The organism is Bradyrhizobium sp. BRP19 (genome assembly GCF_020194195.1).
In the GTDB taxonomy this organism is placed as follows: Bacteria; Pseudomonadota; Alphaproteobacteria; order Rhizobiales; family Xanthobacteraceae; genus Bradyrhizobium; species Bradyrhizobium yuanmingense.
The window spans coordinates 55,014-112,684 of sequence record NZ_JADYVZ010000009.1 but is presented as its reverse complement, the minus strand read 5'-3'; the positions used below and the strand labels follow the sequence as shown (position 1 = coordinate 112,684).

The following is a 57,671-nucleotide window of genomic DNA, read 5'->3' as shown; positions in this document are numbered from 1 at the left end:
TCGCGGACCCGTCAATATCCGACAACGACTGGGTAGCGAAGATGACGGACACATTCTTCTTCCGAAGCGTCTTCAGCCATTCGCGGAGCTGGCCGGCAAAGTCCTCGTCGTCGAGGGCAAGCCAGCCTTCATCGACAATGAGAAGTGTCGGCCGGCCGTCGAGACGGTCTCCGATCCGATGAAAGAGGTAAGCCAGAACGGCTGGGGCAGCGCTCGTTCCGATCAACCCTTCAGTCTCAAATGCCTGGACGGACGCCTCGCCGAGGCGCTCGAATTCTGCATCGAGCAGGCGTCCAGAGGAACCACCCAGGCAATAAGGTTGCAGAGCCCTTTTCAGGGAATTGGATTGCAGCAAGACCGCGAGGCCCGTGAGGGTGCGCTCCTCCCTCGGCGCCGAAGCGAGAGACGTCAGCGCCGACCACAGATGATCCTTCACCTCCGGGGTGATCTCGACCTTTTCCCGCGCCAAGATCGCGCCAATCCATTCCGTGGCCCATCCGCGCTCGGCGGAATCGTCGATCCAGGCCAATGGTTGCAGCGCGACGGGGTTTTCCTCCCCGTCAGACAGCGCACCGCCGAGATCATGCCAGTCGCCGCCCATGGCGAGCGCGGCCGCCCGGATCGAACCACCGAAATCGAACGCAAAGACCTGCGAGTTCGGGTAACGGCGGAACTGCAGCGCCATCAGAGCGAGCAGGACCGACTTGCCGGCACCTGTCGGTCCTACCACGAGCGTGTGGCCGACGTCGCCGACGTGGAGGGAGAATCGGAACGGCGTTGTTCCCTCGGTCTTGCCGAACAGAAGCGGCGGACCCTTGAAATGCAGGTCCCCGGCTTCGCCCGCCCACACGGCCGACATCGGAATCATATGGGCGAGGTTGAGTGTCGATACCGGTGGCTGCCTCACATTTGCATAGACATGCCCCGGCAGACTGCCGAGCCAGGCTTCGACAGCGTTCACCGTCTCGATCATGCAGGTGAAGTCGCGCCCCTGAATGACCCTCTCGACCAGGCGCAGCTTTTCGTCGGCGGCATTGGGATCAAGGTCCCAGACAGTGATGGTCGCCGTGACAAAGGCTTGTCCGATCTGGTCGGACCCCAGTTCCTGCAACGCCGCATCGGCATCAAGCGCCTTGTTGTGGGCGTCGGTATCGAGCAGCGGCGACGGCTCGTTTGTCACGACCTCCTTGAGGATGGCGCCAACCGACTTTCGCTTGGCGAACCACTGCCGCCTAATCTTGGTCAGCAGCTTGGTGGCGTCGGTCTTGTCGAGCATGATCGCGCGGGTCGACCAACGATAAGAGAATGGCAGGCGATTCAAGTCGTCTAAGATTCCCGGGGTCGTGGCTCCCGGAAAGCCGACAATCGTCAGTACCCTAAGATTGGTTGAGCCCAGCATCGGCTCTAGCCCGCCGGTTAGCGGCTGGTCGGCTAAGAGCGCATCGATGTACATGGGAATTTCGGGCACTCGAACCCGATGACGCCTGGTGGAGATCGTCGAGTGCAGGTAGGTCAGCGTGTCCTGATCATCGAGCCAGGCGCACTCCGGCATGAACCCTTCGACGAGCTGCAGCACGCGGTTGGTTTGGTCGACAAACCCGCGCAGCACCTCCCGGGCATCTGCTCCAACGGTGCGGTCGCGACCCTCATAGAGCAATCGATCCGCCTTAGCCGCTCCCTCCTCCGGAGGTAGAAAGAGGAAGGTCAGGAAGTAGCTTGACTCGTAATGAGCGCCCGCCTCCTCGAACTGTGCCCTGCGTTCCGCGTCGACCAGCGCGGACGCGACATCCGGAAATGTACTCGGAGGATAGGCCCCAGCGAAATGGCGCTGCGCCTCAACGAACACGGCCCAGCCGGATCCCAGGCGACGCAAAGCGTTATTCAAGCGACCGGCGACGGCGACTAGTTCAGCCGGTACTGCGCTGTCGAGGTCAGGCCCCCGGAACTTTGCTGTCCGTTGGAACGAACCGTCCTTGTTCAGGATGATTCCCTCGTCGACGATCGCTGCCCAGGGCAGGAAGTCGGCGAGGCGCGCGCTTGAATGGCGATATTCGGCAAGATTCATCATGACCTAGAGCTCAGGTGTTAAGATGACCGGGGATGCGCAGATGTCGGCGCACCACATCGACAAAAGCGGGGTCGCGCTTGGCGGCCCAGACAGCGGCCATGTGGCCGATGAACCAGAGGACCAGACCCGCGATCCAGAGCCGCAGCCCCAGACCCAGGGCTGCCGCAAGCGTGCCGTTGACGATCGCAACCGATCGCGGCGCGCCACCCATCAGGATGGGCTCGGTGAGTGCGCGATGAACATGCACAACAAAGCCGGTGACAGGTTCATCCATCAGATGACCACGCCACCGCCGAAGGAGAAGAACGACAGGAAGAAGCTTGAGGCCGCAAACGCGATCGATAGACCGAACACGATCTGGATCAGTCTGCGGAAGCCGCCCGAGGAATCCCCGAATGCGAGAGTTAGGCCGGTCACGACGATGATGATGACCGCGATGATCTTTGCGACCGGCCCCTCCACTGACTGCAGGATCTGATTGAGCGGCTGCTCCCACGGCATGTTCGAACCAGCCGCCCATGCGGGCTGAACTGCCAAAACCATTGTGCCGATGGCGGCCAACGATACACCTCGAAGAAAGCGAAATTGCTGACGCATGTCAGTCTCCTGCTGTTGAAAGGCTGTAGTCACCGGTGGCACCCAGCCCTGAGACGGCGGCGAGTTCAGCGAGGCGGCGGTCAGCGCCGCGTCCCACCAGCACGGCGACGAGGTTGATGGTCTCGGCGATCAGAGCGCGCGGAACCGTGATGACAGCTTCCTGGATGAGCTGCTCGAGCCGGCGCAGCGCGCCGAGCGCAGTGCCCGCATGGATGGTACCGATGCCGCCGGGATGGCCGGTGCCCCAGGCCTTGAGGAGATCGAGTGCTTCGGCACCTCGGACTTCGCCAATCGGGATGCGGTCAGGACGCAGTCGGAGGGACGAGCGGACGAGATCCGACAGCGTCGCCACGCCGTCCTTGGTCCGCAGCGCAACGAGATTGGGCGCCCTGCACTGCAGCTCGCGGGTGTCCTCGATCAGCACGACGCGATCGGAGGTCTTCGCCACCTCGACCAGAAGCGCATTCGTCAACGTGGTCTTGCCCGTCGATGTCCCGCCAGCGACAAGGATGTTCTTCCGTGCGGCGACCGCGTCCTGCAGGGTCCTGGCCTGCTCCGAGGTCATGATGCGCCTGGCGACGTAGTCGTCGAGCGTAAACACGGCGACGGCGGGCTTGCGGATTGCAAAGGCCGGTGCTGCAACGACCGGAGGCAAGAGACCTTCGAAGCGCTCGCCGGTCCCGGGCAGTTCGGCCGAGACCCGCGGCGAGCCGGCATGCACCTCCGCGCCCACGTGATGTGCGACCAGGCGAACGATCCGTTCGCCATCCGCGGCCGACAGAGTTTCGCCAGTGTCAATCAGGCCGCTCGACAACCGGTCGATCCACAGCCGTCCATCGGGATTAAGCATCACCTCGATGATCGCTTCGTCTTCCAGGTAGCCTGCAATCGCAGAGCCGAGCGCGCTACGCAGCATTCGCGCACCGCGCGAACTCGCCTCCGATTGAATGGAATGGATTGCCACCGTCCGCCCCCACCGAATGAGGACGTCCAAAGAGCGTCCTCTGATGGAGATCATTAGAAAAGCCACCTATGGAATTGGCGCAACAAGTGGCTTCCTTGATCGTAGGCTGGCGTAGAAAAAGAAAGACTGAGAACTGATGTTTAAGGCCTACTCAATGGTCTCGTACTCGGCGAGCATCGTCATCCGCGGGCAGGAAGATGACCGACTCCTCATACAACCGACTGGCTCGATAGCAAGCATCGACGGGAGCACGCGCGAACGCTCCTCGCCCTACTTCGCCGGTGATCAACCCGAGTTGAAGCAGTTCTGAGTATACGCGGGTTGCCGCCCCCAGCGACAAGCCTTGCTTGTAAGCAAGATCGCCATGGGTTGGCATTCACTGTCCGGGTCTCATCGCACCAGAACGGATCTGATCCGCCAACAAACGAACGATACCCTTCTATTTGCCCCGCGCCATGTTCGTCGGCCTATATTGTCATGGATACAATGTATCGCTTGCGAACTGATTGCCCCAAACATAAACCTTCTCTTGTCCCGCACCAGCCCCGTCATTGTGAAATGGGTATTCAATGTCCGACACAGGCCGAACCTTTCCCAAGCCAAGCGATAAAGCGGACCGCGCTTGCGACATCGATATTGAAGACATCCGAGCGGCCGCACGGCGAATTGAACCTTACGCCGTGATCACTCCGCTTTTTGAATCTCCGGTTCTCAATGACCGGGTCGGCGGTCGGGTTTTGCTCAAGGCTGAGGTGTTGCAACGAACAGGTTCTTTCAAACTCCGGGGTGCGCTTAACCGAATTGCGCAACTGAGCAGGGCGGAATTGGCACGCGGTGTCGTGGCCTATTCTTCTGGCAATCACGCTCAAGCTGTTTCGCTCGCAGCTCGCTTGTTCGGCTCAACTGCTGTTATCGTCATGCCTGCTGATGCGCCTAAAGTGAAAATCGACAAAACCCATTTCTACGGCGGCGAGATTATCTTTTACGATCGTTACACGGAAGATCGGGCCGCCGTGGGCGCGAAGATTGCTGAAGATAGAAACCTGGTTCTGGTGCCGCCCTATGACGATCCGGAAGTGATCGCCGGACAAGGGACACTTGGCCTCGAAATGGCCTCTCAGGCTGCGTCTATGGGAGCCGAGTTGGACGCGCTGCTGGTGTGCTGTTCGGGCGGCGGGCTCACGGCTGGTTGCGCGCTTGCGATGGAGGCTGAGAGCCCGGCGACCGCAGTATATTCGGCTGAGCCTGCTGGATTTGATGACACGCGCCGCTCCCTCGCCACAGGACATCGTGTGTCCAATCATCCTGGAGCGACTTCGATCTGCGATGCCATCCTCATCGACAAGCCGGGTGAACTGACCTTTCCGATTAATAAGCGCCTTCTAACGGGCGGAGTCGTCGTCAATGACAATGATGCGTTGAAGAGTTCAAGATCGTCGTGGAGCCCGGCGGCGCCGTCGCACTTGCTGCCGTCATTTCAGGCCAGGTCGACTGTCGAGGCAAAACCGTGGGTGTTGTCTGCTCGGGCGGCAATGTGAGCACCGACGTCTTCCGCTCGGCATTGGACCTAGCGCACGCCGAAATGCGGATCGCTTAGCCGGCCTCGCCTATCGGGATGTGATCAGGACGCAATCTGAGCGAGGACCGAACGAGCTCGGTGACTACCTCGTCTTTTGTCATAACGCTACGAGATTTGGCCCCTTGCACCGGAGTTCGCGTGTATCTTCAATCAGCACGACCCGGTGGGAGGTCTTTGCCACTTCGGCCAGGGCGCGTTCGTCAAGCTTGGTTTGCCGGTCGATGCCCCGCTAGTGACGAGGATATTCTTCCGTGCGGCGACCGCATCCCTCAGGGTGTTGGCCTGGTCCGAGGTCGTGATCTGCTTGGCGGCGTACTCGTCGAACGCACGCTTGCGGATAGCAAGGCGGGTGCTGCCACAACTGGGGCAAACGGCCTTCGAAGAGCTCGCCAGTCCCTTGCGCAGCATTCGCGCACCACGCGAATTCGCTTCCAATTGAATGGAATGGATTGCCACCGTTCGCCCCCTGCGAACTCCCAAAGAGCGCCCTCAGACGGGGACGATTAGAAAAGCCACCAGTGGACTTGGCGCAACAAGCGCTTTCGGTGATCGTTGGCTGGAGCAGAAAAAGAAGGACTGAAAACCGATATTTGATGAGTGATCGTATCTGTTCGCCGCGAGTTGCTGCTCACCACTCCGCGTGGTCATCCGCAGGCAGGAGGATGACCGAATCCTCATGCAATCCAGCTGACTCAGCGCAGGGATCATCAGCCGGCTTGAAGTAGCTGATTGAACTAATCCACGGAGTGGTGGATCGGCGCCTGGACAGCGTGAACCAGACCAGCGCCGCGATCTGCAGCGCTACGTTGAAACCGAAAGCAACTTGATAGGCCTGGAGCGGCCGATGGCCATCATTGGCGGACCATTGCTCCAGGATCAGGCCCGTCGCGTATTGCGCCAGAAACGCCCAACCAAAGTGCAAGACGTTCAAGGCACCATTGGCACGACCAGCGAGTTCCGGCGGAAAGTAATCAGCTATCACCGCGAAGCTGACCACGGTTGCCGTTCCGACAATTGCGACAACGGACCAGGGCAAGATGGACGACAGAGGCGCTCGCAGGATCAAGACTAGCTCGGCTGCGATAAACAACACTGCGACCATCCCCAATACCGCCTCGACCCCGATTCCTCTTCGTTTGATATGGTGCACGGTCATCCCAAACAACACGGCACCGCAGCTCAAGACGATCGACATTATGAAAAGCTGTCGGACGAGAGCTGCGCGATCAAGCCCCTCTACGTCTGTCAGCCACGGCGATGCCCACAATCCCTGCAAGGACCAGGCCGATCCAACGCAAGTCGCCGACAACGGGGCCATTCGCCAGAAGCGCCGATCTCCAAAAACAGAGCTTAGGGTCGTGGGGGTTGACGCTGTCGATGGGACATTGCCTCGTTCGGGCACCACGACATAGATCAAAATGGCCGTGGCACCGGTCGCGGCCGCCAGTATCTCAAAGAGCTGCCGCCAGCCCATCCAAGCGAGTAGGTGTTCAAGGGGAGCCGTAGCGGTCACCGCTCCGAGCGATCCCAGCATGATCATGTAGCCGTTAAGCAAGGCGACTCGTTCCCTGGGGAACCAAAGGATGATGGACTTCAGCCCTGCCGTCAGCGCCGCCGCGACGCCAAGCCCAATCATTCCACGCGCGATCAAGAATGACAGGAAGCTGGTCGATACCGCGAACAGCCCGGCGCCCGCCGCGGCAATCAAGAGCAGAACACTCTGGACGCGACGCGGACCAAAGCGGTCCAGCAAAATGCCGATGGGGATCTGAGCCGCCGCGAAGACAAGGAAATAGACTGACGTAAGCAACCCGAGGTCGGCAGTCCCAAGCCCAGTATCCGAGCTGAGACGACTGGCGATCAAAGCGTTGATCGTTCGAAACAGATACGAAAGATAGTATCCAGAAGCGAAAGGGAGAAAAACGAACGCGATTCGACGCCATGCTGTTGAGATTTGCATGCTTGCCCCTTTTGCTCTCCGCTCGTGCGAGCCGATAGCGCGTCCAGCTTTTTGTCAGATTGGCTGAATTGCCGCGGTCGCAGGCTGGCGTAGAAAAAGAAGGACCGGCGAAATGGTCTGCCCACATGATTCAATCAGGTTTCTTCGACCGGTTCCTGACGGCGGACATCTTCCGGAATCTCGCGGAGAAAGCTTTGCCCCTTTTGCAAGCGGCGCCCGAGCGCCTCGACAAATCCTTCGAAGCGCTCCCGGCCTTTTGCTTGCGCGGCCGCCTGCGCGTCATTGGGCAGTGGAGGCGTGATCGTCAGCCAGAACCGTATGAAGAGCGCCAAGCTTTCGGCCGTCAAACCTACGTCGCGCTCGAGCCTCTGCATCTGACGCGACAGCCGATCGAGGCGCCGGGTGAACGCTGCCTCCCGCCTATCCGCTCCGTCGGGTGAAAGAAAGGAGGCGACCGCAGCTTCCACGATCGCAGACCGGGAAAGCTTCTTGCGATCGGCGAGGTCCGAGATCTGTTTCAGCAGCTCTGGCGGAAAATAGACGTTCATCCGGTCGCGCATATTGCCTCAAAGCTCCATACCGTCATTCGGATCCATGGCGACCTGACGCGCGACGCCACGCATCTGCTGACGCATAAGCCGAGACTGGCGGACCGGGTCCTCGTCGTCGTCGAGAACGACTGCAAACTCCTCTGCTGGCGTCGGCTCGGTTGTTTCCTTGACGATCGCGACGTGATCCGGGAGTTCGGGTTCACGACGAAATCCGCTATTCGCCGTGTCCTCGGCCTCCGCGGCTTTGTCAGTTGGACCTCCCGTCGGCTCCAGCGCTCCGATCGCTGACCATCCGTCCGTTCGCGAGGATCGACCGGCCCTCGCCGGATCCGGCGGCGGCAGAACCCGCTCAGTGAATCGCCTATCCTCGTAGTAGCGGACCTTCGTCGCCCGGATCGGCGCCGTCCCTGCCACCATGACGATCTCGTCCATCCCCGGCAGCTGCATGACCTCGCCCGGCGTCAAGAGCGGCCTTGCCGTCTCCTGTCGCGAGACCATGAGGTGCCCGAGCCATGGGTTCAACCTGTGACCGGCATAGTTCTTCATCGCGCGCATCTCGGTCGCTGTGCCCAACGCGTCAGACACACGCTTGGCGGTCCGCTCGTCGTTGGTCGCGAAGCTGACGCGGACATGGCAGTTATCGAGGATCGCGTTGTTGGGCCCGTAGGCCTTTTCGATCTGATTGAGCGACTGAGCGATCAGGAAACTCTTGATGCCATACCCCGCCATGAAGGCGAGCGCGGACTCGAAGAAATCAAGACGCCCCAGCGCCGGGAACTCGTCAAGCATCATCAGGACGCGATGCCGGCGGTCGCGGGCGTGCAGATCTTCGGTCAGGCGCCGGCCGATCTGGTTCAGCACCAGGCGGATCAACGGCTTCGTCCGCGAGATATCGGAGGGCGGCACGACGAGGTAAAGCGTCGTCGGACGGAGGTCGGCGGTCAGGTCGGCGATCCGCCAGTCACAGCGCCGGGTCACCTGGGCCACCACGGGATCGCGATAAAGTCCGAGGAACGACATTGCCGTGGATAGGACGCCGGAGCGTTCGTTCTCGGACTTGTTGAGCAGTTCTCTCGCGGTCGAAGCGACCACGGGATGCGCACCCTGCTCGCCAAGGTGCGGTGTGGTCATCATCGCCTTCAGCGTCGCCTCGATCGGCCGCTTCGGGTCGGACAGAAAGGCTGCTACGCCGGCCAAGGTCTTGTCCGCCTCGGCATAGAGGACGTGGAGGATGGCGCCGACCAGGAGCGAATGACTGGTCTTCTCCCAATGATTCCGCTTGTCGAGTGAGCCTTCGGGGTCGACCAGGACGTCTGCCACGTTCTGGACGTCGCGGACCTCCCACTCCCCCCGCCGGACCTCGAGAAGCGGATTGTAAGCCGAGGATTTCGGGTTGGTCGGGTCGAACAACAGGACGCGGCCATGCCGCGAGCGAAAGCCTGCGGTCAGCTCCCAGTTCTCGCCCTTGATGTCGTGCACGATGGCCGAGCCGGGCCAAGCCAGCAGCGAGGGCACCACAAGGCCAACACCCTTCCCGGACCGGGTCGGCGCGAAACACAACACATGCTCCGGCCCGTCATGGCGGAGATAGTCGCGGTCGAGCTTGCCGAGCACCACACCATCCGGACCGAGAAGACCTGCCGCCCTCACCTCCTCTAGACCAGCCCAGCGCGCCGAACCATAAGTCTCGACGTTCTTGGCTTCGCGCGCGCGCCAAACCGACATGCCGATCGCAACTGCGATCGAAATAAACGTCCCCGACGCCGCGATGAAAGCGCCCTCTACAAAGACCTGCGGCGCATAGGCATCAAAGACGAACCACCACCAGAAGAAGATCGGCGGATAATAGAACCTGAAGCCCAACAGTTCGAACCAGGGCCGTCCAAGCTCAGGTTGAAAGGCGAGCCGCCACGCCGTCCACTCGGTTGCTCCCCAGATGGCCAGCAAGACGATCAGGGCGACAACGATCACCTGCCCCCAGAGGATTTTGGTTCCGGACATCCCGAACCTCTTTCCGCAACTGTATTGTTGAGATTGCTAGAGGCCGAGGTCGCGCTTCCGACCAAAGCCCCATTCGATGCCGCCGCCGTCCTTCACCGCGCCGCTGACGTGTTGGCCGAGCCTCTTTTCGAGTTCGCGCGACCAGGGCACGAGCTGGAAGCCGAGCCCATTATCGATCATGGCGAAGCGTCCAGAGGTGAGCGTCAGCCGCTGGCGATACGTGCCCGCCACGTGCTCCCCGGAGCCGGCATTCAAGCGAGGCAGGCCGGTGCTGGCCGAAAGCTTTGCTGCCACCTCGTCCAGTTCGCGTCTGCGTAGCGCGTTCAGGAGATCGCGCTGCAGGATGATGCGTTGGTCCTGCCGCCGCGCCAGACCCTGCTGGATCAGATGCTCCGTACGGGCTTCCATGGCCTCGCGGGTCTCGCGGCCAAATCCACTCATGGCGAGCGGCATGGGGTCGCGTTCGACCAGCCGATGATCGAGCCAGGTAGCACCCTTCGCGGTGACCTGCCCACCGAGATCGAGATCGGAACGGGTCGCCAGCACCAGGGTCGGTCGCGGATCGCCGGCTTGACCCAAGCGTCGGACCTCGACGATGCCGCCGATCGGCGGTGCATGTTCGAAAGCCTCGAGCCCTCGAAAGCGCACATGGTGCGCCCGTCCGTCTGTTCCGTCGATCAGAGCGTAGGCCTCGCCAGTCATTTCGTCATGCAATCCGCGGTCGACCAGTCGTCCGACAAGCTGGGATGTCGGCTGGCCGCCCTCGATGACGAAATCGGCAACGCCGCGCGCTTCCCCACGCTCGGTGAAGGCGCGGTGCATGGTCTTGATGATGTCGCCGCGCATACCGAGGTCACGCAAGCTACCCTCCGCCTCAAGTCCGACCATCCATTCCCCTGACGCGGCTGATGCGGCAAGGCCCATCTTCTCCAAGTGTTGAAGGCGACCGACCATCAGGCGCCGGATCTCGGGGTCGGACTTGTCGGGATTCTCCGGGCGAAGATCGATCGAGCCAGTCTCATCTGCCGCCAACCGGATCTCCCGGTCGAGCCGCGTCCATCGTTCCGCCGTAACTTCCCTCTCCAGCGAATTGCGGATCTCGTGCTCCGGCTTTGGACCCAGTTCGATGGCGACCAGTTCCTCGGCGCGAGAGCGGAGGCCCCGGCTGATGTAGTCGCGGGAGATCACGAGATCCGCCCCTTCTTCATCTATCCCCCGTACGAGAAGATGGACATGAGGGTTGTCGGTATTCCAATGATCGACAGCCACCCAATCGATCCGCGTACCAAGGTCGATTTCCATCTGCCTGGCGAGATCGCGGGTGAAGGCCTTCAGGTCAGTCATGTCGCCGGCATCCTCCGGTGAGACGATGAACCTGAAATGATGCCGGTCGTCCTTGCAGCGTTCTGCGCAAGCCGCGCTATCGGCGCGGTCGCAGCCCTCATTGAACATCTCGGTCCGTTCATCACTCCGGGTCACGCCATCGCGCTTCAGATATGAGAGGTGGGCGGTCAGTGGCGCTGAACGGAAGGCCCGCCCTTTGTGACGAACCACACGCGCCTTCACCACGACGCGCCTTGTCGGGCTGAACAATCGGGCGCGGCTAAAGGCGACGCGCCCGCGGCCAAACGTCGAGCGCCCATAGGCGGCCGAACGCCTACCCGATCCCACCTGACCGGAGGTGTGTCCTGCTTTCTTCGCTGCCCGCAGCACCTGGTTGATGAAGCTCTTCGGCTTAGGCGCTCGGGTACTGCGGATACGCCCAGGCCGGATACGCAGGTCGCTGTCGCCCGTGCTCACGGCAGGGCCTCCCAACTGTCGAAAACGCAGACAGTGCCGAAAACGCCTTTGATTGCATTCGCCAAAATGCAAGGCGCGGCACGCGCCCCGACCGACCGGCACGCCAAAACCCAAGCCATGCCAATGGCTTGCGGTTCGACCGGCGAGCCCCTTTTATCTCGCCGTCCTGCCGTCGTGGTCTCGCCGGTTCCCGACAGAGCCGCAGCGACTTGGCAGGCAACTCGCGAAGCCGTCACTGCTTCCGCGCGCTTGCGATAGCGATCGTTACCCGAAGGGCCGAGACACCCGTAGGGTGGCACGGTGAGGAGCGAAGCGACGAGTAGAGCGCGGGCCGAAGGCATCGCCCATACGCCGTCAGCTTGCGAACCCGCACGCTTGGTCATTGCGATGCTCCCGAATCGATCGAGGCACGAACACGCCAATTGGCCGAGAGAACCATGTGCCCGTCCTGCCGTCGTGGTCTCCCGGTCGCGGAAAGAGCCGCCGCGAATTCGCAGCCAACTCGCGTAGCCCCCAGTGCTTCCGCGCGCTTGCGATAGCGATCGTTACCCGGAGGGCCGAGACACCCGTAGGGTGGCTCGGTGAGGAGCGAAGCGACGAGTAGAGCGCGGGCCGAAGGCATCGCCCATACGCCATCAGCACGCGGCACCTGCTTGGTGAAGCACACCAAAGCTTGCGAACCCGCACACTTGGTCATTGCGATGCTCCCGAATCCGATCGAGGGACGAACACGCCAATTGACGGGGGAACCATGTGCGAAACATCGGGCGCCGAAATTGCGGTCGTGACGCCGCTCGACGGCATGAGCGCCGGCAACCGATCGCGTGTTTTCATGAGACCGGATCGCGTGACGAATAGCGTCGGAGCTGCTGATGACTCGCCGCTGGAGGTCCACCTCGGCGGAAGTGCGACGGCAAGCAGATTTGCAAGCTTTGTGACGTATGCTCGTGTCTCGTCTGGCAAAGAGCCGCCTGCGAGATGCTCTTCATAGCGAGCTGGCCCCGCATTGTACGCGGCAAACACGCCAGGCGAGCCATACCGATCGAGCAGTTCGCGCAAGTAAGCTGTGCCGGCCAGAATGTTGTCGTGCGGGTCGTACGGGTCGTTCCCGAGATTGTAGCGCCCCCGAAGTTCGGCCCAGGTCGCCGGCATGATTTGCATCAGGCCCATTGCACCTTTTGTCGATCTGGCGTGCACGTCTCCAGCGCTTTCGATGCTGATGACTGAAACGATCCAGTTCACCGGAATTGCAAAACGCTTCGAGGCTTCATCGACGAACTCTGCATACGGGTTGCTTACTTGAGCAGCCGCTTGAGCTAACGCCGATCCACTCTCGGCCAGAGCAGCACTGTCCGAGGCTGCGAAAACAAGCAGCAGCAACGCGACAGCCCAACCACGCAGGCCCGACCGAGCCAAGCCTGTCGTCGTGCTCGCTCCCGTCCAGGGCAAAGCCGCTTCGCGCCGGCCATGCGGCCGCCTTGGACTGCCGCGGCGCGCGTCGGCTCCGCCAGTTTTGGCCGGTACGGAGGAATGATCCCGCGATCGATCGAACAGATTAATGGCGGGATAAGAGCGTGGAACACGCACGATCACTCCTCCCACGTCCACACGGGCATCGCACGGCCGATCACCGCCGACGCAGGCAAGAATCCAAAATACCTGCCATCGAGAGAGCCGTCCGACTGCCAATTCATCAGAAACAGCTCGCCGTCGCCGACGACGCGACAGCCCTGCCATTTCGGCAGCGGCCGGCCGCGTCCGTCGCGGTCCATCGCCTCGCCCACCGCGACGTCATCGACCGAAATCGTGAGGCCGGTTCTGCAAACGGTCTGCCCAGGAAGGGCAAGCACGCGCTTCAGCATGGGGAGGCCAATGGGCAAGTAGCCGTTAAGGTCGAGAAAAATCGCGAGCGGCTCCGGCGGCTGCACGGCGACCAATTCAGTGACTTTGAATTGGTCCGCCGGTCGGAGCCGGTAGAGACCGATCGGCACGCTCGCGGATCCGTTCCAGATGTAAAGCGGAAGCGGCTCCAGGACGATCGTCGCGGCGAGCGCAGCAGCGACCCCAATCGTCGCGGTCAGCGTCTTCATGCGGCCCGTCATCGCATCACCTTTTGGCGATGAAGCCAGGCCTGGTGTCGCGCTTTCGTGTAGGGCCGCGGGTTTTCATTGACGGACAGGCGGTTGTGAACGTGATGCCAATGGTCAATAGCAACGTCAGCCGGATCGATGCCGAGTGCCTCAACGGCATCGATCATCTGCAGCACGCGCTCGACCTTCGGCCAGCCTGAGAGCCGCAGCAAAATCTCTCCACCGGGTGTCACATAAGGGACAGTCGAGCAGCGCTGTCCCGGTGTGACCGCGCGCAAGATGTCGATGCGCGAAATGATCGTACCAAAGTCGTTGGAGGTCCACCGGATGAAGGCAAAGATGCTCCCTGGCGCGAATGACAGGACACGCCGATGGCGATCAAGCTTCCGTTCCTTGACGATACGACCGAACCGAATCCGGTTTTCGATGCGCTTCTCGAGCCACAACACTTCAACTTCCGTGAGGTCGCTCATGATGCCGCTCCCTGACGCTGGAGCTGGCGGCCGCGAGTTTGGTGCTTGGTCGAGAGTGTATGTGGCCTGCAAAGGCAGGCTGGCCTGTCGGACTGCCGTTGGAGGGCTCCGCCAATGCGGCTGTCGGCCTGGTCCGTTAGAAGAAATCCGAAGGATTTCTGGTTAGTAAAGTTAGAGCGACCGGAAAGCGCGGACAAACAAGCGGTTAAGTCCGATTCCGGTCCCCGATAGCACGAGGATCGGGTCCCCGATAGCACGAGGGTTGCGGTCCCCGATAGCAAGAGCTGATTCACAGGTTGTCCTTTCGAATTTGGATGAGACCGCGCCGGCGCAGGCGTGCCGTTAAGGGATCAACAGGCGCGGGCGCGAAGTTCAGCCGCTCGGTGCCATCAGGATCGCGCGCGAGCACGAGCTGATAGCCGGGCAATGTCTGGCGCTGGACAATCTGACGTACGTCGTAAGCAAAGTGCTTGAGCGGCGAGAGGATGCCGGACTTGGCATGGAGGTGCACAAGGTCAAAGCTCCAGCCGCCATCCTGCCGACCGCCGTGCTTGCGCACGAGGCGGTAAAGCCAGCGCTCAAGCCCGCCTGTGAGCTCGAAATAGGCGCGGTCGATCGTCAGCACGAGCGCGTCGTCGATGACGCCCGCGTAGAACCAATCCGGCAGGATCAGCTCGAGTCCGAACGGACGTCCGTTTGCATCGGATGTCTCCTTCCACTCGTTGATCCAGGAGAAGCGGTGTCGCCGTCGTTCTGCCGGCTGACGGATCGACGTCAGCACGGTCGTTGACTGAAGTCTGTCGAGACCGGCCTTCAGGCGGTCATAGTCACGCGCGCTCGTGCCCCGGCCGACAAACGTCAAAATCTCGTAAGGCGTCGCAGCCATCAGGCGCGACGTCTTCAACCCGGCGTCACGGGCTTCGACGATCTGGGACGCGGCCCAGATCAGGACGTCCGCATCCCAGATGGTGGCCATGCCGTGTTCCGGCACGGCTTCGACACGAATCGCAATCGCACCGGCACGAAAATCGATCGGCACCACACGCTTCGTCTTGGCGAGCGAAAAGAACGGGTAAGCCATCAGATCCTGCGCGTCGCGCGGCGCAAGATTGCCGGGCAGCGCCCGAAAGAGCTCAAGCTGGTCGCGCTCTGAATGGTGTTTGCGCCGCATAGTCACTGCTCTCAGGCGGCTATCAGCGACGTTCCTGACCCGCATACGGGCGCAGCGCGGGATGCTTCTTGGCCGGCAGCACCGTTCCCTTCCCGGGGTCGGAGGTCGACGTCTTGGCGCCCCGATCGGCCCAAGCTTTCAGGTCATCGACAGCGTAGACGACACGCCCGCCGATCTTCCGATAGGTGGGGCCGGTGCCGTATGTGCGGTGCTTCTCGAGCGTACGACCGGACAGGCCAAGATAGCGCGCGGCCTCAGGTGTACGCAGGAATCGTGGGGGAAGGCCGGCCATCGGATCGGGCATTTGAGAACTCCAGGAGGACAGCGCACTACGCTTGGCTAGGCCGGCGTGTGTGCGGTCATCATGGAGAAGCAAGTTCTCGGAGGGGGATGCCGAATGTTGGGGATGCGATTTTCGGCATCCCTTGGGGTCCGTGCTACTCGTCCGTGCGCCGGGACCGCAGGAGTTTGCGGTAACCACCGCGCATCAACGCGAGGCCGCCTTGCACCAATCGAATTGTTCGATTGCGCAGATCATGCGTCTTCCAGGCCCGATCGGGGATGCGCTTTTTCCCGAAGAGCGCTTCGGCGATAACGCGATAACTGCCGCCGGCGCTATGCGCATCGAGCGCTCGGATCGCGGCGCTCAGACGTTCGCGCCGCAGTTTAGATAGTTGGTGAAAGGCAGGACCTGGCACGCGCCCATTTATTGCACGACAAAGCCGTCGGGCTGCATAGGCACGCGCGTCGAAATCGCCATCAAACGGCAGTTCGGCTGAGTATGACGCGCCAAGCACCAGCGGGTCCTTGGACCAGACACGGTGATCTACTGCACCAATGCGCAGCACGGCGTGCCACCCGTCGACGGCGCGGCGCACCTCACCTGCTGTAAGGTCGAGCAGTGGCTGATACGACGCCCCGACGTCGTCGGCCATTGCGACCTTGACCGGAACGACGGCCGCAAAAACCTCAGGCGTCCAAAAGATCGTCTGCTCGTCGAAGGACCTCTGCGGGTCATGGGCGAAAGCAGAGGGCCCATTTCCTCCTGAATTCGTCAGTCACTTCGCCGTTCGGACTGTTGGCAATCATCACCTCGTACTCACGCCGATAGTCGGCATTGCGGCGGAGACATTCCCAGGCGATGTCGGTGACTTCCGCGTCTTGTAGTCTCTTGTAGGATTCCGGCGACCGCCAGTCGAATTCAGGCATTGCTTCCGCCCCATTGCACGCTGCTAACAACGATTGCGCCGCAATAGGTATGAACGAGGCGGTTGTAGGAAGACCCTCGTTTGGCACCACGTGGTGCACCGGAATGACCACCGATCAGCAAAAGAAGATAGTTCTGCCTGCAAGTCGCCAGCCGGTGATTTTCTTCTATTTGGAGCCGGTGCCGCGCAATAGGCGTCCCTGCTCAGTCACCCATTTGGCGCGCGCAAGATGACTCTGATATGCGCTCCGCGCACGGTCCGGCTCTCGCTCTGGGTCCATATGCAAGACTACTCGAGTCACTTCGCGCCAGTCCGCCCCCTCGCCCTCCGCCTGCAGGAGGCGCATGTACGTGACGACATGCTGCTCGTCATAGGCCGTCGGCAGCGGCTCGTTCGGCGCACTGTCAGCTACGTCTGGATCTAGGGATGGCTTCTGCATCATACCCGCTTTTAGAACGCCTATAAGCTACGCCATGGTTTGGTCGCAATCCAGACCTCCGCTTCCCGTTGGAAGCCTGAATATTCGTTCGGTAGATCGGCGGCCGAGTTCGGTCGCGCGCGTAGCGTCGTCACACTCGATAGCATGCTCGCACACGAATAGGAACGATCGTTCCTAGAACGATCGTTCCGGCTCAGTTCCCATATCGCCATGGATCTCAAAGAGATCATGGCTGTGAACCTGCGTCGGAAACGCCACGATCTACGAATGACGCAGGAGGAGCTGGCCGAGCGCGCGGGTTTGAGCGCCCGTTACGTCGGCGCCATCGAGCGCGGCGATGTATCAGCAAGCGTCACTGTGCTTGGACAAATTGCTGAAGCATTGGGGGTCGAACCGGCGGACCTGCTCAAAAAGGCTGCGCGGCTTAGCAAATCGTAAGCCCCTTTAGGCCGACCGCGAATCGCCCGCCCGGCGGGACCGGGCGGGCTTGGTGGGGCGCTCTTACTCGCCGATCTTGCGGGGCCGCGACCAGAGCAGGGTGTAGCCCTCGCCGCCTTCGTTATCGAACAGGTTCGCGTAGATCGGCGCGTTGAACGAGGGGTCATCGAGCTTGAACGAGAGGTAGTCGTGGCCTCTTCGGAACGCTTCGACCAGGCCGCGCCGATCTCCGCGCGACTCACATAGCAACCTGAGAACTTCGCGTTTTTATCCTTGCTGTGTGAAAAAGCTAAGGATCGCGCAATCTGGTCCGCTCTGCAGCGATGAGCGGACCCTTGTCAGAGGTGGCGCAACTTCGCAGATGGGCCAAAAGGCGACATTCGAAAGGATGAGGATCTCTAGCTGATGCGGCGTTACGCGTAGAAAGCTACGCCGATCTGACCGTCCTTTCGCCAAACAATATGGCAGGGCCTAGAAGTGCCATCCGAGGCTATCGCGAGCACGAAGCTGTCAGGAAACCAAAACGGGCCCCGCGCTTGGATGCGGGCACCCGTCGCGGAGATATCGCGAACGATGCAATCAACCGAAAGTGAGCCGAATACAATTTGGCCGCCCTTGAGAATGCGACGAAAGTGGTTCGAGAGCCCCTTAGCGAATTGCCGAACACCAAGTCTATCATGAATGAGAGGAGGTGACCCCCGGAGGTGCAGCTCCTGCCCATTTGATGAGCGGACGTTTTCGCGCAGGTTGCGCCCTTGTGTCCCAACCAAACAATGTCGATCCGACTGCAGTGCCAAAAACGCCCAGCCCAAGGAAGTCCCTTCGTCGCATGTGCCCCCCTCTAAAGCGCCATCGTCTATATCGGGGCTAACTGGGCGGCCACCGTGACGCGGTTCACGGACGAAGACGTTCCGGTCCCACACCATGCGGCGGCTTGCACAGACGCAAGCGACCACATCAAAGGGTCAGAGACATGTTCAAGACCATATCGTTGGCGGTTGCCGTCGCGCTCTCCGCCCTTTCCATTGCGCCAGCAATGGCCTCGCAGCGCCCAGAAAGAGACATGCAGAGCCAGTCACGCCTCGCTTTTCCGCAAGGGGTTGAGCACACGTTATGCGGAGTTGTAGGTCCTTGCATCGAGGTACCAACGCATAGCCATCCAGAAATGATCTGCGATCCCGGACTGTGTAGAACCAAGCCGCCTGTTGAGAAACCGCTGCTCGGGCGTAATGTCATTTCCAAACTGACTTGCGATACCGGGCGTCGGTTATGTCTACCGTCCGCCCGGAGTCTCGCGCGTTACAACTCGCGCTCCATCGCTGGATTGGCTGCGGTTCTTCACCTTGATCCAGAACTTTTGCCGTCCGCCGGGTAAGGCCGATCGCGATGCTTGGGCAGGAGACCTGATATCAAAATCTGCAAAAACATCCCGATGCAGTAGCCGACACGAGACTCAGGCGACCCTTGCGGCACCAACCGCAACCCGCGCTCTAGTGGAGACACGGTGGGAGGAATTTCGGATAAGCTAGTGTAATGATTCATCGACTGAAGTCATGGAGCGTACTCCGCATTGCGTCCTTGCCATCTGACCGTAGTCGCTACGCAAACGGGCGCTGCCCCCGTTAGCCAGTCAGTTGCTGGCGGAACAGAACGTCCACACCGTAGCTCGTTGAGTTGTAAGTGTCGGTTGGGAAGAGGCTGTTTGATCCATATGCATACACTCCATTGCCTCCGCTCGAAGCCGAGGATGGCGCAGTCAGCGGTCCGTTGCTAACCGCCGAGCTAAACAAGTTGGGATCGGCGGAGTAGTTTCCCGACGTATGATAGGATGCAACATACGTCTGCCCTGGCGTGATCGTCACCGGTGTGGCGAAGTTGACTTGCTGCCAGCCGCTCGCCGTCTCGTTGGTGAAGGTGGCGGTGGCCAGCAGGGTGCCGGTGCTGCTCCAGAGATTGGCAGTGTGAGTGCCGGTGTTCGACGGGCCCTTGTAGAAGCGTAGCCCGGTGACATCGCCGGCGCTCGACGCCCGGAATTTGAACCCAAGCTCCACCGAATTCGGATCATTGACCGATACCACACTCGGCGTCGGATTATTGCTGAACAGACTTACGATGCTCGCAGATGCTGCGTTGACGTTGAGAGAGGCGGACGCGCTTGCCGTCCCACCTCGACCGTCAGAGATTGCATAAGTGAATGACGCCGGTCCCGTATATCCGGAGTTCGGGGTGAAAGTGACGGTGCTGGTCTGCGCGTTGTAGCTCGCGACGCCGCCGGCGCCGTTGCTGACGCCCGTGATGGTCAGGGCATCGCCGTCGGGATCGGTGTCGTTGGCCAACAATGCCGAAGCCGGGATCGAGATCGCAGTGTTCTGAGTAGCGCTGAACCCGGAGTCATTCGCCGCGACTGGTGGCCGGTTGACACCGCTCGCGGGGCTATACATCACGTCCACCCAGTAGTTGGTGGCCCCGAAGGTGCTGGTTGGGAACAGATTGCCGGTGCCGTAGGTGTAGACGCCATTGTTGCCGGCGGGCGCTGTGAGCGGACCATTGACGCGCGGGGCCGTAAAGTAGTTGCTCGTGGACGTGTAGTGCCCGTTGCTGTGGTAGCTTGCCACATAGGTCGTGCCGGCGGCGATCGAAACCGGATTGTTGAAGATGACGGTCTGCCATCCACTGCTGGTTTCGTTCGTGAACGTCGCGGTCGCGAGCAGCGTGCCCGTGCTGCTCCATAATGACCCCGTATGGGTGCCGGTGTCGCCGGTACCCTTGTAGTACTTGATGCCGCTGATGGTGCCGGCCGCGGATGACGTGAAACGCACCCCGAGATTGACCTGGGCCGCGTCAGGATCCGAGAGAATGGCCGGCGTGTCGGAACTTGAAAACAGGCTCACTGTCGGCGGGGTCACTGTCAAATTAGCCGTTGCAGTTGCGGTGCCGCCGCGACCATCCGAGATGGCATAGCTGAAGGATGCAGCGCCGGTGTAGCCGGTGGTCGGCGTGAAGGTGACGCGATTGGTCTGGGCATTGAAGCTGACGGTACCGTTGACGCCGCCGCTCACGCCCGTGATCGTCAGCGGGTCGCCATTCGGATCGGTGTCGTTCGCAAGCAGGGCCGACGCGGCAATCGTGAGAGCCGTGTCCCGCGTGGTGCTGTAGCCGCTGTCGTTGCTAGCTACCGGCGGCTGGTTGGTTGCGGTATTTACCGTCAGGCCGACCGTGGCAGTTGCGGTTCCGCCCTGTCCGTCGGCAATGGCATAGCTGAAGGATGCCGCACCGGTATAGCCGGTAGTCGGCGTGAAGGTAACTACATTGGTTTGGCTGTTGAAGCTGACGGTGCCGTTGACGGCGCCGCTCACGCCGGTGATTGTGAGACTGCCGCCATTGGGATCGGAGTCGTTGGCGAGCAGCGCGCTGCCCGCAATCGTCAGTGCGGTATTCTGGGTGGTGGTGTAGCCGCTATCGTTGTTGGCAACCGGCGGCTGGTTGCCGCCGCCGGACGGCGCGAACACAACATCGACCCAGTAGTTGGCGGCGTTATAGGAGTTGGTCGGGAAGATGCCGGACGTGCTGGTGCCACCATAGGAATAGACGCCGTTGCCGCCGGCCGTCGTAGTCGAAAGCGCGGTCAATGGGCCGTTGGTGACAGCCGTGGTGAAGTAGTTGCCGGTGGCCACATAGGAGCCGGTGGTGTGATAAGAAGCAACATAGGTCGTGTTGGCGGCGATCGAAACCGGGGACGGCAGGTTAACGGTCTGCCAGCCGCTGACCGACGTATTGGTGAAGTTGGCTGTAGCGAGGCGGGTGCCCGTCGACGTCCAGAGATCAAGGACGTCGGGACCAGTGTCGCCGGGACTGCGGTAGAATTTGAGAGCCGTGATCTGGCCGGCAACGGAGGACGTGAACTTCATCCCGACTTCAAGCTGCGATCCGTCATTGAGGTTGATCTGCGCTGGTGTATTTGACGCGCTGAACAGGCTGACGGGAGCCGCACCGGGCGGTACCACCGTGAGGCTGACATTGGCAGTGGCCGTACCGCCGCGCCCGTCCGAAATCGTGTAGCTGAAGCTGGCCGGACCGGTATAGCCGGCGGCGGGCGTGAATGTGATGTTGTTATTCTGCGGATTGGGTTGCGTGTTGAGGACCACGGTGCCGTTTGTCGCTGCGCTTACTCCGCTTATGGTTAGTGCGTCCCCATTGGGGTCGCTGTCGTTGGCGATCAGCGACGCCGCCGTGATCGTCATGGGCGTATTTTGCGTCACGGTCGGCCCGGTATCGTTCGTAGCCACCGGCGCGGAATTGGTGGTGGAAGGGTTGAACATGACGTCAACCCAGAAATTTGTCGATTGGAACGTGGTGGTCGGGAATGCCCTGTTGCTGCTGTAGGTATAGACGCCGTTACCATTGGCGAGGGCGGTCAGCGGACCGCTGGTCACATTGCTCGTGAAGTAGTTCACGCTGGAGGAGTAGTGGCCTACGTTCGTGTGATAAGACGCGACATAGGTGGTGCCTGCCGTCAGCGGGACCGGGTTGGAGAAGGTCACGCTCTGCCAACCGCTTGTCGTTTCGTTTGTAAACGTGGCGGTTGCCAGCAAGGTGCCGGTGCTGGTCCAGAGTTCACCCGTGTGGGTGCCTGTATCCTGGCTGCTCTTGTAGAAGCGGATTCCGCTTACGGTGCCGGCAGTCGACGTCTGAAACCTCACACCGAGCTCGACGGCGCTGGCATCTATCGTGTTGACTGTGGCGGGGGTCGCCGAGCCAGGAAAGAGCGAGATGAAGGACGGCGCGCTCACGGTCACCGTGCGGCCCGCCGAAGGCGTTTCCAGATTGATGCTGTCGTCCACCGCGCGTGATTTGATCGTGTAGGTCCCGGCAACTTGCGGCGCCCAGGTATAAGTCCATGTCTCATCGCCAATCGCGTTCTGCCAGCTCAGCCCACCATCGGTCGAGACCTCCACGCCAGCGATCACGCCGCCGCCGACATCCGCTGCCGTGCCGGAAATCGTGACCGCACGTCCGGCACTGAAATTCGCCAGGGCGTTGATGGTGGAAGTCGGAGCCGCCGAGTCCGTCGAGCCGGTGCCCGCGACCATCCCCGGTTGGAGCGTTCCCGGTTGAATCCCCATGTCGGCGAGCAGATTGATCATAGCCTGTTGCACGCGCGGATCGGTCGGCGTCGGCGCCAGGTCGTGATTGTCGCTCAGGCCCCATGCCCAGTAGACCGTACCGGCGCCGAAGACTAATGCGCCGCTCGGAGCGCGATAGAGGGTCAGGTTATGGGTTGAAACGCCACTTCCGGTCGTGTTGCCATAGTCAAGCAGATAGGTATTGACCGGAATGGTTGTCGAGGAAAGCCGAACCAGGCCGGCTGGATCGAATCCGTTGTCAGGCGCTTCATCCCACTCATAGCCAAGATAGTTCTTGGTCAGCGTTGCCGTTTGCCCGGGCTGAAGATTGGCAACGCTGGTATTGCGCCAGAAGCGCAGGTTAGCGTCGTCATAGGGAATTGTGATTGACTGGAGGCCGCTGCCTTGGCCGACATCATCGACCTGGAACATCTGTCCGATCAGGGCATTTTCCGGGATTCCCCCGCCGACCGCCGGCGGGCTGAGGCGCGGATCACGGAACGTTCCTGTCCACTGGTCGCTTGGATCAATCGACGCTCCTGGTGAAAAAGTCTCCTTATAGGAGATCAAGGTGCGGTAGGCGGTGGCGTCGCTGCTTATGCTGTTACCCCAGCGCGTGCGCCAATACATCTCGTTGCCGCTCCAGAACGCAAGATTCACGCCGGCATCGCGGGCCGCCTGAACATTGGCGCGTTGCTGCCCTGACCAGTATTCGTCGTGGCCAACGTCGAGGTAGAGCTTGTGATTCAGGAGGAGACTGCCGTAACGATCGGCATCGACTCCCGACATGTAGGAGACGTCGTAACCATTCTGCTCCAGCCAGTAGATCGCAGAATACTCAGCGCCGAACAAATAGTCCTGCGGGCCGGCATAGGTCCCGACGTTGCCGCGGGTGGCGATCGGCCGGTTGTAGCTCACCGCGTAGGCGCGCCCGGCGCCTTGACCGGTCGCGGGACCGTTGCCGCCATAGAAATTTGCACCGCCCCAGCCGTTATAGGCCTGCCAGGTTGTATCCGAGGTCTGGAAGATCACATCGCTGGTGCTGCTGTCGTCTCGAACGATGAAGGGGATGTGATTGGCGCCGGCAGTTCCGTCCTGGCGCACGAGCTTTGCAATATAGACGCCGGACACGGCATCGGCGGGAATATCCCAGGAGGCTGAGACGGACCAATTGCCGGCATCGACCAGGCCGGTCGCCGCGTCGCGCAGCGGCGTAGGCTGGTTCTGCACGCCCGTGTGCTGGATGGTGGCGACCTTTCGCGCTCCCATGCCGCCATAGTAGCCGAGGCGGTAGATGTCGATCCGGTAGTTTGATGAATTCGTATTGATCTTGAAGTCGACCCGGTTACCCCGATTGACGCTGATGTCGGTGGCGAAACCTTCGATATTCGAACTGCCCGCGCCAACGATATCCCATTCGCTTTGTGGGTTTCCCGGCTTCTGGTTCTCGAGAACAATTGGGTTTGTCGAAGTCGCTGCAGCCGCGAGACTGCTGGTGGACTCCGTTGTGGCGGCCTGCCGGCCGGCTGGGGGAGCCTTTGCGGTTGTCACCGAGCCGGACAGAATTCCAATTGGGCTGGTTGCCGTCCCGGTACCGGTCTCTCCTCCACCTGGCAGCGCGTTCCAGTTGATAAGAGGCGTAACCTGCTGCAATGGCATGTCGGCACTGGTGGAGGCTCCCATGATTCCGGTCTGGCCGGTCAGCACGAAGTCCGCTCCACCAGATAAACGAGTACCTTGCAACTGCCCGATGTGGGCTGCACTTTGATCGAGCAATCGTGTTGGAGCAATGAAGTAGCCGCAACCACAAACCTGCGCGGCCGCTGGAATCCCCGACGATCCAACGATACTCGGAGCCAAGGCCGCCGAGGGAATCCGACCAAGAATGACGACCGGATTTGAGGTCGTTTGGTCGGCTGCCGCAGAGGTTGGCGTTCGCCATCCTGCGGTTACCCTCGGCAATTCGGCGCTCGAAGCCAAATTGGATAAAGATAGTGCAGTGGCATCTGAGGCGCGCAGGTCCGTTTCAAGCGGATTGCGCACGGGGTGCGTTGGCAGCAGTTCGTCCTTAGCCTCTGGATCTGACGCCCAAATGCTCCTCCGGTGCAGGGTCCGTGGCCAAGTCCGCAATCCGAAAGCCAACTGGCTCAAGCCAGACTTTTCGTACAAGGACCTCATGACATCCTCGCGAGAGATGGGAGAGTGTGAATGAAAGATTCTGATGCCCGTCACCTAGACGATGACGTGGATGTCGGAGGGACATCTCCAATGTTCGCGAACGAGCCAATCTTGGACTGACAGGCGGGGCTCTGAACCAGTAGGCGAGCGGGAAGCCGCACTGCTCGATCTGCCTTTCGGCTGCGGTTGCACCGTTACTCGTAGCGGCTACCATGATTGCCCAAAATTCAATTCCGCCGAATTAAAGCGCACGTTTTAACTTATTAAACATTAAATATCAAGATTTTTCATATCACATACTCGCCATCTGGCCGTCTTGATGTAGCTAAAATGCAAAGCGCCCCGGCGCCGCCTAGCTTACGTGATCAGGATATTGCCAGGGCGGAAAGGGATCGCTGAGATTGCGCCAGCTCTGGGGATCAAACCCATTCTTCGAATTGGCAAGGCAGGCATCCAGCGAGGCTCGGATGTATGCTTCGTCCATGCCTGAACCGATGAACACCAGCTCCTGACGACGGTCGCCCCAAGTGCTGTCCCACTGATCATTGAGGTGTTGTTGGACGTTAGGATGGCTTGGCCACGTCGACTTTGGGACTGTTGCCCACCAGTATCCTATGGGCTCGCACCGACGTTGCATCCCTGCAACCGAGAGGACACCGATCCAATCCGGACGGGTCGCAAGCCAAAAATGTCCTTTGGCGCGCAATACGCCTGGCCAGGGTTTATTGAGAAAGGACAAGAGACTGACGGGATCGAACGGACGTCTTTCCAAGTAGACGAAACTGGATATGCCGTACTCCTCGGTCTCCGGCACATGGCAAGCGGGATTGTACAGCTCCTTGTTCCAGAGAGGATGTGTCGCAGCCTTGGCTTCATTGAAGAGGCCGGTGTTAAGAATTGTGTGGAGAGGAACGTCGCCAAAGTCGGTCTCGATTGTGCGTGCCCGGGGATTGAGCGCGGCAACCACCTTGCGCACGTCCGCTCGCGTCGCCTCGGTCACTTCTGACACCTTGTTGATGACGACCACATCAGCGAATTCGATCTGCTCAACTAGGAGATCGACGACCGTACGAACGTCGGAGGCATCACGTAGCTCGCCGTGGTCGCGCAAAAGATCGCGACTGCTATACTTGGCGAGCAAGTCCGTCGCGTCCACGACGGTCACCATCGTGTCGAGTTTCGCAAGATCGGAGAGCGAGACGCCGGCTTCGTCGCGAAAGGAGAAAGTTGCCGCGACAGGGAGAGGTTCAGAAATACCGGTCCCTTCAATCAGAAGATAGTCAAAGCGCCGCTCCTCGGCCAACCGCCTGACCTCCACCAGGAGATCGTCGCGCAGCGTGCAGCATATGCAACCATTGCTGAGCTCCACGAGTGTTTCGGTGGTATGCGATAGGTTCGCGCCACTGTTGCGAACCAGATCCGCATCTACGTTCAACTGACTCATGTCATTGACGATGACTGCAACTCGGAGGCCCCCGCGATTCCTCAGCACGTGGTTGAGCAATGTCGTCTTCCCCGAACCCAGAAATCCACTGAGCACGGTGACCGGAAGCCGATTGGCGGCGCTTGCTCTCTCTTGCATAAGTCTCCCCGGCCGATGACGTCCCAACTAAACAACGTTGACGGAGGCAAGTTGTGCTGCTGCAGGCGCGCATCGCAACTATTTAGACCTATCTGTCTCTCCCGAGTCTGCCAGTTATTAGTATAATGAAAATATTAATAACAGGTCTAACAATTAAATCAGCAAATCGCCGCCGGCAGAAGTTCGTCCGTGTTCCCGACACGGCGCTAGGGCCTGCTTCGGCTAATCGCCTTGTTGATATTGTGCGGTCTGGTTGGGCTATAGCTCCGCACACGCTGAAAAGCGCGGCGCGCTGGTGATCGGTAACTCGGCGCGAAGCTGGCGAACCCCACGAACGATGCCGCATTAGTCGCCGGCATGCAGGAGGGCCGGGTTCGATAATGTTAACATCAAGCTCGAACTCAATGTTTCGGAGATGCGCAGGACGCTGCGCGACTTTGCCAGTAAGGCGCGCGATGCCGAGGTCGCGGTGGTCTATTACGCCGGGCATGGCACCGAACTGGACTGCATCAATTATCTGATCCCGGGCTGTCGGCTGGTAAGGTCCGGCTGTCGGACAGAAGGCACTGTCGTACGGGTACGCGGCGGGAGGGCACAGCGGAAGTGTGTGATTGAGCCGCGCGGCCGCACAGCTCACGTCAACTTCCGCAACGGGTCAAAATGCGAAAATCTCAAACTGAGCATATCTGGTCCGCTCTATCGCCATGAGCGGACTTACAAGAGACAGAGCGCAGTTTCGCGGATGGGCCAGGCTGCTGTGAAGTGGAAGCTCTGAAGAAACCCCGCCCGATTTGGTCGGACGGGGCTTGGTGGGGCGCTCTTACTCGCCGGTCTTGCGCGGCCGCGACCAGAGCAGGGTGTAGCCTTCACCGCCTTCGTCGTCGAATAGGTTGGCGTAGATCGGCACGTTGAACGAGGGGTCGTCGAGCTTGAGTGAGAGGTAGTCGCGGCCCTCCTCGGAACGCTTCGACCAGGCAGCGCCGATCTCCGCGCGACCCACATAGATGCGGTGGCTGGGAGCGTTGTCATTGGAGCGGTTGGTCTCGCCGACGATGCGGACGCCCTTGGCCTTCAGGCTCAGGGTCACGATCTCGCCCTGGAATTCGTTGCCGACCTTCTTGAAAGAGCCGATGTTAGCCATGTCACTTCTCCTGATTGTTTCGAGCCCGCGACCACCGCGGCCTCGATGGCGATCTAGCGCCGAGGACGATCGGCGACGCACCCGCTGGGACCGGAGCGCAGCGGAGGACGCCGTTGTGGCGACTTTCTTGTCTCGCGAGGAATGGGCGAAGCCCAGGGGAAGAAAGTCGCATCAACGGCCGTTGCGGCTCAGACGATCGAGGCGAAGCCGGTCTTCGGCCCGATCAAGCCATCAGAGGCCACGTGCGTCCGCGTGCTGAACCACAATCTCTGGAGAAGCGTGCCTTGTCTCAGTTTTGCTGAACAAGCGGTCGGAACGATTCAGCGCGGAAAGAGAAACAATCTGCTGCAAAGGGCGGCACCGTCTGCCAAGAGCCGATCGAGGTAGGATCGCCTGCAGCGGCTGCGTGGGCCAAACCGAACGTCGGCAGTTTGATCGAGGAGTTCCGAGCAGGACGGCCTCTCCACGCTCAGGTTTCGACCACCTCCCGCTCACTGTGCCGATTTACACCTGTTCGACGATGAAGGCGGAAAGATCATCCAGTCGGGCCATGAACCGGTTAGGACGGGTTATCCACCACCCCGGCCGGCTCGAACGGGCCGGTCTTCGCCGAAACCATCAAACGCGTCCATGACGTAACACCAATGCAAACCGCGCCCAAGCAAGCGAAGACCTCACGCCATGCCAGCGAGGGCACCCCGATATGGGAGACGGCGAACACCACATGATAGCCAGCGACGGCGGCGGGAGCAGCGAATGCAGTGGCGATCGGGACGCGCAAGGCGGAGGACCGAGTAGCAGCAAAGGCGACCTGGCCGAGGACGAGCGTCAGCGCACCGCCGGCCGTTGCGATAAGCAGCGCGCCAAGGAGGCCGGCGCCGCTCTGAAACGCCGTCATCCCGATACTCAGTGCGACGAAAAACGGCAGGGTATACACCGCGAGCGCAAAGACCGCACAGCAGAATAAGCCAATGCGGAGTGTGCTAAGTACAAGTCCAAGGGCATGGTGGTGGCTCCATGTGCATAGATGTACCAGTCGCGCCTTCCACCACCACCACCACAGCGCTGAGATGAGACTGAAACGAGGCGGAGTTGCGCCGTGAGCAATTCCGCCCTGAGGCTTGGCGTCGAGAAAACGGCGCTCACGCGCCGCCGAACCTCCAGACGGGGATGCCGAGTCGCTTCGCCTTGTCGGCGAGGTTGTCCTGGATTCCTGTCCCCGGGAAGTGCATCACGCCGATCGGCAGGATTTCGAGCATGGCGTCGTTGCGCTTGAATGGGGCCGCTTTAGTGTGCTTTGTCCAGTCGGGCTTGAAGGCGATCTGAGGCACCTTGCGATTGGTCGCCCATTTGGAGGCAATAAGCTCCGCACCTTTGGGCGAGCCGCCATGGAGTAGGACCATGTCGGGATGCTTGACGTAGACCTTGTCGAGACGGTCCCAGATAAGGCGGTGGTCGTTGAAATCGAGCCCGCCAGTGAGTGCGATCTTCGGTCCTGCCGGCAACAAGACCTCGGTTTCAGCGCGACGCTTGGCTGCGATGAAGTCGCGGGAGTCGATCATTGCTGCCGTTAGCGTGCGGTGGTTTAGCAGCGATCCCGATCGAGGGCGCCAGGAAGATCCGGTGTGCGCTTCAAAGCGTTCGATGGCTTGGTCGCGGAAGAACTCCAGGCAGTTGCGGCGCTCGATCAGCGTGATGCCCTCAGCCGTCAAGCGCTCGAGTTCGACCGACCGTACCTCAGAGCCATTCTGCTCACGCTGGCTCTTTTGCTGCGCCTGCTCATTGTCGTCGAGATAGCGTTCGATGCGGTCGACCGCACGATGGAACAGGTTGACGGTCGACCAGAGCAGATCGCCCAGGTCCGGCTCGAGCCGCGTGTCGCTCAACGTCGCGACCAGGGCGTCGAACATATCGGCGACAGCGACAGCGATCATCTTGCCCTCGGGAAGCGGTCGTGGGTCGGGCTGGTCGTCGAAGGGACGGTAGCCGAAGAGCTGCAGTTCGGTGAGGACGTGGTCAGTTGGAGAAGAGGCGTGCGGCGGTTCAATGTCGTGGTCGGTCATTGGAGGGACCCTTTGCCGGATCGGCCGCGCCCATCGCGGCCTTCGTGGCGATCACTCAGACGGCGGGCGGAACGGGCCAGCACCCGCAAGGGCCGAAGCGGCAGCGGAGGATGGCGGAGGCCGGCTATTTTGCTTCGCGATGCAAAGCGCGCCGGTTTGATGGCTGTTGCGTCTGCTCATCGACGGCGCGCGGCGGAAAATAGCCGGGCGTAGCCGTTGCCGGCCCGGTCCGCTTGCCGTCCGATCGCCCTCTAGAAGGCCGAGGTCGCGTCCTCTTCCGGGCAATGGCCTCGTTATGACCGCGCTATCAACGTCGATCGAAGCACCGGCCTATTTTGCGGCTACCGTCGACGAATGCAGGAAGCGGACGACGTCCTCTGGTGCGAGTTGAAGCCGTAACTCTGCTCGGAGGGCCGCGAGACCCAAGATGTGCAGGTCTTCGTTGAAATCGCCCAGCCGGGGCGACAACGCGATCGCTTCAATGCCGGCATCTTCTGCGCGCCGGGTGAGGGTGGCCTGTACAGCATCTCCGGCGGCGTCGGCGTCGCGGGCGATATAGAGCCGCCGCAGGCCAGACGGCAGCATCATGGCCGAGAGGTGATTGGCCGAGAGCGCCGCGGCCATAGGCATAGTCGGCAGCACGTAGCGCAATGAAAGCATGGTCTCGATCCCCTCACCTGCGGCGAGCACGTCGTCCACGACGCCGAAACGAACGGCGTTGCCGAGCAGGTCGCCCATGGCCCGTCGTGGCGTGTCGATCGGAGCCTTGCCGAGCCGCAGGCGATCAAAGCCGTTTGGATCGAGCCAGGTGCGGTGCACGCCGGTTATCCGGCCGTCGAGGTCGGTGACGCATGCTATCATCGCCGGCCAGGTTTCTGTCGACGAATGCTCGTCTGGTCGATAGTAGCAACGAGGATGGAAGCGCAAGCTGCCTCCATGGTGGATTGGGCTTATTCCACGACGTTGCAAATACGTTTCCACCAACGTCCCTTCGATCGGACCGGATATCGCAAAAAGTCGACGGGCGGCTTCTTGCGATCCAGCCGGCACGACTGGACGAACAGGTCTCGGGAGTGATTGCTGCTCAGAACGAGGCAGCTTCAGAAAGCGCCCCGCCTCCTCGGCGACCTCGCGAAAGTCTCGCAAGGCAAGGCTTTCGCGGATAATGTCGAGGAGATCGCCATGTTCCCCGGTTGCAGCGTCAGTCCACTTGCCGGCGGGGCCCTTCGGTGATTCCTGGAGCCGCACGAACATCGAGCGACCCGGCGTGTTGTGGACGTCGCCGACCACCCAGTACCGCCCCGCCCGCTTGCCATTGGAGAGATAGTGTCGACACACCGCCTCCGCCTCGCGCGCGAGACGACGTGCCAGTTCGGAAGCCCCGCGAGACATCACGAGGCCTCCCGTTCGCTGATGCGCGCGACCAGGTAGGTGCCGAGCACCTTCGCCAGGATTCCGACGCCGCTTTCGTCCGTGGGCACGAACATCCGCAGCTTCCAGGAGATGATCTCTCCAAAGAGGCCGCAAGCGCGGAGGCGATCGCGCATCGTATCGTTGAATCCCGACGGCTCGATGCGGCAAGCGCCCAAGTCATAAAGGCTTGTCCGGTTCTCACCGGCGCGCGCTCGAAGATAGTGTCTGGACATCGCGGATCTCCGCGACGGGCGCCGCGAGCCTCTCTCGCAGCCTGTAACCCGTCACGGCAAAACCCGACCGGCACTCTTACTCTCAGCCTCGTCATGCGGAATCGATCTCCATGATTTGCGAGAGCGCCGCACGCACACAAATGACGGAACGCGAAATCTGCGCCGCGCTCCACCTTTCGTTCCATTCTTCGTGACTTGGCCTTGAGGTGCTTTAGGGCCGCAGGCCCAACCAGGCGCGCGCGAGAAGCGCATCGCCTCGCCGCAAAATGGCACCCGGAGAGCGTGAGCATAGCGACCCGAAGGGACACGCGGGTCCGAGTGCAGCGACGAGACCGGTTCAATAGCGGCACCCGGGAACGGGGCAGTGATAGCGATCGCCGCAGGCGAGCCCCTTTCCCGAGTGCCCCCGGCGAGGAGCTCTGCATCTCCTTGCGCGAGGGATCGAAGCCGGATGGCCGAGACGCAAAGCGGCTCGGTTCACGAGAGCCCGGTGCGGCGGAAGCAGCACGCGCGCAAGCAAGCGCCGTCGGAGAACGAAATTTGCTAACGCGCACTCCTCTGCATTCCACAGATCCTGATCCAGAGTATTGGAGAATGTTCTTTGGCCGGTGTCGTCTCTGTTTACAAACAGCTTTGAATCGACCGGCTGGTTCAAGCGAGTATCACAGGCCGCCAGTTCACGACAGGCTTATGCAATGAGGTGGTCGGGTGACGGGGCGGATCAAGAAAAGAGCGGCCCAACACGCGCTCGAATTTCCGATCATTCGAAAGAGCTGGTCTGGTGCAGCGCGCATCCAAATTCCGACACCGGACAACGCCCCGATATACTTAATGCAAGTCCACCGGCGAATCTGTCGGAAAAGCCATTGATAATGCACATAGAGCAGTTGACTGCCTGCTAGCGGCCCCTCGACGACTGCCAACGAAGATACTGACTATTTTTGACTCTTGGGGATCCTGCCGATCAGAATTGGCCCTCCTCGAGAACTGCACCAAGGTCTCCTTTTCGCGCGCTAGCTTGGCCTATCCCCCGCTCGGGCGCCCTGCGCGATAGCGCGAAATAGTCTTTGTCCGTAAGAGTTGGTTCTATGACCCACCTTCGCTCCACTGACCGCCAGAGAGATCATTTAGATCTTCGAGATCGGACATCATTGTTTAGCGAATTCAGCTCCAGTTGGACCTAAGCGGGGCCCCTCAGTGAGATCAGACCGTCCATCTTCACGACGCACAGCGCTGCCCGCTCGCTACCCACCCGCTGGAACCTGGCCAGCGATGATGAGAGCGGACATGGCCGCCGCCTACCTGGACTTTAAAGACACAATCGAACTTGCGCGCGCGATCCGCCGAGGCGAGGCGCCGCCACCCGTCAGTTGTCGTGGAATAGGACGGCTGCGGCAGCCAGTCTGGTCGAAGGCGACCATGGACCACTTCGCAGCGCCTATTGGGAGAAGTGGCGCCAGGGAGCCGGAGGATCTCTTATGTCTGGTATGATCTCAGTTGATGCGGCACAAAAGCTTCCTCGATATTGTCAACGAAAGCTGTTGGCGAGCAATAAGGTGGCGTATTATTTCGCACCGCCATCCTGGGCTCGTCGGCAGGGCTGCGATTTGTGCCCTGAAGCTTTGGGGAGCGACTATGCCAGTGCCGTCGAACGGGTTGAGAAAGTCCTCTTACCCGCGTTCGAGAGTTGGCGCTCACGGGGTCTGAGTGACATGATGCCGTCCTCCCCGGAACCCGGCACGTTCGATTGGCTAATCGGCATCTTCCAAGCTCACCAGAAGTGGGGCGAAATCGAAAGCACCACTCAGCGTCAGTACAAGAAGAGTCTCGCGCTCTTTGCCAATCACGAGCTGAAAGATGGAAGTCGCGTTGGGTCGAAGCAATTGTCCGATTTCACGAGGGCCTTCGTCGACGCAGTTTACGCAAAGCTGCTAGTCGTAACAAAGGTGAATAAGAATGGAGAGATCGTCGTCCGCGAGCGTCGTCGCTATGCAAATGTGGTCATGGCGAGCTGCCGGCGCGCCTGGTTCGTTGGTCAGCGCGCTCAAGAAAAAATAGTACCAGCGAGCAATCCATTCTCACGGATGGGGTTACGATCACGGGCGCCCGGCCAGCCGATACGACCCACACCAACCGCGACATGGGATGAACTCGTCGCCTTCAGGGCCGCCGCGAAAAGGCTCGACTATCGCTCGATCGCAACTGCTGCTTTGTTGTCATGGGAGTGGCTGCAGCGGGAGCAGCACGTGTTTGGCTCTTTCGAGATATCGCACTACCGTCCCAGCGAACGGCCAAATAGCGTTAGGATCGTGCATCCAAAGAATGGGGAGGAAGCCTGGTGGCCGCTGACAGACGAGACGGGCGCCCCTCTCTTTCCTGAACTCATGGATGAGCTCGACGGGATCAAGAGGGCTTCGCCCCGGGGCTTGGCATTTCGACGTGACCATGCGCATCGTCGGTCGGTAACCCCGCTTCCATGGATTACACCCCGTAAAGACCTGCGGTATCTGCGTAGTGTGGTAAAGCAGATTATCAGAGAGGCCGGCCTGCGTCAGGAGCTTTCCTTTACTTCCTTCCGGCACGGAGGATTCACCGAGGGTGCCGACAGCGATCTTACGGACGCAGAGTTGCGCGCCGCAGGCCGTCACAGATCAAGCCGCCAACTGCCCACCTACGCCAAGCGCACCGGAAAGCAGTTGATCACGGCAACAAAGAAGCGTCGCGAGGAGCGGACGAAATCACTCCTTATTCGACTAAACGTCGGTCATTCCGCGGAATAGCAGTGCATTGAACGACCACAGCGTCCAGAAGTGTGCCAAAAATGATCGCCTATTTGCCCGTCCAGACCGGCTTCCGCTTCTCGCTGAACGCTTTCAACCCTTCCTTGGCGTCCTCGGTCATCGCGAGCAGTGCGATCTGGCTTTCGGTATAGGCGATGCTCTCGTCGAACGACATCGAGGCGATCGCGCGCATGGCGTATTTGCCGCGGCGGATCGCGGTCGGGGATTTGTCGATGATACGGCCGATCAGCCAGTCGACCTTGGCATCTAACTCGGCAGCCGGCACGATGTAGTTGAGCAGGCCAGCGGCCTGCGCGGCCCTGGCGTCGAACGGCTCGCCCGTGAGCGCCCATTCGTTGACGAGACGGGGCGGAGCGATGCGCTGGAGCAGGCTCAGCACCTGCATCGGGAACACGCCGACCTTCACCTCGGGCAGGCCAAAGACGACGTGATCGGCCGCAACCGCCATGTCGGTCATGCACAGAAGGCCCATGCCGCCGGCCATGCAGACGCCATTTAGGCGCGCAATCGCCGGCTTGGTGGCGTTCTGTGACAAACGTAACAGATCGGCATAGTCGACATTTGGTTTGGAATGATCCATCGCGAAAGCCGCGCCGGAATTCTGCAAGTCGGCGCCCGCGCAGAACGCCTTGTCGCCCGCGCCCGTCAGCACGATGACGCGGACGTCCTTGTCCTCATGCGCGTCGCGATAGGCTCTTGTGATCCCGGCGATGACCTCGCCGTTCAGCGCGTTGCGTTTCTCCGGCCGGTTGATGGTGATCCAGAACGCCTGCCCGCGCTTCTCGGTGATGACGGCTGTGGTGTCTGTCATGACATGCTCGCTCGCTTGGTCCCGTTTTGCAGCCATTTGCGGCAGGACCGGCGGCGCGCGCAAGGGCAATCTGCAGGGTCGCCTCACCATAGCGTGTGGGCGCAACTTCGCTTCGCGATTGAACTGGGGCTTGCGCGCGCTATCCTGACCGGAGATTTGATCACCGATGAGCCATTTCGTGCGCGCCGCATTGATGTTGTTGCTGGCAGGATTGGTCGTGCTGAGCGGAGGCGCCGCATGCCATGCGGCCGACGCCGCGAAGATCGCGCTGGTGATCGGCAACGCGAAATATCCCGACAATGAGTTCGTCCTGAGCGAGGTCGCCAACGATGCCCAGGACGTCGCCGAGGAATTGAAGCGCGGCGGCTTCGTCGTCGACAGGCAGAGCAATCTCACCGGGGATGCCATGCGGCAGGTGCTGGGCCGCTTCTACGACCGCATCGAGCGCGGCGCGGTGGCGCTGATCTTCTTCGACGGCTTTGCCATCCAGTCCAACCGTCAGACCTATCTGCTGCCGGTCGACGCCCAGATCTGGACCGAGCCGGACGTCTCGCGCGACGGCTTCAGCCTCGACACCATCCTCGCCGAGATGAACACGCGCGGTGCCGCGATCAAGATCGCGCTGATCGACGCCTCCCGCCGCAATCCGTTCGAGCGGCGCTTCCGCCGCCATTCGGCCGGTCTGGCGCCGGCGATCGCACCGAGCAATACGCTGGTGCTCTACTCCGCCGCGCTCGGCGCGGTCACGGCGACCGGCAAGACCGATCGCAGCCTCTTTGTCGCCGAGCTGCTGCGCGAAATGCGCGCGCCGAACATCAGCGCCGAGCAGGCCCTGACCAACACTAAGAATGGCGTCGTTGCCGCCACCAACCGCGAGCAAGTGCCCTGGCTGTCCTCCTCGCTGACGACGGAGTTCTCGTTCGCAAGCCCGGCGACGCGGCCGCGGGACGACGCGGCCAAGCCACAGGTGCAGACACCCGAGCCGCAAAAGCCGGTCTGCGAGGTACCGCAGGCGGAGCCCGCCCCGAATGCGGACGAACTGGCACGAGATCCCGTCATCGCCGATCTCAGCCGCAAGATCACCGCCAACGCCAACGATGTCACCTCGCGCTACAAACGCGGCCAGGTCTACGCGATCAAGCGCGCCTATGCGCTCGCGATACAGGATTTCGACGCGGTGCTCCGCCGCGCGCCCAAGGACGCGGAAGCCCTAAACAACCGCTGCTGGAGCCGGGCTGCGACGGGCGACCCGCAAGGCGCGCTCGCCGACTGCAATCTGGCGCTCCAGATCAACCCGGGCTTGAGCGATGCACTCGACAGCCGCGGGCTCGTCAACCTCAAGCTCGGGCGCAATGCCGAGGCGATCAAGGATTATACCGACGCGATCCAGCGCAACCCGCGCTCCTCGTCCTCGCTGTTCGGCCGCGGCATCGCTGCGCGCAGAAGCGGCGGCGACGGCGCCACCGACATCGCGCAGGCGAAGTCGATGAACCCGAACATTGCAAAGGAATTCGCGGGCTACGGCGTCACGGAGTGCACGCCTTGAGCTGAGGCCGCCTTCCTGATCCAGACTTTATTATCGTGGAACGCCGCGCCGCCGATCGGCGCGATCGTATCTGCACCCGTCAACGTGTTGATGCCGCGGCCGCCGATATGGTTGCTGTTGGGATGAACGGATTCGGCGATCAGGACACCGCGCCGCACGCCCTCGAACAGCGTCGCGATCAGCGTGGTCTCGCCGCGGCCGTTGCCGAGCGTCACCGCATCGCCATCGGCGATGCCGAGCGCGGCGGCATCTAACGGGTGGATCATCACGCTGGCCCGGCCCTCGCGCGCCTGCGAGGACGGCGTCTCGTTGAAGGTCGTGTTGAGGAAGCTGCGCGAGGGACTGGTCGCTAGCCGGAACGGATGGGCCCGGTCGGCGTGCTCGATCACTGCCCAATGATCCGGCAGACCAGGCATCTTGTCGTAGTCGCCCATGGTGACGCCGAACGGCGGATGCGCCCAATCGGCTTTGAAATGGAACTTGCCGTCGGCGTGGGCGAAGCCGTCGAGATAATGCGAGGTGCGGAAATCCGGCTGCAGGTCGCGCCAGATGTCGGCTTCGAGGCCCGCGATGTCGCCATGATTGCTCAGCTTCAGCGTCGCGTCGATCAATTCGCGCGGGCTCATCTCGAAGCCCGGATGCCTGGCGCCCAGCCGCGGCGCCAGCGCCTGCAACACCTCGTGGTTGGAGCGGCACTCGCCCGGCGGGTCGATCAGCTTCGGCCCGACCGAGATGTGCTGATGACCGCCGCCGTAATAGAGGTCGTCATGCTCCATGAACATGGTCGCCGGCAGCACGATGTCAGCCATCTGCGCCGTCTCGGTCATGAACTGCTCGTGCACCGCCACGAACAGATCCTCGCGCGCGAAGCCCTGCCGGACCAGCGCCTGCTCCGGCGCCACCGTCATCGGATTGGTGTTCTGGATCAGCATCGCCTTGACCGGACCCCTACCCTGCAGAGCTTCGGCATCGCCGGTGAGGATGCGTCCGATCTGCGACTGGTCGAGCGCGCGGGTGGCCTTGTCGATCGCGTCGTGGCCTTCGATGATGGATTCGTTGAAGTGCCACAGCGCGTAATTGTTGAAGAAGGCGCCGCCGCCTTCATACTGCCAAGCGCCGGTCACCGCGGGAATGCACAGCGCCGCATGCATCTGCGTCGCGCCGTTGCGCGAGCGGGTGAAGCCATAGCCGAGACGGAAGAAGGTCCGCTTGGTCTCGCCGACGGCCTTGGCGAAAGCCTCGATCTCCGACGCCGGAACGCCGCAAATCGCCGAGGCCCATTCCGGCGTGCGCGACTTCAGATGCGCCTCGAGCTCGGCGGGGCAATCGGTATACTTGTCCATGTAGGCTCGGTCGGCGTAGCCGTCGCGGAACAGGACATGCATGACGCCGCAGGCGAAGGCGCCGTCGGTGCCGGGCCGCAGGATGATCCTGATGTCGGCCTGCTTCATGGTCTCGTTGTCGTAGATGTCGACCGCCGCGATCTTCGCGCCGCGCTCCTTGCGGGCGCGCGAGGCGTGCGTCATCACGTTGACCTGAGTGTTGACGGGATTGGTGCCCCAGATCACGACGAGATCGGACAGCGCCATCTCGCGCGGGTCGACGCCGGCGATCTTGCCGGTGCCGATTGCAAAGCCGATGCGCGCAACATTGGCACAGATGGTCTGGTAGAAGCGCGAATATTTCTTCACATGCGTGAGACGGTTGAGCCCGTCGCGCATCACGAGCCCCATCGTCCCCGCGTAGTAATAGGGCCAGATCGATTCCGCACCGAACTCGCGCTCGGCCGCATTGAAGCGGTGCCCGATCTCGTCCAGCGCCTCGTCCCAGGAGATGCGCGCGAACTGACCTGAACCCTTGGGGCCGGTGCGGCGCAGCGGATAGATCAGCCGCTCGGGATGATGGATGCGCTCGGCATAGCGGGCGACCTTGGCGCAGACGACGCCGGCGGTGTAGGTCTGCTTCTTCGAACCGCGGACGCGGCCGATGCTGCGGCCTTCGACCACCTCGACATCGAGGGCGCAGGCCGAGGGGCAATCATGCGGACAGGTCGAATGGCGGATCTCGATCTTCGCGTTGATCTTGGCGTGCTGGTTCATGTCCCAGTTCGTAACACCAAAATACCGGCCAGCCGAGCGCATTTATCCGGCAAGCCCCATGCGATTTGCTCAAGCCGCGCGCGCCGGAGCTTCCTGCTGCGGTTGCGAAGGAGGCCTGCCAGTGAGCCGCGCGACGTGCAAGCGCAACCCGAGCTACATCCTTTGCTATTTGTGCAACTGGGTGAGACCGGTCGGCGGGCCGTCGACGGCGGTCCAGCCGCCGTCGACGAACAGCGTGCTGCCGCTGACATAGCTTGCGGCATCCGAGGCGAGATAGGCGACGGCGGTCGCGACCTCGTCGGCGCTGCTCCAGCGGTTGAACACGGTGTGGCCGGCGTAGAGATTGTAGATGTCGGGGCGCTGCTTGAAAGGGCCGGTCAGCGCGGTCTCGGCGATGCTCGGGGCGATCGCATTGACGCGCACGCCGGCGTGCCCGACCTCGGAGGCAAGGCCCTTCACCAGCAGGCCGATCGCCGCCTTGGTCGAGCCGTAGATGCCGAGGCCGGGCTCGATGGTCACCGCGCGAACCGAGGAGCAGGCGATGATGCTGCCGCCCTTCTGCGCAACCATGATGCGGCCGAAGGCCTGGAAGAAAAAGACCGTGCCCTTGACGTTGAGGGTGAGGACGCGGTCGAGATCCTCCTCGGTGTAGTCGAGGATGGTCTTGCGGATGTTGAGACCAGGCGTCGTCACGGCGATGTCGAGCCGCGGAAACTTCTGCATCACGGTTTGGGCCAGCGCATTGACATCCGCGGCGCTTGCGGCGTCGCAGCCAGCTGCTTCCGCCCAGCCGCCCTTGTCGCGAATGCCGACGGCCGTCGCCTCCGCTGCGTCGAGCGCACGATCGGCGCAGACAACCCGGGCACCGAGACCCGCAAGCGCTTCGGCCGACGATTTGCCGATGCCGGATGCGGCGCCGAGCACGAGCGCGGTCTTGCCGGTGAGATCGAAGAGCTTGCGATAGTCCGTCACTGGCGATGTCTCCCTGGTGCTGCTAGCCCTTGTAGCCCATCAAGAGGCGCGGCAGCCACAACGAGAATGCAGGGACGTAGGTCACGAACATCAGTGCTGCGATGAGCGCAGCATAGAACGGCAGGATGGTGCGCATCACCGCGCCGACCGAGATGCCGCCGATGGCGCAGCCGACGAATTGCGTCGTTCCGACCGGCGGCGTGTTGAGCCCGAGGGCGCAATTGATCAGCATCAGCATGCCGAACTGCACCGGGTCCATGCCCGCCTTCATCGCGATCGGCAGAAAGATCGGGGTGCAGATCAGGATCGTTGCCGCCATGTCCATGAACGTGCCGAGCACGAACAGGATGATATTGATGAGCAGGAAGATCACCCAGGGCTGCGTCGACAACTTGTTCATCATCGCGCCGGCGAGATCCGCCACCTCGTAAAGTCCCATCAGGTACTGGAACATGGTGGAGACGCCGATCAGCAGCAGCACCACCCCGGTCGTCTTCACCGCCTTGGCGGCGGCGCGCAGGAAGTTGCCCCAGGTCATGGTGCGATAGATCAAGAAAGTCAGCAGGATCGAGTAGGTGACGGCAATGGCCGCCGATTCGGTTGCCGTGAAGACGCCGGACAGGATGCCGGCCAGGATGATGCCGACGATCAGAAGCCCCGGCAGCGCCGCCGCCAGCGAGCGGACCACCTCGGCCCAGCCTGGGAACTTGCCGGCGGGATAACCGCGCCTCACCGCGACCGCGTAGGCGGCAACCAGCATGCAGACCATCAGCACCAGCGCCGGCAGGAGACCGGCGGCAATCAGCGCGCCGATCGAGACCTTGCCGCCGGCCGCCAGCGCATAGATGATCATGTTGTGGCTGGTCGGCATCAGGGCTCCGACCAGCGAGGCATGGGTGGTGACGTTGACGGCGTAGTCGGTGTCGTATCCCTCCTTCTTCATCATCGGGATCATCACCGCGCCCATCGCCGACACGTCGGCCACGGGTGAGCCGGAGACGCCGCCGAACAGCGTGCACGCGACCACGTTCGACATGCCGAGCCCGCCGCGGATGTGCCCGACGAGATTCTTGGCGAGTTGCACGATCTTGTCGGCCACGCCGCCATGCAGCATCAGCTCACCGCTGAAGACGAAGAACGGAATGGCGAGGAAGGAGAAGATGTTCATCCCCGACATCATCTGCTGGAAGATGACGGCGACCGGCAGGCCTTCGTAGAGGATGGTGCAGATGGCCGACAGGCCGATCGCGAAGGCGACCGGCACGCCGAGGATCAGAAAGCCGAAGAAGGTGGCGCCGAGGATGATCAGTTCCATGAGGGGACGACCTCTTCGCCGCGCAGGAGAGCAATGATGTGCTCGATGGAAAACGAAACGATCAGGACGCCGGAGGCGAACAGCGGCACGTAGCGGATCACCTCGGGCAGGCCGAGATTGGGGATCTTCACGGTGCCCACCGACGCGCCGAGGACCCAGCCATTATAGGCCATGGCGAGGCCGAACACGGCGACCAGAACGTGGATCACGATCTCGATCTTCTCCCGCGCGTGATCGGGGAGCATGACCAGCAGGCTGTCCATGCCGATATGCCCGGCATCGCGTACGCCGACGGCGGCGCCGATCAGCGTGACGTAGAGGATCAGGACCAGCGCCAGGTTCTCCGTCCAGGTCGGGCTGGAGTTGAGCACGTAACGTCCGAACACCTGGTAGAAGACGATGGCGACGATGACGAGCAGGCCTGTCACCGACAGGTACATGCCAAGGCGCGCGATGGGGGCATTGACCCGCGACAGCAAGCCGGTGGACGGGCGTGTTGCTACGGCCCCCTGCTCGTGACTTGCGACGTGTGGGTCTGTCATCCCGCGCCTCCTTACGGGATCCGGTGCCGCCTGGCGGCGACGCCGGACCCGGTTCCCGAATTGTCTTACTTCGTGTCCTGGATGCGCTTGACGAGGCTCTGCAGCTTCTCGTTCCCGGCGAACTTCTGGTAGACCGGCTTCATTGCATCGACGAACTCCGCCTTGTTGCCGATCGTGACCACCTGAACGCCGGCGGCCTCGACGGTCTTGCGGGCGGCCTGCTCGCGCGCGTCCCAGAGCTTGCGCATGACGGGCACCGATTCCTTGGCTGCCTTGCGGACCATCGCCTGGTCCTCCTTGCTCAGCGCGTCCCAGACCTTTTTCGAGATCACGAGAACTTCGGGCGCGAGGGAGTGCTCGGTGATGTTGTAGAACTTGGCGGCTTCGAAGTGCCGGGAGGATTCGTAGGACGGCCAGTTGTTCTCGGCAGCGTCGACGAGGCCGGTCTTGAGCGCGGTGTAGACCTCGCCATAGGGCATCGGCGTCGGGTTGGCCCCCAAGCTCTGGATCATGCCGACCCACAGGTCGGATTGCTGGACGCGGATCTTCAGGCCCTTCAGATCGGCCAGCGATTTGACCGGTCCCTTGACGGTATAGACCGAGCGCGCGCCGCTGTCGTAATAGGCAAGGCCGACCAGGCCCGCGGGCTCCATGGCTGCCAGGATCTCATCGCCGATCGGACCGTCGAGGACGGTGCGCATGTGCTGCGTGTCCCTGAAGACGAAGGGCAGACACAACGCGATAGTCTCGGGCACGAAATTGTTCAGCGGCGATGCATTAATCCTCATCATGTCGAGCGCGCCGATCTTGAGTTGCTCGATCGTGTCCTTCTCCGAGCCTAGGGCGCCGTTCGGAAACACCTTCACGCCAAGCTTGCCGCCGCTCGCCGCCGCGAGTTGCTGGCCCATGAACTTGACCGCCTCGACGGTCGGATAATCGGCGGGGTGAACGTCAGCCGAGCGGAAATCGCGTGCAGTGGCCAGGGGTGCTGAGACCGCCAGTGCAACGGCTGTGATGATACCGGTGAGCGTCTTCATGTGGGCTTCCTCCTGGGTTGATTGAGATCGATTATATCGTTGTCGGCCCGGCTGCAGGCCGCCTTGGGTCGCTCCGCTTCAGGTGTGAAGTCAAGCGCCAATGTCGTCCCTAGGGCGGGCGGCATTCTCTGTCCAAGCCAAATCCGGCATCGATCGATGCAAGACTTGCATCGATCGATTTCTGGCGCAATTCGCACTATGGTGGGTATGGCGGCCTGGCTCGACGTCGCTAGCCCGTGACTTGACGCCTCCAATCGAGGCCCCGCGCGGTCGCCAGCATCGACTGTTAGGCCGACGGCGTCACTCGCCGCCGAGGCCGCTCTCGGCGAGCTCGCGCAGCGCGTCCGTATCGAGCACGACGATGGCGCCGTGCTCGAGGCGGACCCAATTGCGGCCGGCCCAGGCGCGCAATTGCTTGTTGATGCTCTCGCGCGTCATCCCGACCATCTCGCTGATCTCTTGCTGCGTGATGGCGAGCGTGCCGCTGCCGGAATCCAGCTTGCGCTCTTCGGTGAGACCGAGCAGTGCACTGGCAAGCCGGCCCGGCAGATTCTGCAGGATCACCTGCTCGACCTGCTGACTGGTCCAGCGCAGACGCGCGCACAGCAGCTCGATGAACTTCATCGCCAGCGCCGGCTGGCTCTTCACGAACGGCAGGAAGTCCCGGCGATCGATGACGTAGAGCTCGCAATTGGTATTGGCGGTCGCATCCGCCGACCTGGGCGCGCCGTCGAGCACGGCGATCTCGCCGAAGATTTCTCCGGGGCCGATGAGATTGAGAATGGCGTTCCGCCCATCAGGCGATGAGGAGGAAATCTTGACTGTCCCCGCGATCACCGCGAACAGACTGTTGCCGGGATCGCCCTTGGCGGCGATCGTCGCGCCACGCTTGACGGTGGTGTGCTTGGCGTAGCGGCAGAGTTGATCGAGCGCTTCCGGCTCCAGATCCGCGAAGATCGGGTGCTTGCGCAGGACCGATAGTTTGTTGCCCACCGGTTGTCGGGGATCGCCGGTCTTGTCCTGAGGCACGCCGCGGGGCTCCTAAGACTACGAGGCACTGAGTTCCTGCGTAGTCAACGTTACCAGGCATTTCAACCGGAAAGCACGCGCGCGATTTGAGGCAAATGCCACGAAAAGGCCCGTAACGAGGAAGTCAGCAGCCAAAAGCTGCGGCGATGCGTCTTCTTCGACGCAGAGTTGCGGATTACGCAAACCGTGATTGCGTCGAAACGCTGCCGACGGGGGGCGCCCGCCCAGGCGAGCATCAGCCTTGGCGCGCCGGACTCGGACCTAAACCTGGACCTGGACCTGGACCTGGACTTGGACCTGCAGAAGGCTTCAGTGCCTGGAATCCGGATCAAGCCGGCCCGCCCTGGTTTGCCGGTCAGCCCAGGCCAGAACTGCGGCGAACACCACAAAGATCGCGACGACGACAACGGTCACGAGCAACGCGTCAGCAGGCATCATCCCCTCCCGGATTTGTCTCCGGCATTATTTTGCGGGGCATGGCCGCCGTCATTGATCGGGATCAAATTGCCGAGAGAGTCCCGGAGATGAGGTCAGGCTGCGGCCATGGCCTCGACACGGGCCGGATCGAGCAGGCTGATGCCGCCGTGAATGATCTCGATCACGCCGAGACGCTCAAGCTTGGTAAAAGTGCGGCTGACGGTCTCGATGGTCAGGCCGAGATAATCCGCGATGTCCTGACGGCTCATCGGAAGCGCGACCATGTCGGACGGACCGTTGAGCGCGACCAGCCGCTCGCGCCAGCCGAGCAGAAAGGTCGCGACCTTCTCGTCGGCCGAGCGGCGGCCGAGCAGAACCATGTGGTCGCGCGCCTGGCTCAACTCGCGAATGGCCAGTTCGTTGATGCGCCTGAGCAATTGCGGCCGGTCTTCGATGAAACGGCCGAAAGGCCCTTTTGGGAATTGGCACACTTTCACCACGCCGATCGCATCGGCCGAAAAATTGTGCCGGCCGGACAGATTCATCCCGAGAAAGTCACCGGGCAAGGCAAAGCCGACGATCTGCCGCCGGCCGTCAGGCAGCAGCTTGTACAGCCGCATGACGCCTTCGAGGACGTTGTAGAACGAGGTCGTGATGTCCTCCTCGGAAAACACGGTCTCGCCCGAATCGAAATGGACGCGGCGGCCGAGATGCTCGAACTCCCGGAGTTCGGCTGCATCGAGCGACGAGCAGACCGCCGCTCCACGCACGGCACAATCGTCGCAATGATGTCCGTTCGGCTCACTCGTGACCACGGAAGGCTTCATCCATCGCTCCCCACGCCGGCCGCTCCCGACGTCAGGCCGAGTCCACCGCGCGGCTGCATTTTACTGCACCGTGCCGCAGCCGATTGACCCAGATCAAATTTGGCTGGCATCCCGCTCTTATTCTGCGTCCACGTTCGACGGGATGATTCCATGCTGCAAAGAGCACTGCGTCACGGCCTGATTGGGCTGCTTCTGATCACGCCTGCGCTCGCGGCCCCGGCCGCCGAACAACGCGGCAAGGCTTTCGCCCGAGCCAATTGCGCACGCTGTCACGCGATCGACCGCGCCTCCAAGAGCCAGCTGGAGATCGCGCCTCCGCTACGCACCCTGCATCGGCGCTATCCGATCAACAGCCTTGGCGAGGCGCTGGCCGAGGGGATCTCCACCGGACATGCCGACATGCCGGCCTTCGAACTCAGCCCGGACCAGATCCACGACCTGCTGTCCTACCTGAAGACGCTGGAATAGTCGCCCCTCACACCGCCTGCACGGTCCATCCGATCAGCTCCTTGGCGATGCGCGCGAAGGCGGCATCGAAGGCGGCGACTGAAGCGGCCGGTTCGACCTTGTCGAGCTTTTCGCTGGCCTCGATGAGGCGCGATGCGATCACCTTGCCATTCTTGTCGACGATCCGAGCCGACAGTCCGATCTCGGCCCGAGCCTCCCCATCCGTCGCGATCCGAAAGCGCCGGATGTCGAGCAGGAGCTGGTAGTCCGCCGGCCCGAGATCCGTCGTGCGCAGCGGGGCGTGGGCGATGTCGTAGTTCTCGAAACTGTCGATCAGGCGCGCCTGCACCAGTTTCGGAATGCTGTCAGCCCAGAGGAAGTCCGCAAAGCCCGGCCTGTCGCCGCTAGGCGCGAACAGCATGCGCTGGGTCTGCAGCATCGCCACCGCCGTCGGCTCGGGAATGGCCAGTGAGGCCGATAGCGTCTTGCCGGCCGGCCCGAGATTCTGCGGCGTGCGCAGGTCGTAGGTGACCTTCTGCGCGGGCGTGCCGCCGCCGGTCATCTTGTCGAGGCCTGCCAGGATGCCGTCGATCTTGCCGGTGTTGCGCGCGAGCCCGTCGGAGAAGGTCTTGAAATTGGCAATGGTGTCCTTCAGCGGGCCGGAATTGTCCTGAAGCACCGTGTCGACCCGCCGCAGCGCATCGCGCGCCGCCTGCGTCATGCTCTGGCCTGCGCCGGCCTCCGCGATCAAGGTCGGCAGCTCGCCGGACTTGGCGACGATCACGCCCCCCTCCAATGTCACCACGGGAACGCCGGTCAGGCCCTGGAATTCGAGGCCGACCTTGGTGTCGGCACGCACCGGCGTCGCGGTGGCAACCGAGATCGTGGCATTGACGAAGCGCGGGTTATCAGGCGCGAGCCCGAGCTGGGTGACCTCTCCGACCCGAATGCCGTTGAACAGCACGCCGGCGCCGACCAGCAGGCCGGGCACCGGCCCCTGGAATTGCACGTGGTAGCTGGTGCGCGGCCCGATGCCGCCGGTGTTGTTCAGCCAATAGACGAAGCCGAACACCGCGACGATCGCGGCCAGCACGAAACTGCCGATCAGCACATAGGGAGCGCGGGTTTCCATCTCTCATCTCATCTCGTGTTGCAGCATCTGCGAGCGCTTGCCGTGGAAATAGGCGCGCACCCAGGGATGCTCGGATTGCAGCAATTCGCGCATCGGGCCGATCGCCACGATCTTGCCGTCGGCGAGCGCGGCGACGCGATCGCAGACCGTGGTCAGGCTCGCAAGGTCATGGGTCACCATGAACACGGTGAGCTCAAGCGTCCTTTGCAGCGTCTTGATCAGCGCGTCGAACTCGCCGGCGGCGATGGGATCGAGGCCCGAGGTCGGCTCGTCCAGGAACAGGATTGGCGGATCGAGCGCGAGCGCGCGCGCCAGCGCCACGCGCTTGGTCATGCCGCCGGACAGCTCCGCCGGATATTTGTCGGCGTCCTCCGCACGCAGACCGACCATTTCGAGCTTGGCAATCGCGATCTCGTCCATCAGCTCCTGCGACAGGACGAGATTTTCGCGCAAGGGAAACTGGACGTTCTGGCGCACCGTCAGCGAGGAGAACAGCGCGCCCTGCTGAAACAGGATGCCCCATGCCATCGCAGCGCCGCGGCCGTGGCTTCCGCCGGCTTGTCCCATGACCTCGATGGTCCCGCTCCGGCGCGGGATAAGGCCGATGATGGTCCGCATCAAGACCGACTTTCCGCCGCCGGATGCGCCCACCAGCCCGAGGATCTCGCCGCGGCGGACGTCGAGCGACAAATGGTCGAGCACGGTTTGACGGCCGAAGCCGACCACGAGGTCACGGACGCGGATGGCGAACTCGTCTTGTGGTCCGTCCATCGTCACATTCCGATCGAGGCAAAGAACACGGCGAACAGGCCGTCGAGCACGATCACCAGGAAGATCGATTTCACCACCGACGTCGTGGTCTGCCGCCCCAGCGACTCCGCGCTGCCCTTGACGCGCAATCCCTCGCTGCAGGCCACGATCCCGATCACCAGCGCCATGAACGGCGCCTTCAGGATGCCCACTTCGAAATGTGCGACGGAAATGGCCTCGTGCAGGCGCGCGATGTAGATCGCCGGCCCCATGTCGCCATAGAACTGCGCGACCAGCCCGCCGCCATAGAGCGCGGCGATCGATCCGATGAAGGTGAGGATGGGCAGCGCAACGACCAGGGCCGCAACGCGCGGCAGGATCAGGACGTCGACCGGATCGAGCCCCATGGTCGAGAGTGCGTCGATCTCCTCGCGCATCTTCATCGAGCCGAGCTCGGCCGTGTAGGCGCTCCCCGACCGTCCCGCGACCATGATGGCGACGATCAGCACGCCGAGCTCGCGCAGCACCAGGATGCCGACCATGTCGACCGTGTATGATTCCGCGCCGAATCTACGGAAGTGGAAGAAGCCCTGCTGCGCGATGATGGCGCCAATCAGGAAGGTGATCAGCGTGACGATGGGGATCGCCTGCCACCCGATGCGGTAGAGCTGATACACCAGAGAGGTCAGCCGCAGCGAACGCGGCCGGCGCAGCACGCCGATGACGGCCATGAACAAGGCGCCGAGCATCTGGAGGAAGATCGTGATGTCCTCCCGCGCCCCGACCGTGGACTTGCCGAGATCACCCAGCCGCGCCAGAACTGGATTGGGCGCGGCCGCCGGAGCCGGCGTGCGGCGGTTGACCTGGCGCACCTCGTCCATCAGCCCGCTGAAATGATCGGCGACGCCGACGAATTCGGCTGGCCTGCCTGACGAGGCGGCCCTGCGCGACAGCTTCTCCAGGACCCAGGCGCCGAGCGTATCGAGCGCGCTGATCCCCGACATGTCCAAGGATACGGCGCGCGAACGATCGACGTCGGCCCCGACCGAGCGGGACAAGGTCTCGAGCGTCACCACGTTCGCGGCGGTCCAGGGCCCCTCGGGGCGCAATTTCAGCACGTCGCCGGACGGCGTCGCGTGCAGCAGCGGTTCGTGGTTCACGCTTTCCACCTCATCGGGACAATCGGTCCCCATTCAGCAGGCATTTCTAGGCCAGCATGTGGCGGCCGGATTGACTTGTCTCAAGACCCCGAACGGGCTCCGCCTCTTGACGCAAATCAAGCGCGATCGCACGGGCTGGTCTTAGGCTCGTTTGAATTTAATGAGGACACCAAATCCATGTTCGACAGTGACAGGATGAGCGAGGAATTGCGCACGCTGAAGGTCGACGTCACGCACCTGTTGAGCACCGCCGGCGAGGAGATGTTCGAGAGCTCGAAAGCTCGCACTGATGCGCTCGCCGATCAGATCAGGGCCGCACTCGCCGAGCTCGGCGAGACCGTCGAACAGGAGAGGGAGACGCTCCAGGGCCTCGTTGCGGAGCGTCCAATCACATCGCTCGCCTCTGCCTTCGCGCTGGGCGTGGTTGTCGGCTTCATGCTGAGGAGACACTAGGTGAATACCGAGAATGTCGTCAAACATCTGCGCGTGCTGTGGCGCACCGACAGGATCATCGCCGACATCAGGCTGCGCCATTTGCTGATCGGCCTCGGCCTGCGTGCCTTCGCGGCGCTGATCGCCGCGTTCGGGCTGCTGATGCTGGAGCTGTCGGCCTATTTCGCACTGGTGCAGATCTGGAGCGCGATTACCGCGGCTGCCATCCTCGGCGCCGTCAATTTCGTCATCGCGGCCGCTCTCTTCCTGATCGCCGGCCGCGCTCCGTCGGGGCGTGACATCGAGCTCGCCAACGAAATTCACGACACCTCCATCGAAGCCCTCCAGCTCGAGGCGCGTGCGCTCCAGGCCCAGGTGTCGGGCGCGGTGCATCATCCGCTGAGCACGATCGTGCCGGTGCTGCTGCCGCTGATCGCGATCATCATCAAGACTCTGCGGACGACGGCCAGGTCGTCCAATGATGCCAGTTCGGCCGAGGCGCAATCGTAGCCGACACGCTCAGAGCTTGAGCCTGACGTCGCAGATTTCAGGCTCGGCCGGGTCCGGCTTGACCTCGAAGCCGAGCTGCCGGCACATGTCGAGCATGACGGTGTTCTCCTGCAGCACGTCGCCCGATATGGTCTTCAATCCTTCCGACCGCGCGTAGTCGATGATCAGCTGCATGAGGGCCCAGCCGAGCCCCCTGCCCTTGAGGTCGGACCGCAGCAGGATCGCGTATTCGCCGGTCTCGTAGATCGAGTCGGAATGGAGCCGGACCACGCCGACCATTTCGCCGCTGGCCTCCTCGAATGCGATGAAGGCCATCGCGCGCGCATAGTCGAGCTGGGTCAGGCGTGCGATGAATTCGTGGGTGAACTCCTTCATCGGGGCGAAGAAGCGCAGGCGAAGGTCGTGCGCCGTGACGTGACGCAGGAATTCGTGGATGGTCGGCTCGTCCTCGGGGCGCATGGGCCGCACGAGGATGCGCCAGTCCTCCTTGAGCTTGAGGCGGCGCTCCCATTGCGACGGATAGGCGCGAACGGCGAAATTGGCCGGACCGGAGCCGGCGAACTTCCGCTGCGGCGGTCCGACCGCGACGCGGGCATCCACCGCGGTCACGCCGGTTTCGTCCGCCAGCAGCGGGTTGATGTCGAATTCGCGGATCTCGGGAATGTCGGCCGCCATCTGCGCCTGCTTGACCAGCACCATCGCGACGGCGTCGTGCTTGACCGCCGGCACGTCCCGATAGGCCTTCAGCAGCCGCGACACGCGCGTGCGGTCGATCAGATCGCGGGCCAGTTGCAGGTCGAGCGGCGGCAGCGCCAGCGCCTTGTCGTTGATGATCTCCACCGCCGTGCCGCCGCGGCCGAAAACCACCACCGTGCCGAAGGTCGGATCGTCGGCAAGGCCGAGGATCAGCTCGCGCGCCTTTGCCTTGACGACCATGGCCTGGACGATGACGCCGCCGATGCGGGCCTCGGGCCGCAATTTCCGCGCTCGCGCAAGAATGTCCGTCGCCGCCGCACGCACGGCCTCCGGGGTCGTCAGATTGAGCACGACGCCGCCGACATCGGATTTGTGGGTGATGTCCCGCGACATGATCTTCAGCACGACGGTGCCGCCTTGCGCGAAGATATCCTTTGCATAGGTCACCGCCTGCTCGACATCTGCTGCCGCATAGGTCGGCACCATCGCGATATCGTAGGCTTCGAGCAGGTGCTTGATCTCGACGGGTTCGAGCCACTGGCGGCCATCCGCGATCGCGGCTGTGACGATCTCTCTCGCCCCGCTGGCATCCGGAACGAACGTATCGGGCATCGCGGGAGGCACCTGGGTCAGCTCCTCCACCACTTCGCGGTGTCGGACCAGATGCATGAAGCCGCGCACGGCGTCGTCCTCGGTCGGATAGTTCGGCACGCCGGCGCTGGAGAGTGCCTGGATGATGTGCTGATCGGCGCCGACCCAGGCCGCCAGCACGGGCTTTGCCCATCGCCGGTGCTGCTCGCGATACTTGGCCACGAGCTCCGTCACGGTCTTGGCGATCTCGGCGGCCGATGCGATCGCGGTCTGCACGTTGAGGACGAGGACTGCGTCGTTGTCGCGATCGGCCAGCAGTTCCTCCAGCGCCGCTGCGTAACGCGCAGCGTCGGCGTCGCCCACGATGTCGACGGGGTTTGCACCGGACCAGGTCGGCGGCAGCGCCGCATCAAGCTTCCTGCGCGCGTCAGTCGAGATGGTTGCCGGAATACCGCCGAGCTCGACCAATCGATCGACGGCGAGGACGCCGATGCCACCACCGTTGGTCAGGATGGCGAGACGCTTTCCGGTCGGCGATTCGACGCGGCCGAGTGTCTCGGCACAGTCGAACAGCTCGCGCAGGTCGGACACCCGCAGCACGCCCGCGCGGCGGAACGCCGCGTCATAGACGGCGTCGGCACCGGCGAGCGCCCCGGTATGCGTGGCAGCGGCCTTCGCACCCTGCGCCATGCGGCCGGACTTCACCACGACGACGGGCTTCACCCGCGCGGCGGCGCGCGCCGCCGACATGAACTTGCGCGCGTCCTTGATCGCCTCGATGTAGAGCAGGATCGCGCGGGTCTTGTGATCCATCGCGAAATGGTCGAGCAAATCGGCAATGTCGACGTCGATCTGATCGCCGATCGAGACGATGCCGGAGAAGCCGACGCCGCGCTGCGCGGCCCAATCCACCATGCCGGCGGCAATGGCACCCGATTGCGAGATCAGCGCGAGGTTGCCGGCCCCCGGCATGTGCGCGGCGAAACTGGCATTCAGGCTGACGCCGGGCATCATGATGCCGAGGCAGTTCGGCCCGATCAGCCGCATGCCGTGTTTGCGGGCGGCAGCGCTGGTCGCCTCGTGCAGCGATCCCGGTCCCTGGCCGAGACCGGCCGAGACGATCAGCGCACCCGCAGATCCGCGACGGCCGGCCTGCTCGACGATGCCTGGAATCTCGCCCGCGGGCGCGGTGACGACGACGAGCTCGGGCACGAAGTCCAGCCTGTCCAGGCTCTTCACCGCGGCGAGGCCGCCGATCTCGGCGTGGCGCGGATTGACGAGGCCAAACCGCCCCTTGAATCCCGCTTTCCGAATGTTTTCCAGGACCGCGCGTCCAACGGACGCCGGACGCGCGCTCGCGCCGACGAGCGCAACCGAGCGCGGCGACAGCAGGTTGTTCAGACGATAAGTCGACATGAAAACAAATGCGCCGCGCCAGCGGCGGTTCCGATGATTGGACGATCCGGCTGGAAGAAGACGCCTAGTGCGAGATCATAACCCAGCATGGTGGCTGGCCAATGACGGTCTTTGTCACACCGCCCCACACGATCTCGTTCAGGCGCGAATGATGGTAGGCGCCCATCACGACGGCATCGATGCCATGGGAATTCGCCCAGCTTCCCAATACTTTGCCGGTCGAGCGGCCGCCCCCCTTCGTGGTTTCGAACGAGGCAAAGACGCCGTGTTCCCGCAAATGGTCGACGAGTGATGTTCCGGACTGGACGACCGCGTCCGTCTTGTCCTCCGCCACGGTCAGCACACGAACCGAACTGGCAGCCTGAAGGACAGGCAACGCATCGCCGACCGCACGCGCGGCCCGTGCAGAATGATCCCAGGCAATCACGACGTTCTCGAACTCGGGCCTGAGCTCGTCGGCGCGATGTTCGGGACAGAGCAGAAGCGGCCGGCCGGATTCGAACAACAACGCCTCCACGATGGTCTCCGTTCGACTGTCATGCGGTTTCACGGGAACCAGCGCGAGGTCGCTGAAGCGGGCGTGCTCGGCCAGGATCGCTCCGATCTGATCCGCAGGCACCTTCCCCGACCGGCTCTGGGCGCGGACGTTGGCGCAGCAAGCCGCATCGGTGAAGGCATTCAGCAGCTGCTGCATGTCGCTCGCCTCGAGGCTGGCCTGCGCAAATTCGCGATCGTCAGGCAGCATCACCTTCGGTCGCTCGAAAACATCTTCCTCGAGCGCGAGCGCGGTGATCCTGGCGCCGAGATCGGCGGCGACAGAAACGCATTTCTCGATCGCAACCAGCGCTGGCCCGCGCGGCTGGCCGACAAGGGGCAGAAACACATCCTTGATGGGCATCGGAATTCTCCTGAGCCACCATGATAGGCGGGCTGTCGTCGAGACCCTTGATCCGCGTCAAGACCGGGGGAAACTCCGTCCGATCAGCCCGGGAAACAGGCGTTGACTGACGTCAAGGACTGGTCACTCGGTCGTTCTATGGATACTTCAGTCGGAGCGGTTCGCCCCGGAGACAGACATGCGTGCGATGGTGTTGCCGGCCCCACGAGCGCGGCTCCGGATGGAGGAGCGGTCCGACCCGATGCCGGGCGAGGGTCAGATCCGGGTGAAGATCAGCGCCTGTGGTGTATGCCGGACCGATCTTCATCTCGTCGATGCCGAGCTGCCCGGCATCCGCTATCCGATCGTGCCTGGCCACGAGATCGTCGGCCGGGTCGACCTCATCGGTGCGAATGTGACGACACATGCGCCTGGTGACCGGGTCGGCATTCCCTGGCTCGGCTTCACCTGCGGAAAATGCCGCTTCTGCCGCGAGGGTATGGAAAACCTCTGTGATGCACCGCTGTTCACCGGCTACACGCGCGACGGCGGCTACGCGACCCACACCATCGCCGACGCACGTTACGCCTTTCCGCTCGGCGAGGCCGGCAGCGACGTCGAGACTGCGCCCCTCCTCTGCGCGGGGCTGATCGGCTGGCGCTCGCTGGTCCTGGCTGGTCCCGCCGAGAGGCTCGGTCTCTATGGCTTCGGCGCGGCCGGCCACATCATTGCGCAAGTCGCGGCTTGGCAGGGACGCTCCGTCCATGCATTCACGCGGGCCGGCGATGCCGCTGCACAAGATCTTGCCCGCCGTCTCGGCTGTGTCTGGGCGGGGTCATCGGACCAGATGCCCGACGAGCCGCTCGACGCCGCGATCATCTACGCGCCAGCCGGCGAGCTGGTCCCGGCGGCGTTGCGCGCCGTGCGCAAAGGCGGTCGCGTCGTCTGCGCCGGCATCCACATGAGCGACATTCCAAGCTTTCCGTATGATTTGCTGTGGCAGGAACGGCAGCTGGTCTCGGTCGCCAACCTGACCCGGCAGGATGGCCTCGATTTTCTCAAGGTCGCGCCGCAAGCCGGCGTGCGGACCGAGACGACGGCGTTTCCGCTCGATCAGGCCAATGAGGTGCTGACCATGCTGCGGAATGGCCAGATCCTCGGCGCGGCCGTGCTGACGCCCTGATGGTGCTTGCCATGTCCGCTTCGATGAAGGATGACACGGCGGCTCAGGAGCGCATCTTTCGGATGCTAACCGACCATCCCGGCGTGATGCGCATCGACACGCATGCCGCCTCGGTGTTCCTGGACGCAAAGCGTGCGCTGAAGATCAAGCGCGCCGTCCGGTTTCCCTTCCTCGACTATTCGACGCTCGAAAAGCGCAAGGCGGCCTGCGAGGAGGAGATCCGGATCAACCGGCCCCTGGCGCCGCAGATCTATCATGGCGTTGTGGCGATCACGGAAGAGCCGGATGGATCGGTCAAGGTCGAGGGCGCCGGCCGGCCGATCGAGTATGCGGTCGACATGTCGCGCTTCGACGAAAGCAGGACGTTGGATCATCTGGCCGAGGCGGGACCGCTGGACGCGAAGCTTGCCTCGGCCGCCGCTGACGCAATCGCCGCTTCGCATGCGGCGGCGACGCGCGCCGACGGAAAGGCATGGGTCTCCTCCATTCCGGCCCTGATCGACGGCAACACGAATGGTCTGCGGGCCGGTGGCCACTTCAGCGCAGACGCGATCGAGCGACTCGGGAAGGCTTCGGATGCGGCCTATCTGCGTATTCGTCCCCTGCTCGCAGAGCGCGGCCGCCGGGGCTTCGTGCGCCGCTGCCATGGCGATCTGCATCTGGCAAACATCGTCATGATCGATGATCGCCCCGTGCTGTTCGACGCGATCGAGTTCGACGTGCAGATGGCGACGATCGACGTGCTCTACGATCTCGCATTCACGCTGATGGACCTGTTGCAGCACCACCAGCCGAGCGCGGCAAACATGGTGCTGAACCGCTATCTCGCCGCGACTCCGGCCGACAATCTCGATGCGCTCTCGACCCTGCCGCTGTTCCTGTCCATCCGGGCGGCGATCCGCGCCCAGGTGGCGCTGGCGCGACTGAAGCCGCCGCACTCCGACGATCCCGGCATCGTCGACCAGGCACGGCGTTATTTCGACCTCGCCGGGACGCTGATCCGTCCTCCTGCTCCGCGTCTGATTGCGGTCGGCGGACTGTCCGGCACCGGAAAGACCGCCCTGGCGCACGCGCTCGCGCCGGTCGTGGCACCGGAGCCGGGCGCCGTCGTGCTGCGCAGCGATCTCGTCCGCAAGCAGATGTTCGGGGTCGAGGACACCCACCGCCTGCCGCCTTCAGCCTATACGCCGGAGGTCACGGCCCGCGCCTATGACACGCTGGTGCAGCAGGCCCGCCGGGTGCTGGCGCAGGGCCATTCGGCGATCGTCGACGGCGTATTCGCGCGCGAGGACGAACGCGATGCGATCGCGGCGCTGGCGCGCGAGTGCAATGTGACGTTGAACGGGCTGTTCCTGGTCGCAGACCTTGCAACCCGGCAAGCGCGCATCGGCAACCGCCGGGGAGACGCATCGGACGCCACGCCGGAGGTTGCCGCGCTGCAGGAGCACTATAATATCGGCCATGTCGGCTGGGCGACCATCGATGCATCCGGGACACAAGAGCAGACGCTTCAGAACTGCCGGAACGTCATCGCTGAGGGGCAAACAAGGCAATCAGACTGATGCGGGCAAGGAAGTCGCGACCCACCACGCGCTCGACGGCAAATACGCATGCCAAGCCGGCAACGCGGCGCAATGTCCTGCCCGCCCGCCTCAGCCCCGGCATGGCCTGCGACACGGCCTTCCGCATCATCGCCCGCCGACACCTCGGCGCGGTGATCGCTCAGCACGACGGCACCTGCCGCGGCGATCCGGATGCGCTGCACCAGATCCGGATCGCACTGACGCATCTGCGGACTGCCATCCGCTTCTTCTCGCCGATGGTCGACGATAACGTGCGACCGGAAGTCTGGGCCGAACTGAAATGGCTGAACAGTCAGCTCGGCATGGTGCGGGACCTCGACGTGGCCATCGAGCGGATCGTCGCAGAGAGTAGCGACGAGCTCGCCGTGGTCGCCGAGCTTCAGCGCTGGGACGAGAAACGCGCGGAGAGCCATCGGCTGCTGGCGCGTGCGCTGCAATCGGCGCGGTATCGCCGCCTGGTCGAGCAAACCTCAACGTGGATCGAAAGCGGCCCCTGGTCGACCCGCCGCAGCAAGGAAGCGATCCGGTTGCGCCGCTGCACCCTCGCCGACCATGCGACGGAGCGGCTGACCGAGTGGGAGACGACGCTGCTCAAGAAGGCCCGTAAGCTGAAGAAGCTCGATGTCGAGAGACGTCACAAGCTGCGGCTCCTCAACAAGCGGATGACCTACTCGGTCGAATCGCTTGCGGATCTGTTCGCCGATGGGGTGGCGACGAAACAGAAGTCCATCCTCAAGCAATTGCGCAAGGCACAACGCTCGCTCGGTCAATTGAACGACGATGCGCGCGGACAGGCACTGGCGGCCTCGTTGAATGGCGCCGGAATCGATGCCAGCCGTCGCTTCCTCAACCGCAAACGCGAGAAGAAGTTGTTGCGGAAGGCGTCAACGGCCTATCGCAAATTGGACAAGGCCAAACCGTTCCGCTCTTCGGATCTCGCGCCGAGATCGGAGCCGGAGGCCTAGGTGTGGACGTAGTCCCCCGGCGCATCCGGCAGGCCGAGGGCGTCGCCAAGTCCGATCTGCGGCGGATCGCAGGGGGCGCCGGAACGTGCCGCCAGCCAATTGGTCCATTCCGGCCACCATGAGCCCTCGACGCGCGGCGCCAGCTTCAGCCATTCGTCGGCACCGACATAAGGCGCATCGGCAGCCTTGGTCAGCACCTGATAGAAGTGGCCCTCCTCCTGCGGAGGCGCCACGACACCGGCATTGTGACCGCCGCTGGTCAACAGGAACGTCACGTCGGCATCGACCTGATAATGGATCTTGTAGACGGATCGCCAGGGCGCCACGTGATCGGCGAGCGTGCCGACCACGAACATCGGGGTATGAATGTCGGACAGCGAGACGCTCCGGCATTCGACCCGATAGCGACCTTCCGCTAGATCGTCGTTCAGGAACAGCTTGCGCAGATACTCCGAGTGCATGCGATAGGGTAGCCGCGTGGCGTCGGCATTCCAGGCCATCAGGTCGCTCGGTGGCGAGCCGTCGCCCATCAGATAATCACGCGAGAGCCGCGACCAGATCAGCTCGTTGGAGCGCAGGAGCTGGAACGCGCCCGCCATCTGTGTCGTGTCGAGATAGCCGCGCTGCCACATCATGTCTTCGAGAAAGGCAACCTGGCTCTCGTTGATGAACAGCGTTAATTCGCCGGCCTCGGTGAAATCGGTTTGCGCCGCGAGAAGCGTGACGGTGCCGAGACGGCTATCGCCGTCCCGCGCCATGGCCGCCGCGGCTATCGACAGCAACGTCCCGCCAAGGCAATAGCCGAGCGCATGGATCTTCCGGCCCGGCACGATCTGCCCGATCATGTCCAGCGCGGCCATCACGCCCAGCTTGCGGTAGTCGTCGAAGGCAACATCCCGATCGTTCGCATCCGGATTGCGCCAGGAGATCGCGAAGACGGTGAAGCCCTGAGCGGTCAGGTATTTGACCAGGGAATTCTGCGGCGACAGATCGAGGATGTAGTACTTCATGATCCAGGCCGGCACGATCAGAATCGGCTCCGGCCGCACCTGCGCAGTCGTCGGATGGTACTGGATCAGCTCGATCAGGCTGTTGCGGTAGACGACCTTGCCGGGCGAAGCCGCCACCGTCTTGCCAACGACGAACTGATCCTCGCCGGCCAGCTTCGAGCCGGAGAGCAGGCGCATCAGGTCGCTGCACCAGTTCTGCCAGCCGAACACGAAGTTCTCCCCGCCGCTTTGGAACGCTTTTTCCAGCACCTGCGGATTGGTGGCGGCGAAGTTCGAGGGCGCCAGCATGTCGAGCATCTGGCGCATCGAGAACTCGACGATGCCCTCATTTGCGTGCGACACGCCGCGTATGCCGGTCGTGGCATCGTGCCACCAGCGCTCGGTGAGCAGAAACGCCTGCGCAAGCAGATTGAACGGCGCGGCTTCCCATTGCCGGTCCTTGAAGCGGCGA

General features: G+C 62.5%; 48 protein-coding genes and 4 pseudogenes (2 of these 52 cut by a window edge). 11 read left to right on the top strand and 41 right to left on the bottom strand.

Annotated features, from left to right (window positions below; translation table 11 throughout):
• The 4 genes in view from trbE to trbB are tightly spaced (at most 55 nt apart) and all read right to left on the bottom strand, a layout consistent with a single transcriptional unit that may run on beyond the window.
• A protein-coding gene (trbE, locus tag I6F36_RS25115; RefSeq protein WP_225172407.1) for a conjugal transfer protein TrbE crosses the window boundary here: on the bottom strand, nt 1–2,068 show its 5' portion. The gene continues 374 nt to the left of window position 1, outside the view; only the first 2,068 of its 2,442 coding nucleotides appear in the window; its start codon is at nt 2,066–2,068; the stop codon falls past the left edge of the window.
• 10 nt (nt 2,069–2,078) lie between these two features.
• Entirely contained in the window at nt 2,079–2,342 is a 264-nt protein-coding gene (locus I6F36_RS25110) for a VirB3 family type IV secretion system protein (RefSeq protein WP_225137041.1), read from the bottom strand.
• A complete protein-coding gene (locus I6F36_RS25105) occupies nt 2,342–2,611 on the bottom strand; it encodes a TrbC/VirB2 family protein (RefSeq protein WP_249789060.1) in 270 nt (89 codons plus the stop codon). The genes I6F36_RS25110 and I6F36_RS25105 overlap by 1 nt, the downstream gene beginning before the upstream one ends.
• A 55-nt stretch (nt 2,612–2,666) precedes the next feature.
• Entirely contained in the window at nt 2,667–3,581 is a 915-nt protein-coding gene (trbB, locus tag I6F36_RS25100; RefSeq protein WP_225137046.1) for a P-type conjugative transfer ATPase TrbB, read from the bottom strand.
• Between the two features lie 617 nt (nt 3,582–4,198).
• Between trbB and I6F36_RS25095 the strand changes: the two are divergent.
• Nucleotides 4,199–5,226, top strand: a pseudogene (locus tag I6F36_RS25095) (threonine/serine dehydratase).
• A gap of 5 nt (nt 5,227–5,231) precedes the next feature.
• On the opposite strand, the pseudogene I6F36_RS25090 reads toward I6F36_RS25095, so the two are convergent.
• The 13 genes and pseudogenes from I6F36_RS25090 to I6F36_RS25030 form a co-directional block, all read right to left on the bottom strand.
• Nucleotides 5,232–5,602 (bottom strand): annotated as a pseudogene (locus tag I6F36_RS25090) (ATPase, T2SS/T4P/T4SS family); the annotation flags it as partial.
• Between the two features lie 234 nt (nt 5,603–5,836).
• The gene (locus I6F36_RS25085) at nt 5,837–7,168 is read right to left on the bottom strand and encodes a nitrate/nitrite transporter (protein ID WP_225137048.1); all 1,332 of its coding nucleotides are present in this window, start codon (nt 7,166–7,168) and stop codon (nt 5,837–5,839) included.
• Nucleotides 7,169–7,302: 134 nt separating this feature from the next.
• Complete coding sequence (locus I6F36_RS25080; RefSeq protein ID WP_225137050.1) at nt 7,303–7,728, bottom strand: CopG family transcriptional regulator; 426 nt, start codon at nt 7,726–7,728, stop codon at nt 7,303–7,305.
• Between the two features lie 6 nt (nt 7,729–7,734).
• Nucleotides 7,735–9,720 (bottom strand): conjugal transfer protein TraG, encoded by a 1,986-nt coding sequence (locus tag I6F36_RS25075; protein ID WP_225137051.1) that lies wholly within the window; start codon nt 9,718–9,720, stop codon nt 7,735–7,737.
• Nucleotides 9,721–9,756: 36 nt separating this feature from the next.
• Nucleotides 9,757–11,520 carry a DUF3363 domain-containing protein gene (locus I6F36_RS25070; RefSeq protein ID WP_225172406.1) on the bottom strand — a complete coding sequence of 588 codons (1,764 nt, stop codon included), beginning with the start codon at nt 11,518–11,520 and terminating at the stop codon, nt 9,757–9,759.
• 693 nt (nt 11,521–12,213) lie between these two features.
• Nucleotides 12,214–12,900, bottom strand: coding sequence for a lytic transglycosylase domain-containing protein (locus I6F36_RS25065; protein WP_225137055.1), 687 nt, complete (start codon nt 12,898–12,900; stop codon nt 12,214–12,216).
• A gap of 209 nt (nt 12,901–13,109) precedes the next feature.
• Nucleotides 13,110–13,622, bottom strand: coding sequence for a S26 family signal peptidase (locus I6F36_RS25060; RefSeq protein WP_225137058.1), 513 nt, complete (start codon nt 13,620–13,622; stop codon nt 13,110–13,112).
• Nucleotides 13,619–14,083, bottom strand: coding sequence for a DUF2840 domain-containing protein (locus I6F36_RS25055; protein WP_225137060.1), 465 nt, complete (start codon nt 14,081–14,083; stop codon nt 13,619–13,621). Before I6F36_RS25055 ends, I6F36_RS25060 begins: the two co-directional genes overlap by 4 nt.
• A gap of 289 nt (nt 14,084–14,372) precedes the next feature.
• Nucleotides 14,373–15,254 (bottom strand): replication initiator protein A, encoded by an 882-nt coding sequence (locus I6F36_RS25050; RefSeq protein ID WP_225137062.1) that lies wholly within the window; start codon nt 15,252–15,254, stop codon nt 14,373–14,375.
• A 22-nt stretch (nt 15,255–15,276) separates the two neighbouring features.
• The gene (locus tag I6F36_RS25045) at nt 15,277–15,558 is read right to left on the bottom strand and encodes an AlpA family transcriptional regulator (RefSeq protein ID WP_008561544.1); all 282 of its coding nucleotides are present in this window, start codon (nt 15,556–15,558) and stop codon (nt 15,277–15,279) included.
• Between the two features lie 133 nt (nt 15,559–15,691).
• The gene (locus I6F36_RS25040) at nt 15,692–16,189 is read right to left on the bottom strand and encodes a DUF2285 domain-containing protein (RefSeq protein WP_225172405.1); all 498 of its coding nucleotides are present in this window, start codon (nt 16,187–16,189) and stop codon (nt 15,692–15,694) included.
• A gap of 79 nt (nt 16,190–16,268) precedes the next feature.
• Entirely contained in the window at nt 16,269–16,463 is a 195-nt protein-coding gene (locus I6F36_RS25035) for a DUF6499 domain-containing protein (RefSeq protein WP_225172404.1), read from the bottom strand.
• A gap of 165 nt (nt 16,464–16,628) precedes the next feature.
• Nucleotides 16,629–16,901 carry a DUF2285 domain-containing protein gene (locus I6F36_RS25030; protein WP_225133394.1) on the bottom strand — a complete coding sequence of 91 codons (273 nt, stop codon included), beginning with the start codon at nt 16,899–16,901 and terminating at the stop codon, nt 16,629–16,631.
• A gap of 210 nt (nt 16,902–17,111) precedes the next feature.
• Here I6F36_RS25030 and I6F36_RS25025 point away from each other — a divergent pair, with 210 nt between their 5' ends.
• Entirely contained in the window at nt 17,112–17,339 is a 228-nt protein-coding gene (locus I6F36_RS25025; protein WP_225133130.1) for a helix-turn-helix domain-containing protein, read from the top strand.
• 63 nt (nt 17,340–17,402) lie between these two features.
• On the opposite strand, the pseudogene I6F36_RS25020 reads toward I6F36_RS25025, so the two are convergent.
• The 4 genes and pseudogenes from I6F36_RS25020 to I6F36_RS25010 all read right to left on the bottom strand — a co-directional run.
• Nucleotides 17,403–17,584 (bottom strand): annotated as a pseudogene (locus I6F36_RS25020) (DUF736 domain-containing protein); the annotation flags it as partial.
• Between the two features lie 168 nt (nt 17,585–17,752).
• Nucleotides 17,753–18,265, bottom strand: coding sequence for a PilZ domain-containing protein (locus I6F36_RS40020; protein WP_369424270.1), 513 nt, complete (start codon nt 18,263–18,265; stop codon nt 17,753–17,755).
• A gap of 696 nt (nt 18,266–18,961) precedes the next feature.
• Nucleotides 18,962–24,169 carry a DUF4082 domain-containing protein gene (locus I6F36_RS25015; protein WP_346656673.1) on the bottom strand — a complete coding sequence of 1,736 codons (5,208 nt, stop codon included), beginning with the start codon at nt 24,167–24,169 and terminating at the stop codon, nt 18,962–18,964.
• An 823-nt stretch (nt 24,170–24,992) separates the two neighbouring features.
• Nucleotides 24,993–26,222, bottom strand: a complete 1,230-nt coding sequence (locus tag I6F36_RS25010) for a GTP-binding protein (RefSeq protein WP_225133132.1) — start codon at nt 26,220–26,222, stop codon at nt 24,993–24,995.
• Between the two features lie 213 nt (nt 26,223–26,435).
• Here I6F36_RS25010 and I6F36_RS25005 point away from each other — a divergent pair.
• Nucleotides 26,436–26,748 (top strand): annotated as a pseudogene (locus I6F36_RS25005) (caspase domain-containing protein); the annotation flags it as partial.
• Nucleotides 26,749–27,042: 294 nt separating this feature from the next.
• Here the strand turns inward: I6F36_RS25005 and I6F36_RS25000 are convergent.
• The 5 genes from I6F36_RS25000 to I6F36_RS24980 form a co-directional block, all read right to left on the bottom strand.
• Nucleotides 27,043–27,363 (bottom strand): DUF736 domain-containing protein, encoded by a 321-nt coding sequence (locus I6F36_RS25000; RefSeq protein WP_225133133.1) that lies wholly within the window; start codon nt 27,361–27,363, stop codon nt 27,043–27,045.
• A gap of 559 nt (nt 27,364–27,922) precedes the next feature.
• The gene (locus I6F36_RS24995) at nt 27,923–28,300 is read right to left on the bottom strand and encodes a hypothetical protein (RefSeq protein ID WP_225133134.1); all 378 of its coding nucleotides are present in this window, start codon (nt 28,298–28,300) and stop codon (nt 27,923–27,925) included.
• A 205-nt stretch (nt 28,301–28,505) separates the two neighbouring features.
• On the bottom strand, nt 28,506–29,426 hold the full coding sequence (locus tag I6F36_RS24990; protein WP_225133135.1) for a DUF2493 domain-containing protein: 921 nt from the start codon (nt 29,424–29,426) through the stop codon (nt 28,506–28,508).
• 330 nt (nt 29,427–29,756) lie between these two features.
• Nucleotides 29,757–30,818, bottom strand: coding sequence for a toprim domain-containing protein (locus tag I6F36_RS24985; RefSeq protein ID WP_225133136.1), 1,062 nt, complete (start codon nt 30,816–30,818; stop codon nt 29,757–29,759).
• Nucleotides 30,818–30,973 carry a hypothetical protein gene (locus I6F36_RS24980; RefSeq protein ID WP_225133137.1) on the bottom strand — a complete coding sequence of 52 codons (156 nt, stop codon included), beginning with the start codon at nt 30,971–30,973 and terminating at the stop codon, nt 30,818–30,820. Before I6F36_RS24980 ends, I6F36_RS24985 begins: the two co-directional genes overlap by 1 nt.
• A 1,577-nt stretch (nt 30,974–32,550) precedes the next feature.
• Between I6F36_RS24980 and I6F36_RS24975 the strand changes: the two genes are divergently transcribed.
• Nucleotides 32,551–33,852 carry a hypothetical protein gene (locus I6F36_RS24975; RefSeq protein WP_225172403.1) on the top strand — a complete coding sequence of 434 codons (1,302 nt, stop codon included), beginning with the start codon at nt 32,551–32,553 and terminating at the stop codon, nt 33,850–33,852.
• Between the two features lie 49 nt (nt 33,853–33,901).
• Here I6F36_RS24975 and I6F36_RS24970 read toward each other — a convergent pair whose 3' ends face one another.
• Nucleotides 33,902–34,684 carry an enoyl-CoA hydratase/isomerase family protein gene (locus I6F36_RS24970; RefSeq protein ID WP_225133139.1) on the bottom strand — a complete coding sequence of 261 codons (783 nt, stop codon included), beginning with the start codon at nt 34,682–34,684 and terminating at the stop codon, nt 33,902–33,904.
• 166 nt (nt 34,685–34,850) lie between these two features.
• Between I6F36_RS24970 and I6F36_RS24965 the strand changes: the two genes are divergently transcribed.
• Entirely contained in the window at nt 34,851–36,230 is a 1,380-nt protein-coding gene (locus tag I6F36_RS24965; protein WP_225133140.1) for a caspase family protein, read from the top strand.
• Here I6F36_RS24965 and I6F36_RS24960 read toward each other — a convergent pair.
• From I6F36_RS24960 to I6F36_RS24930, 8 genes are all read right to left on the bottom strand, one after another.
• A complete protein-coding gene (locus I6F36_RS24960; protein ID WP_225172402.1) occupies nt 36,203–38,329 on the bottom strand; it encodes a molybdopterin oxidoreductase family protein in 2,127 nt (708 codons plus the stop codon). The genes I6F36_RS24965 and I6F36_RS24960 overlap by 28 nt on opposite strands.
• Before the next feature lie 165 nt (nt 38,330–38,494).
• Entirely contained in the window at nt 38,495–39,301 is an 807-nt protein-coding gene (locus I6F36_RS24955) for an SDR family oxidoreductase (protein WP_225133142.1), read from the bottom strand.
• Between the two features lie 22 nt (nt 39,302–39,323).
• Entirely contained in the window at nt 39,324–40,616 is a 1,293-nt protein-coding gene (locus I6F36_RS24950; protein ID WP_225133143.1) for a TRAP transporter large permease, read from the bottom strand.
• Nucleotides 40,607–41,158 carry a TRAP transporter small permease gene (locus I6F36_RS24945; protein WP_225133144.1) on the bottom strand — a complete coding sequence of 184 codons (552 nt, stop codon included), beginning with the start codon at nt 41,156–41,158 and terminating at the stop codon, nt 40,607–40,609. Before I6F36_RS24945 ends, I6F36_RS24950 begins: the two co-directional genes overlap by 10 nt.
• A gap of 65 nt (nt 41,159–41,223) precedes the next feature.
• On the bottom strand, nt 41,224–42,195 hold the full coding sequence (locus I6F36_RS24940; protein ID WP_036043896.1) for a TRAP transporter substrate-binding protein: 972 nt from the start codon (nt 42,193–42,195) through the stop codon (nt 41,224–41,226).
• 300 nt (nt 42,196–42,495) lie between these two features.
• Nucleotides 42,496–43,224, bottom strand: coding sequence for a Crp/Fnr family transcriptional regulator (locus I6F36_RS24935; protein WP_225133145.1), 729 nt, complete (start codon nt 43,222–43,224; stop codon nt 42,496–42,498).
• Nucleotides 43,225–43,533: 309 nt separating this feature from the next.
• The gene (locus I6F36_RS39725) at nt 43,534–43,659 is read right to left on the bottom strand and encodes a hypothetical protein (RefSeq protein WP_275945336.1); all 126 of its coding nucleotides are present in this window, start codon (nt 43,657–43,659) and stop codon (nt 43,534–43,536) included.
• 95 nt (nt 43,660–43,754) lie between these two features.
• Nucleotides 43,755–44,468, bottom strand: coding sequence for a helix-turn-helix domain-containing protein (locus I6F36_RS24930; RefSeq protein WP_225133146.1), 714 nt, complete (start codon nt 44,466–44,468; stop codon nt 43,755–43,757).
• 150 nt (nt 44,469–44,618) lie between these two features.
• On the opposite strand from I6F36_RS24930, the gene I6F36_RS24925 reads away from it, so the two are divergent.
• Entirely contained in the window at nt 44,619–44,936 is a 318-nt protein-coding gene (locus tag I6F36_RS24925; protein ID WP_225133147.1) for a cytochrome c, read from the top strand.
• Nucleotides 44,937–44,943: 7 nt separating this feature from the next.
• On the opposite strand, the gene I6F36_RS24920 is transcribed toward I6F36_RS24925, so the two are convergent.
• From I6F36_RS24920 to I6F36_RS24910, 3 genes are read right to left on the bottom strand one after another with little or no spacing between them, the layout of a single operon-like run.
• Nucleotides 44,944–46,047: an MlaD family protein gene (locus I6F36_RS24920; RefSeq protein WP_109143025.1), complete on the bottom strand. Its 1,104-nt coding sequence runs from the start codon at nt 46,045–46,047 to the stop codon at nt 44,944–44,946.
• 3 nt (nt 46,048–46,050) lie between these two features.
• Nucleotides 46,051–46,818, bottom strand: a complete 768-nt coding sequence (locus I6F36_RS24915; protein ID WP_225133149.1) for an ABC transporter ATP-binding protein — start codon at nt 46,816–46,818, stop codon at nt 46,051–46,053.
• Between the two features lie 2 nt (nt 46,819–46,820).
• Nucleotides 46,821–47,957: an ABC transporter permease gene (locus I6F36_RS24910; RefSeq protein ID WP_225133150.1), complete on the bottom strand. Its 1,137-nt coding sequence runs from the start codon at nt 47,955–47,957 to the stop codon at nt 46,821–46,823.
• Between the two features lie 177 nt (nt 47,958–48,134).
• Here I6F36_RS24910 and I6F36_RS24905 point away from each other — a divergent pair, with 177 nt between their 5' ends.
• Nucleotides 48,135–48,410 (top strand): hypothetical protein, encoded by a 276-nt coding sequence (locus I6F36_RS24905; protein WP_036007505.1) that lies wholly within the window; start codon nt 48,135–48,137, stop codon nt 48,408–48,410.
• Nucleotides 48,411–48,899, top strand: a complete 489-nt coding sequence (locus I6F36_RS24900; RefSeq protein ID WP_036007507.1) for a phage holin family protein — start codon at nt 48,411–48,413, stop codon at nt 48,897–48,899.
• A gap of 9 nt (nt 48,900–48,908) precedes the next feature.
• Here the strand turns inward: I6F36_RS24900 and I6F36_RS24895 are convergent, their stop codons facing one another.
• The gene (locus I6F36_RS24895) at nt 48,909–51,602 is read right to left on the bottom strand and encodes a bifunctional acetate--CoA ligase family protein/GNAT family N-acetyltransferase (protein WP_225172401.1); all 2,694 of its coding nucleotides are present in this window, start codon (nt 51,600–51,602) and stop codon (nt 48,909–48,911) included.
• Between the two features lie 64 nt (nt 51,603–51,666).
• Entirely contained in the window at nt 51,667–52,500 is an 834-nt protein-coding gene (locus I6F36_RS24890; RefSeq protein WP_225172400.1) for a universal stress protein, read from the bottom strand.
• Between the two features lie 178 nt (nt 52,501–52,678).
• Here I6F36_RS24890 and I6F36_RS24885 point away from each other — a divergent pair, with 178 nt between their 5' ends.
• The 3 genes from I6F36_RS24885 to I6F36_RS24875 are packed head-to-tail and all read left to right on the top strand — an operon-like array spanning nt 52,679 to nt 56,210.
• Nucleotides 52,679–53,662 carry a zinc-dependent alcohol dehydrogenase family protein gene (locus I6F36_RS24885; RefSeq protein WP_225133154.1) on the top strand — a complete coding sequence of 328 codons (984 nt, stop codon included), beginning with the start codon at nt 52,679–52,681 and terminating at the stop codon, nt 53,660–53,662.
• Nucleotides 53,663–53,685: 23 nt separating this feature from the next.
• Complete coding sequence (locus tag I6F36_RS24880; protein ID WP_225133396.1) at nt 53,686–55,224, top strand: bifunctional aminoglycoside phosphotransferase/ATP-binding protein; 1,539 nt, start codon at nt 53,686–53,688, stop codon at nt 55,222–55,224.
• Nucleotides 55,224–56,210, top strand: coding sequence for a CHAD domain-containing protein (locus I6F36_RS24875; RefSeq protein WP_225133155.1), 987 nt, complete (start codon nt 55,224–55,226; stop codon nt 56,208–56,210). The genes I6F36_RS24880 and I6F36_RS24875 overlap by 1 nt, the downstream gene beginning before the upstream one ends.
• Here the strand turns inward: I6F36_RS24875 and I6F36_RS24870 are convergent.
• Nucleotides 56,207–57,671: the 3' portion of an alpha/beta hydrolase gene (locus I6F36_RS24870; protein ID WP_225133156.1), read on the bottom strand. It continues 362 nt past the right edge of the window; only the last 1,465 of its 1,827 coding nucleotides appear in the window; its start codon lies beyond the right edge, outside the window; its stop codon occupies nt 56,207–56,209. The genes I6F36_RS24875 and I6F36_RS24870 overlap by 4 nt on opposite strands.

Coding starts and splice junctions, on each gene's coding strand:
- I6F36_RS25110 (WP_225137041.1), bottom strand. CDS start 2,342: ATGGATGAACCTGTCACCGGCTTTGTTGTGCATGTTCATCGCGCACTC.
- I6F36_RS25105 (WP_249789060.1), bottom strand. CDS start 2,611: ATGGTTTTGGCAGTTCAGCCCGCATGGGCGGCTGGTTCGAACATGCCG.
- trbB (WP_225137046.1), bottom strand. CDS start 3,581: ATGCTGCGTAGCGCGCTCGGCTCTGCGATTGCAGGCTACCTGGAAGAC.
- I6F36_RS25085 (WP_225137048.1), bottom strand. CDS start 7,168: ATGCAAATCTCAACAGCATGGCGTCGAATCGCGTTCGTTTTTCTCCCT.
- I6F36_RS25080 (WP_225137050.1), bottom strand. CDS start 7,728: ATGCGCGACCGGATGAACGTCTATTTTCCGCCAGAGCTGCTGAAACAG.
- I6F36_RS25075 (WP_225137051.1), bottom strand. CDS start 9,720: ATGTCCGGAACCAAAATCCTCTGGGGGCAGGTGATCGTTGTCGCCCTG.
- I6F36_RS25060 (WP_225137058.1), bottom strand. CDS start 13,622: ATGACGGGCCGCATGAAGACGCTGACCGCGACGATTGGGGTCGCTGCT.
- I6F36_RS25055 (WP_225137060.1), bottom strand. CDS start 14,083: ATGAGCGACCTCACGGAAGTTGAAGTGTTGTGGCTCGAGAAGCGCATC.
- I6F36_RS25050 (WP_225137062.1), bottom strand. CDS start 15,254: ATGCGGCGCAAACACCATTCAGAGCGCGACCAGCTTGAGCTCTTTCGG.
- I6F36_RS25045 (WP_008561544.1), bottom strand. CDS start 15,558: ATGCCCGATCCGATGGCCGGCCTTCCCCCACGATTCCTGCGTACACCT.
- I6F36_RS25040 (WP_225172405.1), bottom strand. CDS start 16,189: ATGGCCGACGACGTCGGGGCGTCGTATCAGCCACTGCTCGACCTTACA.
- I6F36_RS25035 (WP_225172404.1), bottom strand. CDS start 16,463: ATGCCTGAATTCGACTGGCGGTCGCCGGAATCCTACAAGAGACTACAA.
- I6F36_RS25030 (WP_225133394.1), bottom strand. CDS start 16,901: ATGCAGAAGCCATCCCTAGATCCAGACGTAGCTGACAGTGCGCCGAAC.
- I6F36_RS25025 (WP_225133130.1), top strand. CDS start 17,112: ATGGATCTCAAAGAGATCATGGCTGTGAACCTGCGTCGGAAACGCCAC.
- I6F36_RS40020 (WP_369424270.1), bottom strand. CDS start 18,265: ATGGTGTGGGACCGGAACGTCTTCGTCCGTGAACCGCGTCACGGTGGC.
- I6F36_RS25010 (WP_225133132.1), bottom strand. CDS start 26,222: ATGCAAGAGAGAGCAAGCGCCGCCAATCGGCTTCCGGTCACCGTGCTC.
- I6F36_RS25000 (WP_225133133.1), bottom strand. CDS start 27,363: ATGGCTAACATCGGCTCTTTCAAGAAGGTCGGCAACGAATTCCAGGGC.
- I6F36_RS24990 (WP_225133135.1), bottom strand. CDS start 29,426: ATGACCGACCACGACATTGAACCGCCGCACGCCTCTTCTCCAACTGAC.
- I6F36_RS24985 (WP_225133136.1), bottom strand. CDS start 30,818: ATGTCTCGCGGGGCTTCCGAACTGGCACGTCGTCTCGCGCGCGAGGCG.
- I6F36_RS24980 (WP_225133137.1), bottom strand. CDS start 30,973: ATGCGCGATCGCCTCCGCGCTTGCGGCCTCTTTGGAGAGATCATCTCC.
- I6F36_RS24975 (WP_225172403.1), top strand. CDS start 32,551: ATGTCTGGTATGATCTCAGTTGATGCGGCACAAAAGCTTCCTCGATAT.
- I6F36_RS24970 (WP_225133139.1), bottom strand. CDS start 34,684: ATGACAGACACCACAGCCGTCATCACCGAGAAGCGCGGGCAGGCGTTC.
- I6F36_RS24965 (WP_225133140.1), top strand. CDS start 34,851: ATGAGCCATTTCGTGCGCGCCGCATTGATGTTGTTGCTGGCAGGATTG.
- I6F36_RS24960 (WP_225172402.1), bottom strand. CDS start 38,329: ATGAACCAGCACGCCAAGATCAACGCGAAGATCGAGATCCGCCATTCG.
- I6F36_RS24950 (WP_225133143.1), bottom strand. CDS start 40,616: ATGGAACTGATCATCCTCGGCGCCACCTTCTTCGGCTTTCTGATCCTC.
- I6F36_RS24945 (WP_225133144.1), bottom strand. CDS start 41,158: ATGACAGACCCACACGTCGCAAGTCACGAGCAGGGGGCCGTAGCAACA.
- I6F36_RS24940 (WP_036043896.1), bottom strand. CDS start 42,195: ATGAAGACGCTCACCGGTATCATCACAGCCGTTGCACTGGCGGTCTCA.
- I6F36_RS39725 (WP_275945336.1), bottom strand. CDS start 43,659: ATGCCTGCTGACGCGTTGCTCGTGACCGTTGTCGTCGTCGCGATCTTT.
- I6F36_RS24930 (WP_225133146.1), bottom strand. CDS start 44,468: ATGAAGCCTTCCGTGGTCACGAGTGAGCCGAACGGACATCATTGCGAC.
- I6F36_RS24925 (WP_225133147.1), top strand. CDS start 44,619: ATGCTGCAAAGAGCACTGCGTCACGGCCTGATTGGGCTGCTTCTGATC.
- I6F36_RS24920 (WP_109143025.1), bottom strand. CDS start 46,047: ATGGAAACCCGCGCTCCCTATGTGCTGATCGGCAGTTTCGTGCTGGCC.
- I6F36_RS24915 (WP_225133149.1), bottom strand. CDS start 46,818: ATGGACGGACCACAAGACGAGTTCGCCATCCGCGTCCGTGACCTCGTG.
- I6F36_RS24905 (WP_036007505.1), top strand. CDS start 48,135: ATGTTCGACAGTGACAGGATGAGCGAGGAATTGCGCACGCTGAAGGTC.
- I6F36_RS24895 (WP_225172401.1), bottom strand. CDS start 51,602: ATGTCGACTTATCGTCTGAACAACCTGCTGTCGCCGCGCTCGGTTGCG.
- I6F36_RS24890 (WP_225172400.1), bottom strand. CDS start 52,500: ATGCCCATCAAGGATGTGTTTCTGCCCCTTGTCGGCCAGCCGCGCGGG.
- I6F36_RS24885 (WP_225133154.1), top strand. CDS start 52,679: ATGCGTGCGATGGTGTTGCCGGCCCCACGAGCGCGGCTCCGGATGGAG.
- I6F36_RS24880 (WP_225133396.1), top strand. CDS start 53,686: ATGAAGGATGACACGGCGGCTCAGGAGCGCATCTTTCGGATGCTAACC.
- I6F36_RS24875 (WP_225133155.1), top strand. CDS start 55,224: ATGCGGGCAAGGAAGTCGCGACCCACCACGCGCTCGACGGCAAATACG.